The organism is Streptomyces sp. NPDC056734 (assembly GCF_042790455.1).
Taxonomy (GTDB): Bacteria; Actinomycetota; Actinomycetes; order Streptomycetales; family Streptomycetaceae; genus Streptomyces.
In genome coordinates this window covers 1-57671 of record NZ_JBHTZD010000028.1, presented here as the reverse complement: position 1 = coordinate 57671, position 57671 = coordinate 1, and the positions used below count along the sequence as shown (strand labels likewise).

The following is a 57671-nucleotide window of genomic DNA, read 5'->3' as shown; positions in this document are numbered from 1 at the left end:
GTGCGGTGGCAGGGGCACCACCCGAGTGTCGCCCGGTGGGCGGTTCTTCAGCCCGCGCTCGTCGTGGAACTCGCCGGTGTCCGTCCAGCGTTTACCTGCCTGTGGCCGGGTGCGGTGCAGGACCAGACGCCCCCACCCCGTGGTGGGCAGGCGGCAGTCCGGCAGTTCCACCGCGACCGCCTCCTCCGGCCGCAGACCCGCGTAGTACATACCGGCGAAGAACCCGACCAGACGACGGCCGCGTGCCCGGCTGTAGCCGCCGACGTAGGAGACGGCGTTCAGGAGATCCCGTGCCTGGTGAGGGTTGGCGACGACCCGGGGGTCCACGCTGACGGCCGGCTTGGGCAGCCTCCAGCGGACTCGATTCAGCGGATGGCTGCCCAACTCGCCGCGCTCCACGGCGTAGTGGAGCGCGTGGACCAGTACCTTGCGCTTGCGCCGCATCGTCTCAACCGCCGCCTCCCCGCCGTCCGTCTTGCGGCGCAGCGACTCCAGCACATCCCGCGCCAGCACCGGGTCCTGAAAGTCCTCCAGAGGGCGGGAAGCCCTGGCCACCCACTGCAACACCAGCCGGTCCTCCGCAGGGGCCTCCTCCCGCCCCGGACCGGTAACCACGAAGGCCCAACGGCGAAGGGAACGGCGCAGCAGCGGCCCGCCGGGCCGCCCGGGAAGATCCCAGAGCATCGCCAAGGTGACGGCAGTCAGCGCCTCGCTGACCTCGTCACGGGTCTTCGCCGCCCGGCCCGGCCAGTGAGCCCGCGCGTACTCAGTGGCGAAGTCGTACCAGCTCAGCTGGGACGGACCCCGCAGAGCGTAGGCGGAGCTTCCGCCCTGGGCCAGACCGACCCGGATGGCCCGGACCAGCTCCGCACCGAACTCCCCCGCCAGATCCGCGACCGCACCACTGCTTCGATCCGACGGATCGTCCGGGCTTCTATGGGCTGAAAGCCCGTCCACCGTGGCCTCGGCCACGGTGCCACCATGCTCGTTCAGTGCCATGCCCGCCTCCATTTCTCGCATCAGCGGGTCATGGCTGCCCGGTTCCGCTATGCACACATCCCCCGGCAAGGAGGCAATCGGACAGTTCCCGGTTGACGAGTGCAAGGTGCTGCGGGGCCGCTTCGGAACAAGCACAAGGAATTGCCTGGTACTTCACGCACGCGAAAACACGACCCGCGCATTGCCAACCCCCAGCCCAGAAATTCTGTCCCGCCCAGCACGGGAGCCGAACAGCCAGCGGATGGACAGAGCTGTGCCGTTGCGCGCCCCGTGGCCATGGTCATGAGCGGCGTCGCCGCCCGGGAACGACGCCTGACCGATCACTCATGACCCGCCTTGCTCTCCGCCGGCGGCGGACAAGATAGCCCTGGATCCCCGGATACCGAAACCGGCCTTCACCCGCACGATGGAAGAACCACCGCCACGCCCTGTCCCCCGCCAGAAAGGCCCGCGCCGCGAACCAATCCCACAACTGCACACCCGACGGCAAAGCCGCCCCACGTATTCAGGAAATCGGACCACCACGCCGTAAACACCCGGCTCCAGTCTTTGCCGACGGCAGTGAGGCAGTACGGGGCGCCGTCGGACGTGTTGGCGGGTGAAGCGCCGGGACGAGCCAAGGGGCGCCGACGGCGCACTTTCCCTTGGTCCCGCGCCTCACGAGACTCCATCTGTTCGATTGAACCGCGCACCTTACACCTCCTACGCTTGGTACAGAAATCCTCAACGGACATCGCCTCACGTCACAGGGGCCCACCGGGCAGGAAACGGGCAAGTGGAATGAATGAGACTTTTCCTCATCGCGGGATATACGCGGGATCGCACGCCTAACGAATCGTCAGTTAGGCCGCTACCCAGGGAAAACGCACAATAGTTCGATGGCCTCCGGAGCCGTGTGCGCAGGTTCGAATCCTGCCGGGGGCACTCCGGAAACAACTCCCGACCTGGGATGTACAGGTCGGGAGTTTTTGCTTACCTGCCAAAACGCACACGGTCGGTTGACCGTTGCTCCTTTCGGTCGGCGCGGCCTCTCCGGCGTCGGGATCCCTCTCGTCCGCTGACACGAATCCGCAGGTCAACGGTCATTCGCCGGCGTCCATCGACCATCGCCACCGCTGGAACAGCAATCGCGCCGCCGCGAGATGATTTCAAGTTCAGCGCTTCATCAGGACCCCTTCTGACCTGCCGAAATGCGGCTGAGGCCACACAGAAACGCAAAGGGTCTGGAGGGCAGGAGGTCGGCGACGGCTGTACGGATCGCCCCGCGGCTGACGCCGTGGTCTCGGGCGAGGGCGGCGATCGAGCGCCCTTCCAGGTACCCGGCTCGCACGTCGGGAGTCTGGGCGGCTGCCACGGCTGGGCGGCGCGCCCGCCCTTCGCGCCCTTGGCCTCGGCGGCACGAAGCCCGTCGTACGTCAGCTCGCGCTGGAGTTCGCCGGCGGCGGCGAGGGTCTGCACCACGAACTGCACGGAGTTCGCCGAACTTCGGACCGGCGGGCCCGCCTGTGTTTGTGGGGCGGGCCCGCTTGCGGTGGATCGGCTACCGGTTCAGCTGGTCTTGACGGGGGTCAGGGTGAAGCCGTCGTTGGGCTTGCCCGCGAGGAGGTCGGCCAGACCGCCGCTGAGCGCGTACGTCGTCGCGCTCGGGCCCGCGGTCACGTCGCTGGTGACGGGGTCTTCAACGGTGTCGGTGACCGTCACGGCGGCTTCCGTCCAGCCGTTGCGGGGCTTCACGTGCTGGATCTGGGCGGGCTCGCCGGACAGCAGACCGCTGCTGACCGCCGTGAGTGAGCCGTCCTCCAGCAGCTGCATGCCGGCGGTGGGGGATGCCAGCGGCGCGGAGAGCTGCACCTTCGCCGCTTCTTCAGGATGCTCGACGGGCACCCTCACCAGGGAGCCGTCGGCCATGGCGATGATCAGCTGGTTCCCCTCCACCCACTCCACCGCCGCCATCCCCACATCGTCGAGGAAGTTGGGAATGTCCAGCGTGCCCTGGAGCAGGTCGCTGCGCAGGAAGACCGAGGCGCGGCCCTCGGTGTCGATGCGGAACACGGTCGGGGTCAGCTCGTCGACGGCGTAGGCGGTGCCGTCGGGGGCCACCGTCACGTCGGAGATCAGGTGCTGCTTGCCGTCGAGGGCGATCGCCGTCAGATCGACGCACCAGTCCTGCTCACCGGTCTTCAGGTCGTAGCTCCCCACACCGGCGATACCGAAGGGCGACTCCTTGTCGGAACGGTCGGCAGTGCCGTAGTCCACATTGCTGACCAGGATGCGGTCCCGCTCGCGGTCGACGTTGACGGCCTGGGCGGACACCAGCTCCGGGTCGTCGATGTGGGTGCGCACCTGTCCGTCCGGGCTGACGGCGTAGACCTTGCCCTGCTTCAGCGAGCCGGCGAAGAACGTCTGCGACTGCGCGTCGTAGTCCAGCGAGTGCGGGAACACCTGCGGGCCGTCGGCCTTGATGGCGCTGGGGGCCTGCTGCTCGATCTGCTCGACCCGGGGCTGCTCGGAGCCGGTAGCGGAGTTGGCTCCGTCGGAGGAACCGCTCACGGCCAGCGCCGTTCCGGTGGCCGCCATGGCGACGATTGCCGCGCCCGCGATGGCGATCTTCAGCTTCGTCTTCTTCATTGTTTCTGTTCCTCACAAGAGTCGGGGCCGACGGGTACCGCGGTGACCTGGTGCCGTGCGGAGCACCAGGTGTGGTCACTCGCCGATGTCGCGTCCGAGGAGGGCGGCCAGCCGGTCGAGCGCGGGGGCGTCCTCCGGAGCGTTCCGGTACGGCGCGAACGGAGCACCCGGTCCGGAGGGCAGCTGCTCCAGCAGGCCGCGGGCGAACTCGATCTCCCGCTCGACCGTGGTGTCGTCGAACAGAGCCTTCTGGCCGGTGGACCGGGCCAGATCCCAGCCGTGCACCAGGTGCTCGACGGTTTGCAGGTGCAGTGCCACAGCGCCGGGCACCTCACCGATCGGGGCCTGCACCATCCGCTCCAGCGCTCCCGGCGCCCCGAAGGCGGACACCAGGGCGGCGGCCGACGTCCGGAACGTGTCCTTGAGCGGTTCCGGGGCGGCATCGGCATCGGCATCGGGCACCGTCACGGGCGGCTCCGCCCCCATCACGACGGCGAAGGCGCGCTGTCCCGCCACCAGATGGTCGATCAGCTGCTGGACATTCCATTCGGTGCAGGGCGTGGACGCGCTCCGCTGCTGCTCCTGTACGGCCTCGACCAGGCAGGCGACGGTGTCAACCACCTCGGTGAAAGCGGTGACGGGTGTGGTGGACATGGGGAACCTCCAGGAGAAGTGAAGTGAAGACGATGCAGGGGGAAGCGGAGAAGGGCGGCAGCCTCACCGGCGGCAGGCAGGCATGCCTGACAAGGGCCCCGGCGACAGTCCCTGCCGGTCTCGGGCCGGTCTCGGGCCGGTCTCGGGCCGGGGGCAGCCTCGGGCCGGGGGCTGCCGGGTGATGATCAGGTGTGACGTGCCGGGCGGAGAGTGGAACCGCGGCGGCCGGACGGCCGAATCAGGAGCGAGCGGGAGGAGCGACGTGCGCGGGGGTGCCATCGGCGGGGCGGGCCGTCGCCGGCCGGCCCGCGGGGGGCAGGAGGGTCTGGTTGAGCAACCGCAGTGCCGCCTGAGCGGCGGAGTCCGGCGCCGCCGTCGTCACCACCACCCGGATCCCCTGCCCCCGGGGAACCTGGAGCGAGTGCTGCACCACGTCCAGCTCTCCGACCGTCGGATGGCGCATCCGGTACTCCGCCATGTCCCACCCGCGCACCCGGTGCTCGGCCCACAGCGCGGCGAACCGCGGGCTGCGCATGGTCAACTCGCCTATGAGGGTGGCCAGCTGCGGGTCGTTCGGATATTCACCGACCGCCTGCCGCAGCTTGCCCACCACGTCCCGTGCCTTCCTGGTCCAGTCCACGTACAGGTCACGTGTATGGGCGTCCAGGAACACCAGCCGGGCGGTGTTGGGCCGCGTGGCCGGGTGATCCGGGCTGTCCGGGGCCAGGTGCCCGGCGAACAGCGCATGCCCGGCGCGGTTCCACGTAAGGATGTCCGAACGCCGGCCGAGGACGACCACGGGTGAGTCCCCGAAGGCGTCCACCAGTTGGCGCACCGCCGCGGTGACCCGCTCGGCGGGGAGCCGGCGGCGGCTCTGGCGGGCATCACCGGTCAAGGTGTGCAGATGGAGCCGCTCCGTGTCATCCAGCCGCAGAGCCGTGGCCAGCGCATCGAGGACCTGCGGCGAGGCGTTGAGCGACAGCCCCTGCTCCAGCCGGATGTAGTAGGCCACGCTGACACCGGCCAATTGGGCCAGTTCCTCACGCCGCAGCCCCGGCACCCGCCGCCGGTCGCCGTAGTCCGGCAACCCCACATCTGCCGGCTTCATCTGCGCCCGCCGCGTGGACAGGAACTCACCGAGGAGGGATCTGCCGTGCGTTCGTTCGTCCATGCGGTCGAGTATGGCGACGGTCTCCGGACATAGCCTGCCCCTCGGAGTAGCAGCCACGACACCGCGGAGCACGGGTGGCACCCCTTCGCAGACCAGCGTGCCGAGCCGGGCTTCCTCGCCCTCGTGCGGTCGAAGAGGTTCCGCGGGGCGGCAGCGTGCCGGTCCCCGTACGCCTGGATCCGTACCGCGCTGGACCTGGTGGGCTGGGATTCGCGGTCGACCAGTTCCTGCTGGATCAGCGCTGGGGCGTGCATGCGGGTTCGGCCGTGCTTCTGTTCGCCATCGGCATGCTCAGCGCGCTGCGGGCGATCAGCCAGTAGGGGCGCAGCGAGGGGGCGATGCGCCGGGGCGAGGACCTGCCGGTGACAGCGTTCCCCACGCTGCTGGGACTGTCGGTCGCCGCCGTCGCCGTGATCACGCTGGTCGTGGTGCTGATCGAACCGGACCGGCCGATGGGGGCCAACCCGGGGACGCTGCCGCGGGACCCCGGCCTCCAGCCGGAGCGGACCCGGCCGGCCTCGCGGCGTAGGACCCCGACGTACACGGTCGTGGCGGTGCTCGCGGGCCGGCGGGTCGTGCGGGCACGAGGTGACGGCGGTGGGCGTGGTCGCCGCGGCGTTGAGCGCGCTCGGGTGGGCGGCGTTCCTCTGGGTGGCGCACCGGTGGACCGTGGCGCTGGACACGCCACGCCCGTGCGTGCTTCCGGTGCGCCCGGGGGTGGCGGCGGCGGTCTGTGTGATCGGCCTGGCGGCGTTCGGGGTGGCGGTGCCCTGAGGGTGCTTCGAGGCTCTGGGGGCCTCTGAGCGGACGGGTATCCCCTGGTTGGGGGATCTGGTCCCCCGTGCGAGCTACGTACGGATGTCCACTGTGGGGTGACGATTCCGGATCACCGAATCCGTAGCGTGGGGTGCAGCCGCGGCGCACGGGTCGCGGCCTCAATTCTCTTATGGGGAGAGCACCATGATCCGCCATCACAGGGCATCCGCGGCGCTCGCGCTGGTCTGCGCCGTGGCCGGTGCGGGGCTTGTCGGCTGCGAGGAAGCCCCGACCGCGGATTCGAAGCCGTCCGCGAGTGCCACGGCCGCCGGTGGCGCGGACGGTGCCGCCGAGAATGCCTCCTTCACCGGTACGAAGAAGATCGAGGTCGAAGGCCGTTCGGTGAACGTGTCCTGTTCGGGCGATCCGGTGGAGAGCCAGCCGGTCATCGTCCTGCTGCACGGGGGCGGTGACGGGCTGGACACGATGGCCGACCTCCAGGAGACCCTGGGCGCACAGCACCGGACCTGTTCCTACGACCGGCTCGGCGCGGGCGCGAGCGATCAGCCCGACGGTCCCCAGACCCTCGAGGACGGCGGGAAGGTACTGACGGAGGTGCTCGACCAGGTCGCCGGGGACGCGCCGGTCGTCCTGGCCGGGCATTCGCTGGGCGGGCTGATCGCCGCCAGGTACGCCCCCGACCATCAGGACAAGGTCAAGGGGCTGGTCCTGATGGACGCCACCTCACCGACACAGAGCGCCGACCTCCAGGAAGAGATCCCCGAGTCCGCCACCGGCACGGCGGTCGACCTGCGTGAGCAGACCCTCGCGGTCCTGCGGGGCGAGAGCCCGGAGAAGCTTGTCGTGCCGGACGGGGAAGTCCGCTCCGCGGGGAACATCCCGGTGGAGGTGATCCAGCACGGGAAGCAGTACCTCGCCGCTGTTCCCGAGTACGGGCAGAACCTGGAGCTCGCGTGGTCCGAGGGTCAGCGCAAATGGCTCGCGATATCCAGCGACAGCGAACTGAGCACGGCCGAGAACAGCGGACACTACATCCATGTCGACGAGCCCGATGTGGCGGTCGCGGCGATCCAGCGCGTCGTCTCGAAGGCCGCGGGCTGACGCACCGCCAGGAACGCACCACCAGCAACCGCACCAGGAACCAGGAACTAGGAACCAGGAACTAGGAACCAGGAACCAGAGAACGTCACCGGCACGCCGTCAGGTGACCAGGCCGTGACGATAGGCGTAGACGACGGCCTGGACACGGTCACGGAGTCCCAGCTTGGTGAGGATGCGCGACACGAAGGTCTTGACGGTCTCGGGGCTGATGTGGAGTGCCGCGGCTATCTCACTGTTGGAGAGGCCGTCCGCGATGAGGTGCAGGACCTCCAGTTCGCGGGGGGTCACCGGAAGGTCGTCCGGGGCGTGCCCGGGGGGCCGGATCCGGGCGGCGTGCATGCCCACGAGCCGACGCGTCACCTCGGGATCCAGTAGTGCGGCCCCCGTCACCACGGTCCGGATCCCGTGCAGCAGTTGGGCCGGCGGCGCATCCTTGAGCAGGAAGCCGCTCGCACCGGCGCGCAGCGCCTCGTACACGTACTCGTCCAGGTTGAACGTGGTCACGACGAGCACCTTCGCGCCCTGCGTCACCCCGGCCCCGGCGAGCAGGCGGGTGGCCTCGATGCCGTCGAGCACGGGCATACGTACGTCCATGACCACGACGTCCGGGGCCAGTTCGCCGGCCAGCTCGACGGCGGTGCGACCGTCTCCGCACTCGCCCACGACCCGCAGGTCGGGCTGGGCGTCGATGATCGTGACCAGTCCGGTGCGGACCATCACCTGGTCGTCGCAGACCAGAACCCGGACCGGCGCGGTCATGACGATTCCCCGATGGGTATCCGGGCCCGTACGGTGAAACCGCCGTCCGGGCGGCGGTCCGCGCTGAAGTCGCCGCGCAGGGCGTCGACCCGTTCGCGCAGACCAGAAAGGCCACGGCCGCTCCCGCCGGTAGACGCGGCACGTGAGCCGGAGCCGTCCGTGCCGATCTCCACGGTGATCTCCCCCTCGCCGTAGTGCACCTGGACCGAGGTGCGGCTGCCATGGTCGTACTTGAGTGCGTTCGTCAGGGCCTCCTGCACAACCCGGTAGACCACGAGGCCGGTGCCGGCCGAGAGCGCGGGAGCGCCCTTCTCCGTGAACTCCACCGGCTGCCCGGCCCGCCGGGTCTGCTCCACGAGCGGGAGGAGTCCGCCGACGAACGCGGCCCTGGTCCCGGTGTCATGGTCGGGGTTGAGCAGGTCGAGCAGGTGCCGCAGATCGGTGATGGCCCGCCGGCCGGTGTCGGCGACGCCGGTCAGGGTCTCGTCGAGCCGACCGGGCGCGGCGGTCAGATAGCGTGCCGCCTCGGACTGCACGACCATCGCCGTCACATGGTGAGTCACCACGTCGTGGAGTTCGCGGGCGATCCGGGTGCGTTCGGCGGCGCGGGTGTCATCGGCGACGCGGCGGCGGCGTTCTGACTCGGCGGCCCTGTTGGACCGCAGCCACGCGCCGATGCCCCAGACGAGAGCCAGCGCCAGATAGAACGTGACGAACTCTTCCACGGGTTCACCCGGGGCGAGCTGGTCGAGCGCGACGGCCAACGGCACGTACGCGGCCGAGAACAGCAGTACGGTGGCGCGCCGCTGCCGTTCCAGCCGGGAGCCCAGGGTCAGCACGGTGAGGGCCAGTGCGGTGCCCGCGAAGGAGTGGTAGCCGCGGAGCTGGTCGAGCGCGAAGCCGGTCGACACCAGGGTGAGAGCGACGACGGGCCATCGTCGGCAGATGACGAGCGGAAAGCACTGGAGGGCGACGGCCACGACGGCGAGCCCATCGAAGGGGCGGTTCGGCACACCGCCGAGCACCGTTCCGTGACTGTGCAGCGCCGGCACGAGCGACCCGGCGAAGAACAACACCCCGACGGCGAGATACCGGACCGGGCTGCCGACGTGGCGCCACCACTGCGGGACCTGCGGAAGGTTGGTCACCGGAAGAGCCTAGTCCCGTGCTTCGCGGTCGTTGAGTCGGTCGTGCGGTGGGGCTCGGTAGGATCCGAAAAGGGGTTGTGTGCGCCAGGCAGTGTCCTGGCGATCATGAGCGGAGCCAGCTGACGAGCGCGGCTGCGGCAACGGTTCCGAGCCCGTTCGACGGTGTTGCGCTTCTTGTCCCCAGCGCCGCGGGGAACGCCGCAGCAGCGGCCCGCCGGGCCGCAGGGGAAGGTCCCAGGGCATCGCCAGGGTGACGGCGGTCAGCGCCTCACTGACCTCGTCCCGCGTCTTCGCCGCCCGGCCCGGCCAGTGCGCCCGCGCGTACTCGGTGGCGAAGGCGTACCAGCTCAACTGGGGCGCGGGCCGCAACGCGTGGGTGGAGCTGCCACCCTGTGCCAGGCCGCCCTGGATGGCCCGCACCAGCTCCGCGCCGAACTCTCCCGCCAGATCCGCGACCGCGCCGCTGCCTCGTTCCGACCGGTCGTTCCCATTCCCATGGGCTGAAAGCCCGTCCTCCGTGGTTTCGGCCACGGTGCCACCACCGCGAAGCCCGTTCAATGAGCGTTTTCCAACCTCACGCTGATGCGTGGTGAGGCACAGGGACAGCCTTGACGACGTCGGTGACGCGGTTGGTGCTGCGGCGGAGCTTCGCAGGAGGCGCCACCCCCTGAGGGTGGCCATGGCCTGCTCGCCGAGGCGGCGGATCTTGGCGTGAGCGGAGTTGTGGCGGCGCTTCCACCGCTTGAGGCGGCGGCCCCGAAACGGGCCCCCTTCTTCACGATGATGGTCGCCTTGGGCTACGGTCGTGCCCCGTGCCTGCAAGGGAGTGGTGCTGATGCCCCGTCATGTACTGGCCGCGACGCGCATGGACGGCAGGGAGATCGCCCGCGAAGAGCGCCCCGCCGCGCCATCGCTCACCGTGGTCGCCGCGTACGGAGATCTCCATGCCTGCGACTACGTGACCGTCTCCCAGGGGGAGTCCGTCGGGCTCTACGCCCGCGACCCCGGAGGCACGTGGGACGCGGTGAGCCCCGGAACCGACGCGGTGACCACCGACGAGATGCGCCTGTGGTTCGAGCTCACCCACCACTACCCGGGCCCGGACGGGGCGGACCCGAACCATCCGCTGGGCAGGGCCCCGCAGCCGGGTGCCGTCGGACGCATCGACGAACGGCGCGCCATCGCCCTGGTCCAGGAGCACATTGCCACCGGCGGCCTGGACTACCCGACCCAGGGCCTGGTCGCGGATCGGTTCGCCGCGGGCTGGAGCGTTTACGCGCCCGTCGACGTCGACGACAGCGATCCCATGGCCTTCCTCGACATGCCCGTCGGCCGTTCGGTGTTCATGGTCGGCGACACGGGGCGCATCAAGGAGGTCACCTCCGCGATCCCGCCCGGACAGGCCGACGCCCTGTTCACCGCGGAGGAGGCCTTCGTACGGCGTCCGCCCGCCGAGGAGGCGTTCATGAACGACCTCAAGGCGGAGTTCGAGCGCCTCGATGCCCGGTCCGGGCAGCCGGGTGCGATCACCGACTTCACCGTCGTCGGCACCCCGCCCGAGGACATGACGGCGGCCCGCGTGACCGCGCTGACCGACGAGATCGCCCGCCAGCTGGCGCTGTGCGGACCGCAGCGGTGGGAACGCATGGTGGCAGCATTCTCCTGCGCCGTCTCCGCCGAGACGGCCGATCTGTGCTTCTGGCAGCACGAACGGCCCATGGAGACACGGGTGCCGGAGCACATAGCCCTCCTCGTACGCCGCCAGCGCCACCTCGCGGCCGCCATGCCGGCCGGACCGTGGCTGCGTCTGATGGTCGCCGTTACCAAGGGGCCCGGCGGCCAGGCCCAGGTCTCCACCCAGTACGACTACGGTGACGAGCGGCTCCCCGACGGGCAGTTGCTCGCCCCCACGCACTACCGCAACGACCTCGCCGCCTACCCGCGGGCAGGGGCACCGGCGTGGCTGCGGGCCTATGCCGGGGCGAACGGCCAGCGCACGGCGTCCCCGCACACGGCGCCTCCACGATCCGCACCCCCGCGCCAGGAGGCCCCCGAGCGCCCCTTCGTGGACAGTCTGGTCGGCTGGACGACACACGTGGTCGCCGACCAGCAGCGGATCACGTACGGCGGTGACTCGCTGACCTGGGAGGAGATCGAGTGGGTCCGGTATCCCGTCTCGCGGACCAAACACCAGGGCTTCCTGTTCCCCTCCATGTACACCAATACGTACACGTTCGGCGTGGGCAGATACGGGAACTCACCGAAGAGTCTGGAGAATCTGACCTGGAGCAAGGGCGGTAAGAGGGCACAGGCCCCCGAAGCGTGGCTGGCCCTGGTCGAGTTCGCACAGCGCGTCCTTGAGCCCCAGTTGCTCGCGCAGCGTCTCGACGTGATCCGGCGCGGCGGGTCGTTCACCATCGGCGAGATGCGTGTGCACCGCGGTGGGCTCACGCTGCGCGGGGTCATGGAGGCCGATTGGGGTTCGCTCACGGACGTCAAGGTCGCGGACGGCCTGGTGTGGATCCATGAGCGGGGCAGGCAGCAGGCGGTGAGGGTGTCCCTCGGCAGCGCCAACGCCGTACTCCTGCCCCGCATCGTGGCGGCCATGGCCGGCTGAGCCGCGGCTATCCGTGCAGGCGCCCCGAGACCTGCGTGATCTCCTCGGCGCCCAGCGGGTACGGGCTGCCGTACAGCAGCGGACCGGCGACGACCGCGGGACCGGCGACGGGCGCCGCGCCGTGCTCGGCCGCGAGCCGGCTGGCCACGGGGTTGGGCGGGCCGGAGCGCGCTTGACCCGGGCCGTCCTCGGCGTACCAGAGGGTGAGCTCCTCGCCGAGCTTGGTGGAGCGTATGTGCTCCGAACCGAGAAGACGAGCGACCTCCTGCACGAGATCCATCCCGTACGACGCGGTCTTCACCTGCCGGATGCCCCTGTCGGACACGAGCAGCAGGCCGGACGTCACCTTGTTCCGCTTGAAGAGTCCCATCCCGTCACTCTATTGACGCGGCCACATCACCTGCCACCCTCTTCCCTGACCCCGTCACGCTTCTCGGGCCCGTCACGCGCCGGCGCTTCCTCGCGCGCGGTGCTCCTGGCAATCCGCACATGCGGAGCCATGGATTTCGCTCGGTGGGGGTGAGCCTTCTCGAAGCCGGCCACTGGACGAAAACCTGGGCGGCAAGGTGACCAGCGAGCCCGTCACGACTGCTTCCATCGCGGGCGCCGGCGTGAAGCCTGAGTGCGGCAAAGACGGTCGCCCCCGTGCAGGAGGCGACCGCCGGAAGTCTGCGTAGGGTCAGTGAGCCGGCCTCCGGAGCCGTGTGCACAGGTTCGAATCCTGCCGGGGGCACTTCGCAGGAAGTGCCCGAAGACCCCACCACCAGCGGAAGCGCCGGCAGTGGGGTCTTCTTCGTGATGCAGTCGAGCGCCTCCAGAGGGTGACTGAGCGCCGTATGGTGAGGAGTGGTCGACACGACACGGAGCGTGACCGGTCGTGGGTGACCACTGGTAGGCGAACTGGCGGCTGCGGGAACGAGTGGGTGGTACGCGATGGTGGCACGGGGCGGGGCGGACGCCGAGGACCCGGCGGGCTCGGAGGAGGTCGCGGACCTGTTCCGCGCCATCGGGCGCATGGTCAAGGCCGCGCGGGAGCGAGCCGGACTGACCCAGCGGGAGCTGGGACAGCGGGTCGGCTACAGCGAGGAGCAGATCTCGGCCATCGAGCGGGGTCGGCGGACGCCGCAGCCGGAGTTTCTGATCGCGGTGGATGAACTGCTGGGGTGCGGTGGGCTGCTGGCGGTCCTGGCGAAAGACGTGGAGCAGGCGAAGGAACGACGACGGGTACGGCATCCGGAGTGGTTTCGGGACTACGCGGATCTGGAGGCGAAGGCAGTCGAGCTGTGCTACTTCGCCAATCAGGCCGTACCTGGTGTGTTCCAGACCGAGGCCTATGCACGCGCCGTCTTCACCAGCAGGCAGCCGTTCTTTGACGAGGAGACGATCGAGCAGCGAGTCACGGACCGGCTGACCCGACAGAAGCTCCTTACCAAGTGGCCGCCACCGATGGTGAGCGCCATCGTGCAGGAAGCCGTACTCAGGCAGCCATTCGGGGGTCGGGCGATCCAGCGTGAGCAGCTGGAACGCCTGATCCAGGTCAGCCAGTTGCGGCATGTCGAGATTCAGATCATGCCGACGGAAAGCGAGGAACACGCGGGGATGGGCGGACCGTTCACCCTCCTCGGAGTCAAGGGCAAGCCGCGCATCGGCTACCTGGAGGTCCAGTACTTCGGCCGCCTGGTCACCGACCCGGAGGAAGTTCGGGTTCTCGCGGCGAAATATGGCAGCATCCGTGGGCAGGCACTCACTACGCGTGATTCCCTGCGCCTGATCGAGAAGATGCTGGGAGACCTATGAACACCGAAACGTTCGCGGAACTTCACTGGTTCAAGAGCACGTACAGCGGTGACGAGGGCGGTGAGTGCGTCGAGATCGCCTCCGACCGCGCTGCCGTCCGCATACGGGACTCGAAGGCGTACGGCGGCCCCCAACTCGCGTTCGCGCCCGGCGCCTGGGCCGGGTTCGTTGCGGGTGTCGGGCGGTCCGACTGACCTTCTCCGCCTGAGGGTTCCCCACTCAGTCGCGTTATGCCGAGGCCCCTTGCCCGGTGGCGTCCAGCAGTGTCTGGTTCGCGCCGCCGGACAGGCGGGCCTTCTTCGCGCGTGGGGGGGCCGGAAGCGGGTGCCGAAGGGCTCCTGGCGCCGGTCTCGCCGGTTGTTCCCCGTGGTCCGCGCACCGCTTCCCCGCCCGTTGTCAGTGGGCGCCGCTAACGTTCTGATTGTTGTCGCACCGGTGCTGGGGATTCCCGGCTGAACTGTGCTTTCTTCTTGCTGGCTTGATGCGTGAGGCGGGGATCGTGGGTTGGCTGTCGGCGGGTGACGGGTATGAAGTCGCCCTGGTGGAGGGGCGGGTGGCGGCGCGGGCCACCTCGGGGCGGGCCGCGGGGCGGCGGCTGAAGTCCCTGCCGCGTGCGCTCAAGGACCACCCCGAGGTGGACCGGCTGCGGCGGTTCGCGGAATGGCTGGATCGGCATGCCGCGGGGTGTGTCGCGCAGGTGGACTCCTGGATGGTTTCGTCGCTGCCCGTGCCCACCGGCCTGCTGGCCCGGGTGTGGCCGGACGATGCCTGGCAGGCGGCCCTGCGTGATCTGGCCGTGGTCGGCGACGACCCCGACGAGGTCGGTTTCCTGCGGGGCGCCACCGAGGACGGCGAGCTGCGGGTGGTGAACCTCGACGGCGAGACGGTACGGCTGTCCCCGCGCACGGTGACTCTGGCGCACCCGGTGCTGCTGCCCGACCTCGACGACCTCCGGGAGTTCGCCGCGGAGCTGGGCATCGTCCAGCGCGTCGAGCAGATCCACCGGGCGACCTGGCAGCGGCCCGGCGACCTCGACCCCAAGGCCGGCGAGATACGCGAGTTCGCCGGCGGGTCCTTCCGCTCGCGCTTCGCCCTCGCCGCGCGCGCCAGCTCTCTGGGCTACCGCGTCTCGGGCGGCTACTCCACGGCCCGGGTGCGCGACGGCGGACGCACCGTCGAGGCCTCCGTGTGGATCGGGGAGCCGTACTGGGAGGACTCGGTGGAGACCGGTGCGCTCACCTGGCACGGGCAGGACGGGCGGGCTCTGGCGCTGCGCGAGGTGGGTCCGGTGGCCTGGTCGGAGGGGATGCGGATGGCGGCGGCGCTGTACGCCGGGCGGGACATCGAGGAGGGCAAGAACTCATGAGTGGGGGGAATCAGGTGGGGACGCAAGTGGGGGCGCAGGTGGGGGCGCAGGTCTCGCACGGGGCGTACGAGGACGTGCTCGCTGCCGGGGGCGTGCTGCCGCCGGACACGCGGGACGCGGGTGAGCGGGCGGTTCCGCTGACGGCGCGCAGGTACCGGCACCCGGGGCTCGACGACCGGGTGGTGGTGCGGCTGGTGGCCGGTGAGCTGGGGGCCGCCGAGGATCTCGCCGCCGGTTTCCTCGGACTGGAGCAGGACGGCGAACCGGCCGTGGTGGGGCTGGGGCTGCGGCAGTCGCTGGGTTTCCCGGAGTGGGTGCTGGTGCACCACCCCGCGGACGGGCACCACGCGCTGGGCGTCGTACCGGATCTGGAGCGGGCGGCCCGGCAGGCGAAGTCGCGGCCCAAGGCCGCCATGGACGCCTATGTGGAGCTGGGCGCGCGGCTGGCGGCCTCCGTCCCGCACTTCCTGCCGACGTTCTACGAGCAGGCGGGGCGGGTCTTCCTCGCCGAGGAGAACGCCACGTACGCGGCGCAGTTGTTCACCCGGGCCCGCAAGGCCGAGGCGGAGCACGGGCTGGTCATCGAGGAGGACCGGCTCGACGCGGTGTTCCTCGAATTCGCCCTCGCGGGCGCGCTGCCGGTGAAGGTGCTGTCCGCGTACGGCCGGGAGCTGGCCGCGCGGGTTCCGGCCGAGGAGGCGCTGCGGCGCTTCACCCGGCTGTGTCTGCGCCGTACGGCGGGCGGTCTGCCGCCGTCCGCGCAGATGGCGGGCGATCTGCGCAAGCTGGCCCGCGCCGCGGGGCAGGACGCCGACCTCGCCGAGCAGGAGTATCTGTCCGAGCTGCTGGGTCTGCCGGCCACCCTGCGTGCCGCGGCCGGCTGGTGGAAGGGCCACCGGGCCGCGCTGGTGGCGCTGGCCGCCCGGGAGCGGCGGGTGCGGGGCGTCCTGCTGGACATGGTTCCGGCGGGCCATGACGACGACATGCCCGCGCTGTGGCTCACGGTGCTGGAGGACTCCGGCGCCACCGCGGGACTGTGGGACGCCTCGCTGCCCGAGGAGGAGCGGCCCCGGGACGGCACGGCGGGCTGGCTGGGCCGCTTCCTGACCTTCCGCGAGCGGGCGCGCTCCTGGCGTGGCTCGACCCGGATGACCGAGCTGTACCCGCTGGTGGAGCGGACCGTGGAGCGGCTGCGAGCCGAACTCCGCGCGTCCGGCGGCGCGTTGCAGGTCACGCACGACATCGATCTGATCGACCTGCTGCTGTCCCTGGACGTCCCGGTGGCCGCCCCCGAGCGCGACGACGCGCTGCCGCTGACGCAGTGGGCACAGGGGGAGGGACAGCGGGAGATGGTGTTCCTGGGCGCCGACTCCCGCTTCCACTCCGCCTTCCTGAAGGGCGCCGACCGGTTCGGCAACCACGACAACGCGCTGCGGGCCATCCGTCTGCTGGCCGTGTCTCCCGGCTGCCGTCCGCTGCTGGCCCGGTGGGTCGCGGGGGTCGTCAGGCGGTTCACCGTGGTCGGTCTGCCCCAGTTGCCCGACGCGCTGGACCGGCTGAAGTGGCTGCCCTCCGAGGCGCTGGCGCTCGCCGAGGACGCGGTGCGCGAGGCCGTCGCCACCGACCTCGCCCCCGTACTCGTACGCACCCTGCGGGCCGGTCTCTTCGACGAACTCGGGTGGCCCGCCTGGGAGGAGGCGGTGGCCGACCTCGTGCCGAAGAGCGACGTGGAGGATCTGATCGTCGCCGACGCCTGGCCCCACCTGGTGGTCGCCGGCGCGGCCCAGGCCCGGGTGATCGGCGCCGAGGGCACCCTGCTCACCCACGACCTGCGCATCCCCGCGGGCAGCCAGCACGGCGACCCGGGCTTCCACCACGTCGACGGCGAACTCCTCGTCTACTGGAACAGCGGCAACGGCGGCCTGCGCGGCTACTGGCACAGCCGGGCCGACCGCGTCGAGACGCTGGAGGGCCCGCACGCCACCCGCGGCACCGAGATGGACTGGTACCGGGGAGACTTCCCGATCACCCTGCCGCTGCCCGGCGGCGGCCGGACCACCGGCCGGGGGGTCGTGCACGCGGGTGACACCACCGTGCCCGAGGAGCGCCCGCTGCTCTTCGACGGCTCCTCCTACTGGGTATGGCACGCGGACTCCGAGGACCGCGAGGCGCACGGCTGGTACGAGTACGACCCGGCCACCGGCGACCGTGGCCGCATGAGCCGGCCCGCCTTCCTCGCCGACGCGCTGCGCGGCGCTCCCGAGGGCAGCAGCTTCGCGGGCGGGCGGCTGCGGCCCTCCCCCACGACCGGTGCCGCCCCCGCCTCCGCGCCCGTGCACGGGCTCGTCGGCCTGCGCAGGCTGACGCTCCCGGACGGTTCCACGCGGGTCGAGGACCTCGCCGGGCACACCCTCACGCTCCCGGCCGAGGCCAGCCGGCCGTACACGCTGGTGATGTTTCCCGGCGCCGAGCGGCCCACGGCGGTCGTGCGCAACAGCTGGCAGCTCGACCTGGTGGACGCGGAGGGTGTCGTCACCGCCTGGGCGAAGACCGACCGCACGGCGGGCTGCTTCGGCGAGGGCACCCTCCTGCTGCCGCCCGTGCAGTACTGGGAGTGCCTGACCCCGCGCGACCCGGCGGGCTCGGCGGGGCTGCGGCGCATCGACCGCGACACCGCCGCCGCCCTGCTGGCGGCCGCCGCCGACCCGGACGCCGAGGGGCTGTCCGGCGCGATCCGCGCCCTGTTGCCCGTCACCCACCCCGCCCTGCTCAAGGGCATCGCCGGGATCGTGCGCTACGCGGCGGCCCAGCAGGGCGTCCTGGACGCGGCGGCGATCCGGCTGACCCGGGCCCTGGAGGGCGGCCCGGCAGAGGAGGGCCCGGCCGGTCCGGCGGACCGTGTGCTGCGGGACGCGATGAGCGGTCTCGGTGCGTGGCGCGGCTACTGGTGGGGCGACGACAACCAGGCCGACACCGTCTTCCGCGCGCTGCGTGTGCTGACCCGTGCCGCCGAGGCCGGTCATGCCGAGGCCGGTCATGCCGAGGCCGGTCATGCCGAAACGGACCCGGCCGACGGGCGGCTTCATCTCGACGGACCCGAACTTCCCGTCGGGCAACTGGAGTTGCCCGCCCTGATCGCCCAGGCGCCGGCTCTCGCCTACCGGGCCGCCGCCGGCACCACCACCGACGAGCACCGCGACGCGCTGCGGCAGCTCCTGGCCGGATTCGACCGGTTGGGGATGGGCAGCGGGTCCGAGGAGTCCGGCCGGTGGCGCAGGGTGACCCTGCACTTGGACGCGCATCGGCTGCGTATCGCCTCGGGCGAGGGGCGGGAGGGCTCCTGGCACGGTCTGCTGCCGCTGGCGGGCGGCGCCTTCGTCGCGGTGACCGGACATGGGTCCCTGGATGACGACGGCTGCGATTTCACCGGCCTCATGCACGATCCTGCGGGGCGGTTTGCCGTGCCGGAGCCCTACAAGGTGCTGTCCTGCGAGCCGATCGGGGCGATCGGGTCTCAGGGCTCGATCGGGTCTCAGGGCTCGATCGGGTCTCAGGACTCGATCGACCAGGGCGGTCAGGGCGGCCCGATCGGCGAGGACGGGCAGCAGGATGGACACCGGGGCGGACGCCAGGGCGGACACCGGGTCGGGCTCGGGGAGTTCCTGGGCGCGCTCGCCGAGCGGGGTCCCGCGCCGTGGTTCCCCGGGGCCGCCGAGGAGTTCGCCCGGCTGACCGGCATCACCGAGACGATGGCCCGGCTGGTCGTCGCCGGGCTGCCGGGCGTCGACGCCTATGAGCGGACCTTCCTCACCACCGAGGCCCGCCAGGCCATCGGGGTGAAGGCCGCTCCCGCGGCGGTCGCCAAGGACGAACTGCGCGGCATCGACAGCGCCGTGCGCGCCGAGGTCGTGGCCGCCCTGCTGCCCGCCGATCCGGTCCGGCTGTGGACCGAGGGCCCGGACGTGGCCGCGGGTGCCGCCGTCTGGAACGCCCGGCTCGGCAGGCGTCCCGCCCTGCCCGAGGAGTTGCTCGGCGACGCCATCCGCGCCCTCAAGCACTCGGCGTGGAACGTACGGCAAGCCCTGCCCGCGCTGCTGGACCCGGCGGGTGCCCCGCAGCTCAGCCGGGATCTGCGCTGGGAGGTCAACGGCGACCGGGTACGGCCCGTCGGCGACGACGGGGCCGGGTTCACCGTGGAGACCCTGGTCGGCGCGGTGGCACTCGCGGCCTGGCTCGCCCACCGGCTGCCCGCGGGCGACCCGATCCGCGCCGCGCTGCCGCCCGCGCTCAGCGCCGTGCGCGCACGGCTGGCGGCCCCCGGTCTCATGCTCGACCTCGGCCGCTACATCAGCCTCCCCGCGTTCCGCAAAGCGGCGGGTTCGCCCACGGAGACCGGCCCGGGATTCGAGCGCTACGGCGCCGTCGTCCTCGCCACCCATGACGACCAGCCCGCCCCGGGCATCCGCGTCGACCTTCTCGACGAGGCCGGTCAGGACCCCCACCTGCCCGCCACGCGCGTCGACGACCACCCGTACCCGGCCGAGGTCGCCCTGCGGCTGGTGCGCGATTCCCGTTTCGCGGCCCTGCTCGCCGACCCCGGAGAGCCGGTCGTGGGCGACCGTGACCAGGCCGGCACCTGGTGGCCGCAGGACCCGGGCCGCTCCGTGCCCGACCTGGTCATCGAGGCGGCGAAGGAGTACGGCCTCGGCGAGGACGCGGCCACGCTGTATCTGATGCTGCTCGCCATGCCCGACCCGACCGACCGGTCCACCGCCCGGTGGACGGGCTGGAAGCCGGCCCGGCTCAAGGCGGCCCGTGCCGAACTGGCCGCCACCGATCTCGTGGTCGGGGCCACCCGGACCAGGGCCGGGCGTTCCCTCTTCCTGCCCGGCGGCTGGGCCGAACAGCCTGCGCCCCGGGTTCCGCTGGAGCGCTGGAAGCTACCGCTGTTCGAGGTCGTCCACGGCGAGCATGCCTCGTTCGGCGTGATCGTGCCGACGGAACCGGTCGCCGACCTGTATCGCAGGGCGTGGCAACGGGTCCTTGATGGCGACGCGCCTCGGTTCGAGGAGCTGAAGGTGCGGCGGGGGCGGCGGCGCTGATCGGCGGGGGGTGCCGTCGTCGGCGGATGCCGTGGGGGGGAGGAGGAGGGAGGTGGGGGGATCGGATACCACCGGTGACCCTGTCTCCTCCCGGCTCCGCCACGCGGTGCCCCCGGCATCTCCGGGCTCCCCCACGTGGTGCCCCCGGGCCCTCCCGGCTCCCCCTCGCGGTGCCCCCGGGCCCTCCCGGCTCCCCCTCGCGGTGCCCCCGGTGCCCCCTGTCCCCTCCCGACTCCCCCGCCCGTCGACGGTCACCGGATCTTCGACGCCTACCAGACCTACCCAGCAAGGACATCCATGCCCCCGATCGATACGGCGACGGCCCTTCCGCCCCGGCAGACGCTGCCCGCCGAAGAGCGGTACGCCACCGAACTCGCCTTCCTCGCCGCCCACGACGAAGGCCCCCGTCCACCCGGCTGGCTGCTGACGCCCCGAGCCGTCATCACCTTCGTCTGCGGCAGCACGGGCGATCCCCTCAAGCTGTCCAAGCCTCACGAGACGCTGCCGGACCAGCTCGTCATAGCCCCGAAGTTCGTCGGCGAACGCGCCCTGGTGGAGCGGTGTGTGGTCACGCTCGCCGGAGAGCGCGGTCTGCTGCTGGTGGGTGAGCCGGGTACGGCCAAGTCGATGCTCTCGGAGTTGCTGTCGGCGGCCGTCTGCGGCACCGGCGCACTGACCGTGCAGGGCACCGCGGGCACCACCGAGGACGCCTTGCGCTACGGCTGGAACTACGCCCTTCTCCTGGCACAGGGACCCACTCCCCAGGCCCTGGTGGACTCGCCGGTCCTCAGCGCGATGCGCTCCGGACGGGTGGCGCGCGTCGAGGAGATCACCCGCTGTCTGCCCGAGGTGCAGGACGCGCTCGTGTCGATCCTCTCCGACCGCCGGATGAGCGTGCCCGAACTGTCCGGCACGGACGAGGCGCAGGTGGCCGCCGCTCCCGGGTTCACGGTCATCGCCACCGCCAACCTGCGCGACCGCGGTGTGTCGGAGATGTCCGCCGCGCTCAAGCGCCGCTTCAACTTCGAGACGGTGCACCCGATCGCGGACGTCGAGGCCGAGACCGCGCTCATCAAGCGGCAGGCCGTCGCGGCGGTCGAGCGGGCGGGCGCGGCCTTCGACGTCGACGACGCGGTGCTCGACGTCCTGGTGACCGTCTTCCGGGACCTGCGGGCCGGGCGCTCGGCCGAGGGCTGGGACGTGGAGCGTCCCGGGACGGTGATGTCCACCGCGGAGGCGGTGCAGGTCGCCGTCTCCCTGGGAGTGTCCGCCGCCTATCTGCCCGCCGGGGACTCGCTCGACCTGGTCCCCGGTCATCTCCTGGGCGTCGTACGCAAGGACGATCCCAGCGACCACGCGCGCCTGCTGGGTTACTGGGACGGGCCGGTGCGCCGCCGCGCGGAGGACGGTTCGGCGACCTGGCGCCGCCTGTGGGATCTGCGGGAGAACCTTCGGTGACGCCGGCTGAGGATGGGAAGGTGGCGGCTGGTCAGGACCGGGGGGTGGTGGCCGGCCAGGGCCCTCGGGGGGTGGTCGGCCCGGACCCGGGGGTGACGCCCGTACAGGACGCGACGGCGGCGCCCGGCCAAGACCCGCAGACGGCGCCCGCCCAAGACCCGAGGCTGGCGCTCGACGCCCTCGCCGGGTCCGTGGTGCCGTATCTGCTGGGCATACGGCACCACAGTCCCGCGCTCGCCGCGGCCGTGCCCGCGTTGCTGGACGCGGCCGGCGCCGAGGTGGTGTGCGTGGAGTTGCCGGTCGACTTCCAGCCGTGGCTCGCTCACCTCGGCGCGCCCGCCACCCTCGCCCCGGTCGCGCTCGCGGGCGCCGGGCAGGGCGGGCGGCTCGGGTTCTACCCGTTCGCCGACTTCTCGCCCGAACTCGCCGCGGTCCGCTGGGCGCGGGAGCGGGGCGTGGACGTCATCTGCTGCGATCTGCCGATGGCCGACCCGCGCTGGGGCGGCGGGGAGCCGGATGCGGGCGGGGACGCTCGCGAGGCGGCCAAGGCCCCGCGCGAGACGGACAGAGACCCTCACGAAACAGACGGGGACCCTCGCGAAACGCACGGGAGCCGTCGCCAGACGAACGGAGGCCCTCGCGAGACGGAGGGGGACGCTCGCCAGACGAACGGGGGGCCTCGCCAGACGGTCGGCGGGCCGCCCGCTGGTCAGCTCGCGCTCACATCCTTCGCGCAGGCGCTCACCGCCGCCGGGACCGGGCGTGACGGGGACGACCTGTGGGACCGCAGCGTGGAGGTGCGTGCCCCGGGGTGTGCTCCCGAGGCGCTGCGCCGGGCCGCGCTGGGTGTCGGCTGGGCGCTGCGTCAGGACGCCGAGTCGTCCGGCGGGGTGTCCGCCGTGGACCTGGCGCGCGAGGCGCACATGCGGGACACGATCGCCCTCGCGGCGGCGGGTGGACGCCGGGTCGCGGCGGTGATCGGCGCCTTCCACGCCCCGGCGCTGGCCGACGGGACGGCCGGGCGGGAGCAGCCCCCGGGCGACTGCGCGGCCGTACAGGGGGTGCCGACCGCCGAGGGGGTGACGGGGCGACGTGCGGCATCGACCGGACCGGTAACCCCGGGGGGCCCCGCCCCCGTCGTCACCTCCCTGGTCCCGTACGCGTTCGATCTGCTGGACTCCCGGTCCGGCTACCCCGCCGGGATCCGCGATCCGCGCTGGCAGCAGGCGGTGTTCGGCGCCGGGGGCGATCCCGGTCTGCTGCACGACGCCGCGGCCGGGGCGATCACGCGGGTGTGCCGGGAGCTGCGGGCGGCCGGGCACACGGCGGGGACGGGCGAGGCGGGTGAGACGCTGCGCGTGGCCTGCGACCTGGCCCGGTTGCGCGGGCTCCCCGCCCCGGGACGCGGCGAGGTCCTCGAAGCCCTCACCGTGGTGCTGGGTCAGGGCGAGCCGCTCGGCCGGGGCCGGGCGCTGGCGCGAGCCCTGGAAGTGGTCCTGGTCGGCACCGACCGCGGCCGGGTCGCGCCGGGCACACCGCGCTCCGGGCTCGGCCCGTCCGTCGAGGCCGAACTCGCCGCCCTGCGACTGCCGGGCCCCGACGATCCCGCGCCGCGCGAGCTGCGTCTGGACCCGCTGCGTTCGGCCCTCGACCACCGCCGCGAGATCCTCCTGCGACGGCTGGAGGTGTGCGGGGTGGGGTACGGCGAGCCGGTGGCCGTGGCCGGTACGGGCGACGCCGCCGCGCTCTCCGCACGCTGGCGGCTCTCGTGGGTCCCCTCCGTGCCGGTCCGTCTTGACCTGGCCGGGGTGCGCGGCGTGACCGCGGCGCTGGCGGCGGAGGGCACGCTGCGGGAGACCTTCCGCAGGGAATCGGCTGACGGCGGCCCCACCTGCGCCCTCGTCCTTACGGGGCTGCGGGACGCCGCGCGCTGCGATCTGCCCGCGCTGGTCGCCCAGCGGCTGGCCGAGGCCGCCGAGGTGCTGCCCGCGTCCGCGACGATCCCCGAGATCCTCACCGGACTGGATCTGCTGGAGGCGCTGCGCCGGGAGCATCTGCCCGGCACGACGCCCGAGGGCAGACAGACGGCGAGTGCGCTCACCGCCGACCTACTGGAGTCGGCCGTACGGTCCCTGCCGGGGCTGGCGGGCAGCGACGACCCGGAGGAGGCGGCCGCGCTGGTCGCCCTGGCCGCCCGCGCCGGTGAACTGCGCCTGGGGCTGCGGATGGACGAGTCCCTGGCCGGCCTCGCGGACTCCGCGTCCCCCCTCGTCCAGGGTGCCGCTCTCGCCTGCCGGGTCCTGTTCGACCTGGAGGACGCCGAGACGCTCGGGGCCAGGGCCGCCGGCTGGATCGACACGGCCACCGGTCCCGACGCCCGGCGCGCGCTGGCCCGCCGGCTCACCGGACTGCTGACCGGGGCCGCGCCGCTGCTCCAGTCGGCGCCGACCGCCCTCGACCCGCTGCTCGACCGGATCGACTCGCTCGACGACCGGGGTTTCCTGGACCGGCTACCGGCGCTGCGCGGAGGCTTCGACACGCTCACCCCGGCAGGCCGCGACCGGCTCCTGCACACCGTGACGGAACGGCTGGGCGACCGACTCGACCTCGCGCTGGGCGCGTCGCCGCGGCTGCTCGCGCTGTGGACGGCGGCGGACGAGGCCGGTCGTTCGGCGGCGGAGTTTCTGCAGCCGACGTCGCGGGCGCACCGGCCGACCGAGGCACTTGCCCCGGAGGCGGCTGCCTCTGAGACGCCGGTCCGTGGGACGCCGGTCCCGGAGGCGCCGGGACTTGAGGCACCTGTCCCGGCGGCACCTGTCGGTGAGACACCCAGCCCTGAGACTCGTACCCCCGAGACCCGTAACCCTGAGACCCGTACCCCTGAGGCCCGTACCCCTGAGACCCCTGCCCTTGGGGCTGCCGACGTCACCTCCACGGCGTCGCCTCGCGGGTCCGTCGCGGACGGGCCACCCGACGACGTACCGCGTCTGTCGGCCACGGACCGGTGGCGGCTGCTCCTCGGCAGGGAACACGACCGGCTCCCGACGGACGCCCGTCGTTACGCGCACGCGCTCGACGAGCTGTACGGCACGGGTCGCGGGGAGGGCTCCTCGGACCTGGGCCGCGAAGGCGGTCGCGGGGGCGGGCAGGACGCCTCCTTCCCGACCGCGCGCGAGTGGGCCGAGGAACTCCAGGCGCTGTTCGGCGCGGAGGTGCGCGAGGAGGTCCTGGCGCGCGCCGCCGACCAGGGACGCAGCGACGTACTGGCCGAACTCGACCCCAAGGCGGTACGTCCGTCCGTCGATCTGCTGACGTCCGTGCTGTCGCTGGCGGGCGGGATGCCGGAGGCGCAGCTTGCCCGGCTGCGTCCGCTGGTACGCCGACTCGTCGACGAACTGGCCAAGGAGCTGGCCACCAGGATGCGTCCGGCGCTGACCGGTCTCGCCACGCCTCGCCCGACCCGCCGTCCGGGAGGGCGGATCGACCTGCCGCGCACTCTGCGGGCCAACCTTGTCCATGCCCGCAGAAGGCCCGACGGCAGCACCCTGGTGGTTCCGGAACGGCCGGTGTTCAGCACCCGTTCGCGCAAGGAGGCGGACTGGCGGCTGATTCTGGTGGTCGATGTGTCCGGGTCAATGGAGGCGTCCGTGATCTGGTCGGCGCTGACCGCGGCCGTGCTCGGTGGCGTGCCCACGCTCAGCACGCACTTCCTGGCGTTCTCGACGGACGTGATCGATCTGACGGACCGGGTCGACGACCCGTTGTCCCTGCTGCTGGAGGTGCGGGTGGGCGGCGGCACCCACATCGCGGCCGGTCTGGCCCACGCCCGCTCCCTGGTGACGGTGCCGAGCCGGACCCTCGTGGTGGTGGTGAGCGACTTCGAGGAGGGCTACCCGCTCGGCGGGCTGCTGGGCGAGGTACGGGCCCTCGCGGGTTCGGGGGTGCACCTGATGGGCTGCGCCGCGCTGGACGACAGCGGCAGCCCGCGCTACTCCGTGCCCGTCGCCCAGCAGTTGGTCGCGGCGGGCATGCCTGTCGCCGCCCTCAGTCCTCTCGCCCTTGCCCGCTGGGTGGGCGATCGCCTCCGCGGAGAGTCACGATGAGCGCCCTGACGAGCGTGCCGATGCGCCCCGAACTGCCCCCGGCTGCACCCGAGGTGACCGCCGCCGCGGTGGATGGCCTGACCTCCCGGCTGCGCAAGAAGCTGGACGCCGCCGTGGAGACGTACGGGGCCGTTCCCGTCGTCGTGGAGGCCGCCGGGCTGCGGGTTCGGTGCGGTGCGGACGCGGAGGTGGTCCTCACCCCCGGTCCTTCCGGAGCGGTCACGGACGCCGGGCAGGCGGTGTGCAGTTGCTTGCTGGCACCGAGGTGCTTGCACCGTGCGGCTGTGCTGAGCGCGTGTCCGGTGGCGGATGTGGACGCGGTGGCGGATGTGGATGTGGTGGCCGACCCCGGCGGGGACGCGGTGACCGACGGGGACGCCGTGTCAGAGCCGTCGGACCCGGCGACTGGGGCCGGGGCCGGGGCGGGAACGACAGACACCTTGGTCGCTGCTGTGCCGGGGCCGGGTGCCACCGACACCTCATCGCGGACAGAACCCCAGACCGAACCCCAGACCGAACCCCGTACGGAACCCCGCCCCGAACCCCGTACGGAGCTCACGAAAGCGCAATTGGCCGCCGCCCGCGCCCTGTGGGCCGCCGCGGTGGCGGCGCTGGCCGCCGGGGTACCCGCGGCGGGTGCGGTCGCGCAGGCGGAGTTGCTGCGGGCCTCGCACTCGGCGCGACTCGCCGGGCTGCACCGCGCGGAGGGTGCGGCTCTGCGTGTGGTGCGCGGACTGCGGGGCGTCCGTTCCCGCCATGACGGCCACCGGCTGGCCGACCTGGTCGACAACCTGCGTGAACTCCTCCTGACCACCGCCCTGTTGACCGCGCCGGAGCCGCCGGACCCGGCATGGATCGGGTCCGCCCGCCGCGCCTACCGCCCGGAAGGCGCGCTGCGGGTGCACGGGGTGTGCCGGGAGCCGGTGATCTCGGCGACCGGGTTCGGCGGGGTGGTCACGCACGTCATCTCCGACGACGGACGCTGGTTCACCGTCCCGGACGTCAAGCCGGGCGGTTCCGCCCGGGCGCGCGGTGCCGCGACGGCCACTGTCGCGCTGGGGTCGGGCAGTCTCGATCACGCCCGGCTCTCGCGCGGTGGGCTGCTGATCTCGGGGGCGACTTTGTCGTCGGACGGCCGTCTCGGAGCGGGCAAGGGAGTACGGGCAACGCCGGTCGCGGGCCGGTCCTGGACCTCGGGGCCCTTGGCCGCTCTGTTCGCGCGACCTCTCTCCGAGGCCGTGGGCGAGGGGCCGGGGAACGCGCCGGTGAGCGACCCTGACCAGGCGGGACAGCGGACCGGTGAACTGATCGGTTGCGATCTGGTCATCGTAGGAGCGTTCAACGACCACGTGCTCGCGCGGGAGCTGCTGCCCGGCGGAGCGGACGTGGACGGTCGGACAGCCCGGGACGGCCTGCTGATCCGGCTGCTTCCGGCCCACGGCCACCCCGACCTGGCGCACACCGCGAACCTTCGCCGGCTGGCGTCCCGTCCCGGGCTGCGACTGCGTGTCGTCGGCCGCCCGGATCCGGACCGAGCCGCCACGCTCCGGCCCCTGGCCGTCGGCCCACTGCCGGACGACGACAGCTCAACGACCCTGCGCCTGCCGGAGGAGTGGCAGGGCCATGCCGACCTGGGCTACGACCGCCTCGAAGGCGTCCATCTGCCGCCCGGGGACGCCCTGCCGGAGACGGCCGGACTCCCTCGCATCCCCCCGGACCCGGTGGCGGAGGCACCACTGTGGCGGCTGCGGCGACTGATCGAGGTCGCCGTGTCGGGTGGCCGCCGAGCCGTCGCCCAACCCGCACGCGACGGCGACCGCGCCGGGACGGCCGCGGCGCTCCGCCGGGTCGGATTCCGTACGGCAGCGGACCTGCTGACGGAGCTGACCACGGAGGCGGACCGGCGCGGCCGTGACGTCTTCGGCCGCACGGAGGAGGCGGACCCGGACGCGTACGCACGTGCCTGGCTGGCGGCGGCGGTCTACCTCGCGGGTACGGAACGGGCGCTGGTCCGGGCGACGTGGCAGCCGTCGGATGGCGTGGGAGGTGCTCCAGCGGCCTGAAGCACTCCCGCACCATGACGCAACATACCTGAAGACCTAGCACCCTTGGGGTTGAAGGTATCCGGGCGATCTGCCACGCTACTCAATAGCTGACAGGGCAAGGCGCCCTAGGTATCGACCTATTGGGGGATTCATGATCCACATCACGCTCGGCCGGATGCGCTATGTCAGCCCGGAGGAAGACCAGTTGGGCCGCGAGCACGTGGGCTGGGATCCGAACATGGGCGACGAGGCTCTCTTCCGCGCCAACCGAGGCTGCTGGGTCCTCGGTGAGCGGGCAGAGAAGGAGCGGTACGCGCTGCTCTCCTGCGAAGGGAAGGTGCGTATGGCCATCGAGATCGACAGGCTGGTTCCGGTGGCCGGAGGACGCAAGGCGATTGAGGGCAGGTTCCTCAAGCCGGGCGACGCGGTCCACGACGCCTACGTCGGCGATAAGCCTCCCGTGGAGTCGGCCCGCAACCCGATCACGTACTTCGACTCCTCACACGACAGCCGTCTGTGCGGCTGCGACTGCGGTGAACCGGTGGCCGGCGGCTGGTTCCTGGCCGGACACGACCAGAAGGCCCTGCATGCGCGGGTCGCCAAGATCGGCACCGTCCGGGAGTTCATCGACTGGTTCGACAACACCTACGTCGAACCGACTGCCGAATAGCCGCTCGGTTGGCTTTCCAGGGGTCGTCACGACACGGGGTCGTGTCCCCCGGCCCGGCCCGCCGCGCAACTCCGGGGCGGCGGACCAAGCGCGCGTGGCCAGCGCCCCTCTCAGCCGCCCTGGCGGAAGGGGATACCCGCGATCACGGACATTCCGCGTGCGGGGCGGGGCCGGACGGTCCAGGCGGAGGCGAGGTGGTTGACGAGGAGCAGCCCCCGACCGCTCTCGGAGTCCGTGTCCGGGTATGCCAACGTCGGCTTGCCCGGACCCGGATCGGAAACGGCGAGCCAGTAGTGCCCGTCAGCGGGCCACAGGACGAGTTCGATGAGGTCTTCCTCTTCCGGGCAGGCGCCATGGCGGATGGCGTTGGTGACGAGTTCGGAGGTCAGCAGCGTGAGGTCGTCCCCCAGGAGACGGGGCACCTGCGGCAGCGATTGCGCGACGGCGTGCCGGGCCCGTCGTACGGAGGAGGGGTGGGCGGGGAAGCGCCAGTGGACAGGGACGAGGGGGATTTCGGGCATGGCGAACTCCACGGCTGTGTGAGGGGTTTGCGGTCGCCGGTGGCCTACCGCCCTGGCCGCGAGCACACCCGTCCAGGGCTGACGGGCATGCTCGCGCGGTGCGCTTCCGGCACTGCGGTGTGTAACTTGCGCGATACTGACAGTAGATCAGGTGGTGGTAAATTTTCCACGTGCTCGCGAGAATTCACCACGGAACGGGTGAGGCGGCCGAGCGCCATCGAGACACGGCTTCCGGATGGAAGGGACCCCATGCCCCCGAGGACGACTCCAACAGAGCGGCAGAAGCGACTGGGAAGTGAGCTGCGGCGTATCCGTACCGGGGCAGGGATGTCCGCCGAGTCCGCTGCGGGCCTGTTGGGCGTGGACCGAGGCAAGATCTCCAACATCGAGTCCGGAGTCCGAGGTATCAGCGCGGAGCGCCTGCGCACACTGGCCTGCAATTGTGATGTGACCGATGAGACGTACGTCGACGCGCTCGTCGAAATGGCACAGGTGGTTACGGGCTGGTGGGAGCGCTACCGAGGCATACTGCCCCAAGCCTTGCTGGACATCGCGGAAACAGAGAACAACGCTGTGCGCATGCGCGGCGCCAACACCGTGCACGTGCCCGGCATACTCCAGACATCAGAGCAGACGATGGCCATCTTCCGGGCTGCGGTTCCTGCCTTGCCCGAGCACGAGGTTGCTCTGCGACTGGCGTTGCGTGCGGAACGCCAGGGGGTGATCACTGGTGACAGGGCGATTCCGTACGTCGCCATTGTCCACGAGGCCGCGCTCCGGATGCAGTTCGGCGGTACCGATGTGGCCCGCGCCCAGTTGGAGTACCTGCTGGAGGTCTCCGAGCGGGACAACCTCACCGTGCTCGTCCTGCCCTTCGCCCACGGCGCCTTTCCTGGTGCCGGACAGACAGTCGTCCACATCGAAGGGCCCGTACCGCAGCTGGATACTGTGCAGGTGGACAGCTCTCACGGACCCACCTTCCTCCACGCCGAGGGTCAGTTGGCGAAATACCGGGCGCAACTCGATCTGTTGGAGAGTCTGGCTCTGCCACCAGAGCAGTCCAGGGACTTCATTCGTGACATCTCACGCCAACTTTGAGGAGCACCGATGCCCGACATCACCTGGGAGGCCCCGTTCTGCGCGGAGGGCAGCTCCTGCTTCCGCCTCGGCACCGACACCGAGGGCAACGGCTACATAGCCGTCAACGGCCAGGAAACCCACCACCTCACCGACTCCCTCCAAGCCCTCCGCACCCTCATCACCGACATCAAAGCCGGGAAAGCAGACCACCTGCTCTAGGACCGACAGCGCCCGGCACCGCCAGTCGTACCCTGTGCGGCTGGCAGGTGACGAGGCGTCGTACCACCGGCCGGATCCCGTGATCCGAACTTGCGGCCAACGCCCCGAGGCCCTCCACAAGCAGAGATTCCAGCGCGCACCGTGACACGGCACGTGACTGGTTTTCCGGGGCGCTGTTGAGATCGAGTCGCCCGCCGCAGATGATGTTCACGAGGCATCGATGACCCGATGTCTCGTGATCGGTGGCGGCGAAGCGGGGGCGTGGAGTGCTGCGGCGGTACAACGGCATACTGGCGGGGGCGTCATGAGAAGCCGAATGCAGATACTGCTTCAGGCCATGATCGTGGTTGTCGCGAGCCTGCTGGGCATTGTCACCAACTACGCCACCGGCGAGAGCAATGCACCGTGGCTCCTGCAACTGCTCCAGCACGTTGCGATTCCGGCCATCGGACTGCTGATCGTCACGATGGTGGCGATGCAGGTCGTCGTCCATCGGCTGGAGCAGCCCGCGCCTCCGCCGACGGACTGGCCTCGCGACCGGGCTCCGTACCCCGGACTGGATTCCTTCGACGAGGAAGAAGCTGCGGCCTTCTTCGGAAGGGAAACCCAGGCCGAGGATCTGACGCGTCGGCTGCACGAAGTGCAGGACGGACCCGCCGACCGTTTCCTCGTCCTCGTCGGCGCCTCAGGCAGCGGGAAGTCGTCGCTGGTCAGAGCGGGGGTGATGCCACGACTGCGCAGCCGGCGGTGGTCGATCCTCCCCGCCTTCTCACCGGGGTCCAACCCCCTCGCCGCCTTGGCCTCCGCCATCTCGACCGCCGACGGGGAGCGGGATTCCGTGAGCGTGTTGCGGCGCCTTCGGCAGGATCCCGCTTCTCTGCTCGCGGAGTTGTCCCGGCTGCGTGGGAGCAGGTTCCGCCGCGTGCTGGTCGTTGTCGATCAGTTCGAGGAAGTGGTCACTCTCGCGGGCGAGCGGGAACGCGCCCAGTTCCTGGAGGCACTCCACGCTTGCGTGACGCAGGACGCGAGGATCCGAGTACTCGTCACCGTACGCATGGACTTCTTGGGACAGCTCCTCGCCACGGGGCACGCCGACCTCTTCCAGCATCCCGTTGCCATTGGCGCACTCGGCAGGACTCAGCTCACACAGGTCGTGGAGGGACCGGGCGCTCTTGTGGCCCTGTCCTTCGCGCCCGGCGTCGTAGAAGCCATCGTCAACGATGTGGGCACGGACGACGCGCTGCCGCTGCTCGCGTATCTGCTGCAGGAGCTGTACCTCGCCTCCGGCCCCGGTCAGACTGTGCCCGAGGAGCTGTATCGGAGCCTCGGCGGAGTGGCCGGCGCCCTCGCCCGGCAGGCCGACCACACCGTGGCGGAACTCGGTCGCGGAAACGATGGCATCGGCTTCGTGCTGCGCGTGCTGCTCAGATTCGTCACCGTCCAGGGGCAAGAGGTGGCCAGGCGCCATGTGCCGCTGGCCGAGCTGACAGCGCAGGAGCGACGCGTCGTGGACGCCTTTGTCGACGCACGCCTGCTGCTGTCCGACGTACGCGCCGGTCAGGAGCCCTACGCACAGGTGACCCATGAAGCGCTGTTCCGCCAGTGGGCTCCCCTACGGCAGGAGGTCGAGGCACGCACCGAGCAGCTCCGTCAACGTGCCGAACTCGAACGGTGGGCGGATGACTGGGACCGCTCCGGCCGCAGCTCTGACTACCTGCTGACCGGAGAGCGGCTCACCTTGGCCCAGCGCTGGCTCCATGCGCTGCAAGAGAACGGGCAGGCGCCGGAGACCGCGCAGGCACTCGTCGAGTCCTCACAGCGGCGTGATCTCGCCTTTCTGCGCCGTGTCTCGGACAGCATCGGGCAGTACGCGCTCGGCGCCGCGGACCAGCTTCCGGAACAGTCCCTTCTGCTGACGCTGGCCGCACTGGGCGAATGCACCCCGACCCCGGCTGCCCGGCGGGGCCTGATGACGGCTCTGGCATCGAGCCATTTACGCACCCAACTCGACGGACATGCCGACACCGTGCGGCACGTCGCCTGGTCGCCGGACGGCCGCTTCGTCGTCACCGCGTCGAGAGACGGTACGGCCCGCCTCTTCGACGCCCGGTCGGGTCGCTCGTTGCGAGTCCTCCCGTCCGGCGGCGCGATGGTCGAGGGCGTGGCCTGGTCGCCGGACTCGACCCGCATCGCCACCGTGGGCCGCGATCACGTCGTACGGATCTGGGACGCGGCCTCCGGAGAACCCCTGCGGCTGCTCACCGGCGCCACCGACATCGGGCGACAGACCGCCTGGTCGCCCAACGGGGACTGGATCGCCGCCACATCACGCGACCGCACGGTGCGCGTGTGGAATGCCCGGACCGGGGACCTGGTCCACGAGTTGCGGGGACACCGCGACGATGTGTGGGGCCTCGCATGGGCGCCGGACAGCACGCGTCTGGCATCCGCCTCACACGATCAGAGCGCCCTCGTATGGGACGTGGCCACTGGCACATCGGTGACAACGCTCAGCGGCCATTCCGACTTCGTCGAAGGCATCGCCTGGTCCCCGGACGGACGCCTCGTAGCCACCGGCTCCGGTGACCACACGGTGCGGATCTTCGACGCCGAGACCGGCGAAGTGCGCCTGCTGGTACGCGGCCACACGGACTATGTCTGGAACATCGCCTGGTCACCCGACGGGCAGACACTCGCCTCGGCCTCCTCCGACAGGACCGTACGTATCGTCGACGCGCATGACGCGAAGGTCGTCGCCATCTTGCGAGGACACACCGACACCGTCTGGGGTGTGGCATGGTCCCCGTCGGGCGACCAGCTCGCCACCAGCTCCACCGACGGCACAGGACGCATCTGGGACCTACGGCCGCGCGGTGCGGAAAGCCTGCTTCTCGATGGACACCGCGGGCCCGTGAACCAGGCGACCTGGTCCCACGACGACACGCGCATCGCCACCGCCTCGGACGACGGAACGGTGCGCGTGTGGAACGCGACCACCGGAGCCCCGGTCAGCCAGGTGGCCGAACACACGGACCGGGTGTGGAGCGCCGCGTGGTCACCACTCGACGACCGCCTGGCCCTCAGCACCAACGACGGTGTCTTCCGCATCGTCCACCCGGCCCAGCACAGCGCCTTCGACCACCGGGGAGCGGTGGCCGAGTGCGTCGCCTGGTCCCCCGACGGTACCCGCATCGCCACCGGGGACCACGACGGCGCGGTTCGGGTATGGGCCGCCCAAGAACAAGTGGAACTGTTTACCCTGACGGGACATCAGGACTGGATCAGCCGCATCGCCTGGTCCTCCAGTGGCCGCTTCCTGGCCAGCGCCTCCGACGACCGTACGTGCCGACTCTGGGAGGTCGCCGGATGCCGCCAGCTGACGGTGCTGCGCGGTCACGACAACTACGTCGACGACGTCGCCTGGTCACCGGACGAAACCCGTATCGCCACCGCCTCCGGGGACTGGACGGCCGCCGTGTGGGACGCCACCACGGGCCGTCGTGTCGAGGTGCTCAAAGGCCACGAGGGTCGGGTCCGCGCCATCGCCTGGTCACCGGACGGCCGGCTCATCGCCACCGGGTCCGACGACCGCACGGTGCGCGTCTGGTCGTCCGCCACCTTTGAGGAGATCGCGATCGTGGGGGTGCACCAGGACAAGGTGGCCTCGATCGCCTGGTCCCGGGACGGCACCCGTCTGCTCACCGCGTCCTTCGACAACACGGCCCGGGTGTGGTCGGCCGACCCCGACCTGAACAGCCTCGAAGCCGGGGCTCGCGGCCGGGTCTTCCGTGTCCTCAGTGACGACGAACGGCGCCACCACATGCTGCCGCTGGCCCCGTGATCATACCTGCGGCTCGACCGTCTCGACGGTCCGGTCGTCGGTGTGTATCAAGTACTCGTCCGGGTTGAGGTTCATCGCCTTCCGCTCCGGAGAAGCCCAGTAGAGCGCGTTACGGTCGGCGAACGTCTCCGGACCGTCGTAGGAGATGAGCCATACGAACTGGGTGCGTTCGCGATCCACCCAGGCGCCTCCGATCTCGAAGCCCAACTCCAGGCGCAGCGGAACGATTTCCGAACGCCACCGATCGACCCACTCGTCGAGCAGCCCCTCCCTTACCGTGTAGGTGCGCAGCTGAGTGGTCTTGGTCATGCGATTCCCTCCGGAGTCGTTTCCCTTGAACGCAGACTACGAGTCTGGCCCCGGCTCTGGGGCATTGGCCGCATCAGTGCCACGTACTGATGCGGCTGTCCTTACTCCTTCGGCCCTCCGCCAGGGGAATGCGAGCGAGGAACTCTGCCATCTCGCGGGTGTCCTCGTGGACCAGCGGCGAGCATGGGCACGTGGGGCAGCCCCGACAGGCGGGCCCGGGAATGTTCCGGGCCCGCCTGTCGGTGTCCTGTTCTTCTGTGTCTTTCGATTCTCCCGTCTGCTGCTTCTTCTGCGTCTGGTGGGCGCGGCGGACTGGTCGGTCGCGTCTGCCGCGCGCCGGTGGCCTGCGGCCCCGGTCTCACTCCTCGTCAGTGAAGAGTGCCCCTCGGCAGACTCGTTGGGCTGTGGGCCGGACCGGCTTCCAGGCCCTGCCAATGCCCAGGGCCGAGGTCGGGACAGGCGTCGGCCTGGGGGCCGGGCGGGGCCTGCGACGGCGGGGAGGCACGGTTGCCTTGATGCGCCGGCCCGGGGTGAAGCGGCCGGCTTGGCGTCGGCTGTGCTTTTGCTGTGCATTCATGGACTTCTCCTGTTCGAGTGTTTGCTTGACCAGCAATCAGGCCCGCGCCGATACGCGTTCCTGGGAATCGCCGCAATGTTCGGGGCGGCGTGATCACAGCCTTGCAGATCGGTCCGGCAAGTCCAAGTTCCAGACGTTAGCCGAACGTTAATCGCTCCGCGGTGGCTCGTGGCATGCTTTCTCTCGTCCGCAGATCGAAGTATCTGCCGTACGACAGAGGGATGAGGAAGTGGAATACCGTGTACTGGGCCCGGTCCTGGCCCTGCGCGACGGGGAACCGGTCGCGTTCAAGTCGACGAAAGCCCTTGAACTGCTCGCTGTTCTGCTACTGGCGCCGAGGCACCGTGCTTCACACGCCTCCGTCATGCAGTGCCTGTGGCCGGGCGAGGATTCGAACCCCAATCGAATTCGACAGTTATCCCATCAGCTGCGGCGGTGCGTTCCCGAGGCTGTAGTCGAGCGGAATGAGCCCGGGTTCTGTCAGATCCGCGCCGACCCGAGGGACGTCGACTACATTCGATTCCAGGATCTGCGGCGGGCGGCGGACGCCGCGCCAAACTCCTTGGAACAGATCAAGGCGCTTCGGTCCGCACTCGGTGAGTGGCGGGGAACGCCCCTGGACGGCATGCCGGGCCCCGGATTCGAACACAAGAGACACAGACTCGACGCCGAGTTCCGAGACGCCACGGCGGCATGCGTCCGCGCCGAGCTGGAATTCGGCGAGTCATGGGACGCTCTCGACCGGGTCGACTGGGCGCTGACCGAGTGGCCCGACAACGAGGCATTGCTGCGGCTCAAAGTGGCCGCTCTGCGCGCGCTCGGCAGGGAGGGCGAGATCGAACCACTGCTCGTCCACTGGGAGCAGCGGTTCGACCGGCCGACGTACCATCTGCTGCTGGCGGACGACACAGGGCAGCCGGGCCCAGGGACGACGCATGCGCAGGTCGGATCGGCCCCCTTCGCGTCGCGACAGCTTCCCCTGTCGCCTGTGGGAGCGGTGGGCCGACAACCTCAGCTTGAGCAGTTGACGCTGACCGTCCTGGGGCGGACGCCCCACCGCACCCGCATCGCCGCCCTCTCGGGCATGGCCGGCGCCGGGAAGACCTTCCTGGCCGTGAAGGCGGCGACCGTACTTCAGCCGGAGTTCCCGGACGGCGTTCTCTACGTGGACCTCCGCGGCTTCTCGTCGAGCGAGCCCGAGCGGCAGGGCGCTGTCCTGGCCAGGTTTCTGAACGACCTCGGGGTGCGCCCGAGAACCCCGACCATGGACGGCATGGTGTCCGCCTACCGGTCCGCGCTCGCGGATCGCGCAGTGCTGCTGATCCTGGACAACGCACGCGACGAGGAACACGTCCACCAGTTGCTTCCAGGTCCCGGAGCGAGTGCGGCGATTGTCACCAGCCGGCGACAACTGCACAGTCTCTCCATCAAGGCAGGGGCCGACCTGATCGATCTCGCTCCCCTGGACCGGCAGGATGCAGCCGAGTTGCTCCGCACGCAGTTGGGCGAGACACGGATGCGTACAGCCGTTCCCTTCGTCGACGACCTGGTCACCTACTGCGCCGGTGTTCCCCTGGCGCTACGCATCATGGCGGCACGGATCGAGCAACGGCCACCGCAGGCGATCGGAGGGCTCGTCCGTGATCTGCGGGCGGAAAGCACCCGGTTGAGGTCCTTGGACCTGCGCTCGGAGAGTCTGAGCATGCGCTTGCTACTGGACGCGTCCCACAAGCTGCTGTCCGCACCGGCGGCACGACTGTTCTGGCGGTTGGCGGTACACCCGGGTCCGACGGCCAGTTGGGCTGCCGTACGGGCATTTGATCCGGCGGACTCCGCCGTCATCAGCGACGCGCTCGACGACTTGGTGCGGATAAGCCTGGTGACCGAACCTATGGACGAACGCTACGCACTTCACGATCTGATCCGCGTCTATGGCACGGAACGGGCCGATCAGCAGGACGCCGAGGAGCGTGCGCGGCTGGTCGAGCGAATCCTGTCCTTCCTGCTCCACAACGCCTGGGCCTGCGACCGCAGACTGGATGCCGGACGCCGGCTTCCGATCCCCGACCCGACCGGCGTCCAGGTCGTCGCTCCGTCCACTGTCGGCGAGGCGATGTCGTGGTTCGACACCGAGTACTCCACGCTGACCGCCGCCCTCGGACTGGCCGAAGAGCGTGGCCTGGACCGCTACACCTGGCTGTTGTCCATGACTCTCGTGACGTTCCAGTGGCGCTCCGACCGGCATCTGGACGCGCTCAGGTATCTGACCGGCGCTCTGGCAGCGGTCCGACGGGAGGGCGGGCCCGCCGACATCGCGATGGTCCACCGCATGCTCGCTGGCACCCACCGTGGCCTCGGGGACACCGCCCAGGCAACCAGAGAACTCCGGGCCGCGGTACGGCTGAGCAAAGACGGAGGGGACCTCCCTGGCCTCGCCATGGGCCGCTATTTCCTCGGCGTTCTCCTGCGCGAGAGCGGTTTTCCAGCCGAGGCGCTGGAGTACTTCACCTCTTCCCGCTCCGCCTTCGAGGAACTGGGCGATGTCCTCAATGAAGGGCTGACACTGGGCGGCATCGGAAATGCCCACTACGACCTGGGGCGATACGACGAAGCCGTGAAGTACTGCTTGCGTTCCCTGGCCGTACTGGAGGCCCATGGTGACGTCAACGGACAGGCTCATGCCCTGTTCAGCCTCGGCCGGATCAGGATGGGCCAGGCGGAACACGAAGCAGCCATCGGCGACTTCCAGCGCGCTCTCGATCTGTACCGGTCGCTCTCCTACGGGAGCAGGCAGGCCAGAACGCTCGTCTGGTTGTCGGACGCGTGCCGGTACGCGGGTCGGGCACCGGAGGCCGCGAGCGCTCTGGAACAGGCACGCTCCGAACTGGAAGGACTGGGTGAAAGGGATCTCGACGCCGCTGTCGAGCGGTTGAGGCGGCTGCCATGAACCCGGGCGGCGGACCGTTCGTCCCTGGAGTCACCACATCAGCGATCCGCAACGCCATGGAAGTGTCGGATCGGGGCGCGTAGCTTTCGGAGAGGCCGGGGTGCCGGGCTCGGGCAGCATGGGCCCCAGTGCGCGCAGTACTTCGGCGACACCGTTCGGTCGTTGATCCGGGTTCATGGCGACCATGGCGAGTCCGAGGGCGCGCAGCGGCTCGGGCATATTCTCCGGAGCACCTTCTACGAAGGGTTGGGCCGTGGCTTCGAAGGGGTACTCCAGATCGCTGTACGGCAACTCAGGGCCAACCATCTTGAAGAGCAAAGCGCCTAGGGCGAAGACATCAGCCTGCGCAGTGACCCATGAATTTTCGATCATCTGTTCAGGGGCGGCGAATCTCGGAGTACCGCGTGGGTCGTCCTCAACGTATCCGGGTGCGATCGCGATACCGACATCCAACAGCCGCACATAGCCATCGGGTTGCAGCATTGCGTTCTTCGGAGTGACGTCTCGGTGCACGTATCCCCTGCTATGCACGGCACCGAGAATCGCGCACAGTTGCGCCACGACTGCAATGGCCGCGTCTTTCGGAACCGGATGGTGATCGCCGATCCAGCTGTCGAGGTTTACCCCATCGATCAGCTCCATGACGAGGAATTTGCGGCCATTTTTCCCGTAGGAGCCGCTGTCATACACCGCAGGAATCCCTGGAATATCCAGCAAGCTCACAAGCCGGTCGTGCTCGTCTGTGATGAAACGGCCAAAGAAGGTGTAGTCGGCCTTCGACTCGACAACACGAGGGAATTGAAGTTTGACCGCAACCTTCCGCTGGTCCACCTGGTCCCAGGCAACGAAAGTCTCCCCCTCCGAGCCGTTGCCCAGCCTTCGCACCAGCCGGTAACGGTCGTTGAGGATAGGGCCAGGAAGCATCCGATTGCTCCACACGCACAGAGGAATTCCCGATCGGTTCGACAAAGAACCCCGGCAACAGACAAGCGAGAACATTATGACAGGAAGTTGGCCGCCCGACGGACTGGTCGGGGAATCGGGCGCCGTCCATATCCGTCTGGGCATGTTCGGCCCCGAGCGGTATCGGTGCCCCGCGTCCGACGTATTCAAGGCCCGGGGCCTGCGACTACGAGATCGGGTCGCGTCGAAGCCAGAGGCACTGGAATCGTTCACCAACATGCCCTTCATGGCCGCGGCCGACCGGCTTGAGCGGCCTGAAGACGCCCCGTACGGATATCGAAAACGTCCTCTGCACGACGGGCTGCGGCAGTGGACCGAGCACGCACTGCGGATGTATCGCGAAGCGTGCCCGCCGGATCCGGACCTTCGCCCCGCGCAGAGCCCATGGGTCTACCGCTACTCCCCGCCGGTCACGGATGACCGGGGCACCGCCTCGCGCTACCGCATATCTGCCTGGGGCCGTTGCTTCGAGTCGGCCGACGGCCGCCGCCGTGAACTGCGCCTGCCGACCACCCGCCTGCGCGAACGCGGCGAAGCCGAGCGCGCGGTGGCCGCCCTGGTCGCGGCGGAGGGGGACAGCGACCCCCGGGTCGAGGAGGTGAGGGTCCTCCAGTTCGCTCTGTCCGACGGTCGGGCGGCCACGGTTTTCGAGGGAACCCGGGCACAGGCGGTGGAGTTGTACCGGGCTCATGGGGCACCCGCCGTCCGCGCGCTGCTCGACAGCCAGGAGTATCGGCCCGGCAGCGCCTGCGTGTCCTGCGTCGCGGCGCCGGTGTGCCCGGCGCTGCCGAGGGCTGAGGGGCTGCTGGGAATCGCCGATCGCACCCGCCCGCGCCGGAGCTGGTCCTCCACGACCGGACGGGGGCACCGAAGCTGCCCGGCGCGTGGCTACCTGCGCGGGCTGCGGCTCCCGGTCGAGGACACGCTGGAGCGGAACGCCGCGGCGGAGCGGGGGAGGGCCGTCCATCAGTTCCTGGCGGAGCGTCACGGTCGCCAGGATGCTGTGCCGTGCACTGCCGAGATTCCCGAGGAGTGGGTGCCTGAGCGGTATCGGCTCCCCGACGCGGAGCGACTGCTGGGCGCGGAGCTGCTACGCCATCACGCCGAGGTGTGCCCGTTACGCAGGGCCGAACCGCGCTCCGAGATCCGGATCGAACCCCGGCTCGTGTTCGATGACACCCCGTCCGACCTGGTCGTCGTGGCGGATCCCGACCTGCTGTACCGGGACGCCGGGGGCTGGGTCTGGCGGGAGACGAAGACGTCCGGCAGCGTTCGCGGACGCCGTGATGTGCTGGCCGCGTATCCCCAGCTGGCCCTGGCGGTCAAGATCATCGGCTCGGGGCTGCTGCCCGGACCCCGGGCGGGAGGGCGGGTCGAGCTGGAGCTGCTGCGCCCTGGCGGGGTGGACCTGCGCACGCTCGATCCCTTCGCGCCGCACACCCGGACGGCCGCCGAGAAGGTGCTGAAGGAGCAGGTGTCCGGCTGGCATTCGGAGTTGTCGTTCGAGGCGGTGCCAGGTCCGGAGTGCACCAGTTGCGAGGTGGCCAAGTGGTGCACGGCCAGGCCCACGCAGGGCGACGCGGCAGAGGTGGGCCTGTGATCGGGAACGAGCGGCCGGGAGTGGAACTGCTCGCGGCCCTGTCCCGTGGCTTGATCGGCCTGGCCCAGGTGACGCAGGCGGCGACGTTTCGGCTGCCCTACCCTCCGGGACTCCAGTTGGCCTTGGACCGGCTCGTGCTGGCGGGGCTCACCCGGAACCGGCCAGTGCCCGGCGGTATTTCCGAGCTGCTGTCATGGTGTCGGGAGAGGAGCCCGGCTGCCTGGTGGCCCCTGAAGCTGCCGAACGGCTTCCCATCCGGCGAAGCCCGGCTCGTCCACGGTGACGCGAAGGAGGTCACCCGGACCTGTGCCGAACTGGCCTCCTGGGGACCGGACGGCGTAGTTGAGCAGGAGGCCGTTGCTCTGCTGGCGGAACTCGCCGAGAACTGCGGCACCGTGGAACGGTTCGCGGCCTGCCGCGACTTCCTGATCAGCAGGCCGGTCATTCTCCAGTACAACCCGATCGACTTCCTCAGCCCGGCCGTGGCCCATACCTGGAAGTTGGTCCAGGGACTCTACGGCCCTGTCCCCGATCGCTTCCAGATCGACCGGACGGTGTATCGCTGCTCCGGATGCTCTCTTCTCGCCAAACCCGTTGCCGCGGAGACGTCTTGGTGCGAAGGCGGCTGCCCACCGGGCGAACACGTACTCGAATCCACACCGCGACCGGAACAGTCCCGTCTCCTGCCGCTGGCGCTCCGCCTCTTCCTGGCCCTGCCAGGCCGTACCGAACGCGCCGTCCGCTCCGCGTTACCCCAGCGGGCTCGCCTGCTACCGCAAGGGCTGGGCCTGCACGAATGTGCCGGTCCCGGCGGAGAGACGCGCATCTTTCAGGTTCAGGCCCGGGAACAGCCCGTACCAGCCGCCCTGCGCGCTGCCGAGACCGCGGCCGGACTGCCCGGTCCTCTGTACGTCGTCGCGCCACAAGCTCTGGTGGCCGGCCCGGGGTACCGCGAGGAGTTCGAAGGCGCGGTGCCGGACGGGTCCCGGGTGCGGCTGCTGTCCGCCGACGAGTTCACGGCGCCACGGCAGGCCGCCGGAACCGCGTACGAGAGGAACGACGATGCGTAGTACCGATCTTTCGCTGGCAGAGGTCACCTGTGAGCTGTCGCGCAGCGCCCCGGACCTGAAGAATCCCAGACTCGTCTCCCTGTGCGAGATCGAGATCGGGCTGCTGCTCCAGGAGAGGTTCGCCGCCGACGCACCGGCCGAGGACGCCTGGGTGCTGTTCAGCGGATACTCCTTCGCACGCGCCTGGGGCGCGGTGGACGAGGCCGGGGAGCAGATCCTGCGCACGGCGCGGTACACGCTGTGGACATGGGGCCGCCGCCGTGCGTGGGCCGATGCCCTCAAGGAGTACCAGCGGCTCGACCGCCAGCTCCGTGCCTATGACGTCGCCGATGTGGAACGCCCTGCCATCCGGCGTCCCGCGCTGTCGGTGGCGCCGGACCGCTGGCGGACGTACGAACAGTTGCTGCGAGAGGCTCCGGCGTTCGCGGGGGGATCGCCGGTCTTCGCAAAGGCGGGCCGGCACGCCTTTCCGATCGGAAGGTACCTGGCCACAGTCCAACTGCCCGAACACACTGCCCAACCACCGGCGGGTCACGACCTCGCGGCGCTGCCGGAGAACAAGGGGCGGCCACTGTGCTTCGAGTGGAAGGACCTGAAGGCTACGGCCGCCTTCATGGACTCGGTGAAATCACAGGACTGGGCCGGACGTCTGGAGAGGATCCGGGTATTCGTCCGCGGGACCGACGGGTTCGAGCGCGCGGACGCCTTCGAGGTGGCCCGCATTCAGCATCTTCTCGGCATCGTCGGTGCCGGCAAGAGCACGCTGCGCGATGTGCTGGCGGTGTACCTGGCAAGGCGGGGCCGGCGGGTGACCGTTGTCGTCGGTGATGTTGCCGAGCAGCTCAAACTGGTCGAGCTGTACAACACGTATGTGCCAGGCAGCGCCGCGCCCGTGCTGGGGGCGGCCGGGCGTGAGCAGCACGCCGAACGGCTGCACCGACGGTTGGCGGGCCGCGGCGAGCGCAATCTCCTGGCCCATACCGACGCCGGGTTCGCCTATCTGAGTACGTCCTGTGCCCTGAACGCCCTGCGAGGTACGGATACCCAGTCCGCCGACTCCCTGCTGCGCTACGGCGAGGCACCGTGCACCCGGCTGCAACCCCCGCGGCAGCGCGGCGACTACCCGGACGACCCGTGGGCGCGATGGCGCAGGCTGGTCTGTCCGTTCTGGACTGATTGCCCGCGCCATCACAGCGCCCGTGAACTGGTCGACGCGGCCGTCTGGGTCGCCACGCCACCGAGCCTGGTCGACTCCAAGGTGCCCCATCCGCAGAACCGCGAGAGCATCCGCTATCTCGAACTCGCCTGCCGACGCAGCGACCTCGTGATCGTCGACGAGGCGGACCGGGTCCAGATGCAGCTCGACCGGATGTTCGCCCCCGGCATTCCACTCCTCGGCGGTGGCCCGGACACCCGGTCGTTCCTCGACGATGTCAACCAGCACCGCATCCGGGAACTGGCGGGCGCCGGCCGGATCCAGCTGTCCGACCGGGACGTGGAGAACTGGTCGGCCGCCGTCAACACCACGCAGGCCGCGGCCGACCGGCTGGTCGGCATGCTGGTGAGCGAATTCGATCTGCGGAACTGGGTCAAGACCGGCTACTTCAGCGCCGGGCGGCTTCAGCAACGGCTGCTGGAGGAGCGGTACCCGCTGCCCGGGGACCGGGAGGGCACGCAGCCCGAGACCCTGGCACATCCCGTCGGGCATCTTCACCAGGACCGACGGCGACACCTTGACGAGGTTCTGGACGCCTTCCGGGACAACCCGTTCGGTGACCGCCATCCGGCCACCGAGATCGGTGGTGAACTCACGGGCCTGATGGGTGAACTGCTCCACACCACCTACCGCGAACGCACTCGTGAGCGCCTCCGGAAGGTGCTCTGCGAACTGTTCGACCTGAACAAGTTCCTGGCACCTGGCGACAAGGGCCGCGAGTGCTACGCGGCATTCCGCGCCTATGCGGAGACGTGCGCGGAGCCGAATCCGGAAGACTTGGCCAAACGCCCCACATCGGCCAAGGCCCGGACGTCGGCGAAGAAGGGCGCCTCGGCAAAGAACCGATTGCCAAGTCCCTGGCCGGAAGATCCGGAGAAATGGGTCGAGCTGCTGATGACCCGCTTCGAGTTCGCCTTGCTGCTCAGCGCCCTGGAACCCAAGCTCGCCCTCACCAACGCCATGTGGCCACGGGTCGCGTCCGCGCTCAACCTGGGGTTCAACGAGATGTACCGCAGGCCGCCGGACTACGGTCCCATGGTGCCCGAGGCGCCCATGGGCAATGTGATCGGTTTCCAGTTCCTGCTGGAGGGCGGTCCGGACCGTGGCGGAGCCCGTACCGGGGAACTGCGGTTCTTCCGATGCAGCGGAATCGGCCGCGAACTGCTCCGGGCCATGCCCGACCTGCCCACGGTCGACGGACGTCCGGGTACGAACGTCCTGCTGATGTCCGGCAGCAGCTGGGCCGGCTCGTCCAGCCGCTACCACATTCCCGTGGGCATCGGCGTGATCATCGAGCCCGACCCGAAGGAACTAGAGAAGATCGCCGAACAGAGCGACTTCCGCTTCGAGTTCATCCGGTACGACTGTGACTGCCGGGCGGCATGCGAATGCCATGAGCACGCCGAGGCCCAACGGCTCTCCGGGGAACCGCTCGACCAGCGGGCGGACATCCTGCGCAGGATGGTCACCGCTCTCGGCGACAACGAATCGGGGAAGAGCCGCCTGGGTGAGGAACTCACGGAGCTTCCCGAGAACCGCCGGCACATCCTGCTGCTCGTCGGCAGCTACGAAGAGGCCAAGATCGTGGCCGACACCCTCCACACCCTCAACACACGCTGGCGGGGCAGGGTGTCCCGACTGGTGCCCGACGACGATCCCGACGCCGGCGGCGGGGCGGACGAGGACGAGTACCACGCGCCCGTGCTGCGGCGCGGGGATGTGGAGACCCTGGCCGGCACCAGGGCCGAGATCCTGGTGGCTCCTCTGCTTGCGGTGGAGCGCGGACACAACATCCTCGACCTCGACCGCCGGCACGCGGCGATCGGTTCGATCTACTTCCTGACCCGGCCCAATCCCCGTCCCGACGACCTCGGGCTCGCCGTCCACGCGATCAACGACTGGATCGTACGCAAACGCGACAGCGGTGAGTTCGCCACGTGGGTGCGGGGGGAGGCCACCTTGGGTCTCGGCGCCCGCAAGGTCAGGGACCTCGCCCGGTCCGAATGGACCCGGGTTCTCGCCCGGAGCATGGCATGGAGATCGCTGGGCACCGACCGGGAGCGGGTGACCTGGGATCTCCTGGTCCTGATCTGGCAGGTGATCGGCCGCTCCGTGCGGGGTGCCGTACCCACCCGGGTCGCCTTCGTGGACGCCGCGTTCGCGCCCCGCCTCGCCACCGGCCACCCCTCAGACGAAGCGGACGACCCGAAGACCAGTCTCCTGCACAGCATCCACGCGGTACTCGGGCCCTACTTCACCCCCGGCACCGATGTGTCCGCTGACGACCGGCACATCGTCACCGCGCTCTACCGCCCCCTGTGGACCGCCCTCGACCGTTGCCTCGCCCCGTACCTCCCACCGGCCGCGTCGAAGGCCGGCTGACCGAAGGAGATCCACCATGTACGAACTGATCAGGACCTGCGCATACGAGCCCGATCCGACCTCGGGCCCGTGGACCGAGCAGTACCGGGTCATCGACTTCCCGTCGGAGTGGCGCACCGCTTTCATGGACCTCTACCGGCGCCGGTGGCCGCGCAGGGATCAACAACCGCTCGGCCTGCCGGTCAAACGCCTCAACGCCCTGCTGCGCTCCACCGCACCGGGGCTGGTGGCCACCGGCCGGGGAGCGGGAAGCAGCTCGGAGGTCCCCTGGTTCTATGCCACGGAGGAGATGCCCGCGGAGCTGGTCGCCCCGCTGCTGGCGTCCTGGGTGATGACCCTGCCACCTGATACCGACCCCGATCCGGGGCGGGCGGCCGAGCACCACGCGGCTCTGGACGGTGCCCTGGCGCTGATCGACCAGCACAGCCCGCAGTGGCGCCATGAGTCCGTGGACCTGGCCGCCGCCGAGCTCTCCGCTGGGGGCACCGCGCGGCCCGACCGGCGCCTCTACCACCTCCTCCCGGAGTGGGTGGGCGCCAGGCTGGCGGCCCGCCCACTCCGCCTCGACGGCATCGACCTCTCCTTCCGCCAGGTCACCCGGGACCAAGGAGTGGAGCTGGTGAGCTGGCCGCCACGGCAGTACGTCCGTGGCAAGCGCACTTGGTACTACTCGGCGCTGGTGACCGTCACCGTGCAGACGGTTCCGTTCGCGGAGCGCTTCCGGGTGCATGTGTCGTACGGGATTCGGCGGTGGGAGACCGGGGCTCCGGTGCGACTGCCGGAGGGGCAGGGTGCGACCGTCCTGCTCGATGCGCCGCTGCCCTGGCCCGGTGCCCAGGCGCCGCGTTCTCGTCTGGCCGTCAACTCGCTCGCCGTCGACCGTGGTCTGGGCACCCTGTCCTGGACCCGGCAGAGTCTGGTCGAGGTGCTTCCGCAGCTGGACATTCTGCGTGCCTACCCCAAGCCGAGCGAGCTGGTCGCAGAAGCGGCCACATGGCTGGGCGGCCGTGACGGTGTGGCCGCCGGCATCATGCACAGCACGGCGATGGACGACCATCGCGTCGGCGCCGGGCTCATGCCGCTCGAACGCTCATTGCTCGACCGCTGGGTCGAGGACGCGCTCCGCCCCTTCCTGCGCAGAGTGCCTGATTACGGACGCGCCCATCACAAGCGCCGGCCGGTGCTGCTCCCCACCTCCCCGCCGAAGGACCCTCAGCAGCGCGAGCAGCGCGCACGGGAGCGGGTACTGGCCCGGCGGGCCGCAGTGCAAGCGGCCCTCGACGGGCAGCCCCTACGGGTGGATGTGCTCTGGCAGACGGACGAGACCAGGGACGCGCTGATCGGCGCCCTGTGCGCATGGCTGGGGCTCCCGGCCGACACGGGCACCGCGGACGGAGCGGACGAGGCGGACCGGGCGGCCAAGGAATACGAGTGGCGGTTCGGGGATTTGCGAGTGAATGTACGGGTCCGTTCGCTGGAGAGCCTGGGAGCGCCCCTGGAGATCATCCGCAGGTCAGGGTGGTCACGAGCACAGGTGCTGGCCGACGCCGTGCGTGAGCGGGCCGCGCGGATCGCGGAGGGGCTCGGTCCGGCGGGCGGGACGTTCGGTCTGGCTCTGGTGGAGACGCTGGGTCCCGGACGGTTTCGCCGGCGGCCCGATGCCGATCCGAAGGCGGCGCTTCGGCTCGGGTGTGCGGAGGCCGACCGGGTGAGCCAGTTCATCGTCGTTCCCGAGGACGCCGAGGGGCCGCTGGCCATCCGGGCGGGCTCCGCGGTGGCCGACGGGATGCGCCAGCTCGGTGCCGTGGTCCCGCCGGAACAGCAACTCGACGAGAAGCTCCCCGACGACCTCCAGTATCTGGCTCTCTGGCATATCCGCCGGCAGGTCAGCGGGCCGACCCGGAAGGCGGCCGAGCGCTTGGTCGCCCTGCGGATCCGGCCGGGCGACGCGGTGCACCCCGTACAGGGGTGGGACGATGCCCGTAAGGAATGGGTGCCCTACCCTCGGCTCCTGATCACCCTCGCCGCCGACTCGGCACTGGTCGATCCCCGGCCCGGTCCGGTCGTCCGGGCCGCCGGGGAGCAATCCGGCGAGGTGGAACGGCAGATCCGCTCACTGCTCTTCCAGGTACGCGGTCGACCGACCTTGGTTTTGGCGAACAGTGGCAACCTCCGTGCGGCATGGCCCGGACTGAGCAACGGCGACATGGTCAAGGACATGATCACCTTCCGTGGTGAGGAGCCCGTGCGGCTCGCGCTGCACGGTGCGGACCTGCGGATGGTGCTGGTGCGGGACACCAACAGCCGTGACGAGACGCCTCAGTGGTACGCGCCCGCCGACGGCGACGACGAGCCCCCCGGATTCTCGGCGGGCCTCTGGGCGGCCCACGACGCGGATCCGGACAGCCGTGTCTTCCTGAGCACCGTCGGAAAGCCGGCCAGCGCCGGTGCCGTCCGCCGTGACCTGCGGAAGTTGGTTCCCGACAAGGACTGGCCGCACGCCCCCGCAGCCCGCGCGTGGAATCCGCAGGCCTTGGAACTCACTGTGGTGGGCTGTCTGTCCGAAACCGCGATGGCCGCCGCCGGACGCGCCGGCACCTCTCCCGACCGGCCGTCCGTGGTGGCCGCGGCCACCCACCAGCTGCGCTTCCACGACGAGTACGACCCGCTCTCCCGCCCCCTCCCGCTGCACTTGGGAAAGCGCTCCGAGGAATACGTTCTGCCGCTGGCGTCGCCGCCGGTCTGAACAGGGAGAGCGGGAGCCCGTAACCCCGGCCCCCGCTCTCCCCCGCGCCCCTCCGGGCGCCCCCCTCAGACCCGATCAGACCCGGTCAGCCACAATCAGCAAATACTGAAAGCTGCCGTTCATGTACGCGTCCAAGAACGCGTCCTCGATGCCGGTGACCAGGTGGTCGGCCTCTTTGCGGAGTTGCCAGTACGGGAGGGTCGCCTGGGTGAGGTCCTCCACGTGGACCGGGACCAGGCGGTTGGCGGCCATCGCCCGGAAGTACTCCGACCTGGGGTGGATGTCGCAGATGTAGTGCGCGTTGATCAGGGACACCTCGCGCGAGGCCCGGCCGTAGGTGTCGTTGTAGCAGCCGGTGATGGTGACGTAGCGGCCGCCTCGGCGGAGCAGGCGGGCGTGTTCGGCGAAGAGGAGTTCCAGTTCGACGTACATCGTGGACTCGTTGTTCCACGATGCCGCGTACGCGCCCGACGTGAAGCCGGTGTCCAGCATGTTGCGGTGGTGGTAGCGCACCTTGTCGTCGACGCCCCGTTTACGGGCCATCTCGTTGGCGAAGTCGCACTGCTTGGCGGAGATGGTGACGCCGTCGGCATGACAGCCGTGGCGCAGGTTGGCCACGATGCTGCCGCCGCCCCGGCCGCAGCCGGCGTCGAAGACCCGGTCGGTGGGGTCCAGGGGCCCCAGGTGACCGGCCAGGAGTTCGGCCTGGGCGTGTTCCAGGCGGTGCAGTTCGCCGGTGATCCGCTGCTTGCGCAGGTCCGGGTCGGGCTCGTCCAGGACCGACCGGTCGGCCGCGCCTATGCCGTAGTGGTGGTGGTACAGGTCGTCGATCTTGCCGAGCTCCAGATTGACCGGATTCTTTTCGGTGTTCCAGTAGTCCGCGACTCGCGTCTGGTAGACGGACTGGGTCGGGATCTGGACCTGGACGGAGGTGGTTCCGTCGGGGGCAGTGGTCAAGAATTGCTCCTCTGGACACATGTGACGGACGGTAGTCCCGTTGACTCGTCCGGACTACCAGTAGTCGGGCAGGTGGTAGCGGTTGGTGTTGGTGGCGTGCCACTCGTGATTGCCGGACACCCAGGCCGCCAGGCCCTGGGCGTAGCGTCCGACGACGGGGGACGCGGCGGACAGGGCCGCCGACTCCTCCTCGAACGCGTCCATGATCCGGTTGTGGATCTCGACGGACTTCAGATAGGCCGCCTTCAGGCCATGTCCGTCGTTGGCCGCGACCACCTGCGGCAGGTTGAGATGGTCCGGGTCGCTCGCCAGCTCCTTGGTGAAGGAGTACAGGTCGTTCACGATCGTCGTGGCGTTGCAGGCCAGCGCCGTGATCCGCTGGATCTCGGGGCGGGAGTGGACCGGCTCCGGCAGTTCGTAGCCGTCCACGGCGTCGACCAGCGCCAGACACGGGCGGAAGTTGTTGAACTGCCGCATCACCAGGTACTCCCAGATCCGCGGCATGTACCGGGTCTCCATCCAGGCCGCCTCGCCCAGATAGCCCAGATGCAGACGGGCGATGTCATGGACGAAACGATTTACCTGACTGGGGGTGGCGAAACCCGCGTACTCCGTCAGAGCGTGGTGGTACGAGCGCAGCGGGCCGTCCGCCTGGATGCCCTCGCGCCACTCGGCCTGCACCTCCGGGACGCCGTGGTACGGGTCGATCGCGGACTGGGCGATGATCAGCGGGCCGCCCAGGCCCCGGCGCGATCCGCCCCGGCCCTCGTCCTCCTCGCAGTAGCAGGAGTCGACCAGATTCTCGGCGAGCAGCAACTGGCCCGCCACGGTGAGGCGGTCCAGGTCCAGGGCTCCCGGGTGCTGGAGGACGACCGCCCGGCCGAACTGGAAGCCGGAGAAGTCGCCCGTCCAGTGTTCCGGGAACAGGTCCAGGGCGCGGGCCCAGGTCTCCAGGCGTCGGTCGATCTCGGCGGCCTTCTCCGGGTCGGCGGGGACCGCCGGGCGGTGGCGCAGGCCCGGGACCACGCCGGTACGACGGGTCCCCCGGCGCAGGCTTCGGGCGATGTCCGGCGGTCCGGGCAGCGTGTAAACAGTGTTCATCTCGGGCTCCTGGCTCAGTCCGCGGTCCGGCCGAGCTGGACGTTCTCCAGGATGCCCGCCGCGTCGGGGACGAGGATGGCCAGCGAGTAGTAGGCGGTGACCAGGTAGTTGATGACGGCCTGCTCGTTGATGCCCATGAAGCGGACGTTCAGGCCCGGCTGGAACTCCTCCGGGATGCCCGTCGGGTAGAGGCCCACGACGCCCTGGTCGGCCTCCCCGGTGCGCAGGGCGATGATGCTGGTGGTGTGGTCGTCGCCGATCGGGATCTTGCCGCAGGGCAGGACGGGGACGCCGCGCCAGGCCGGGACCTCGTGGCCGTCGAGCGTCGCCGTGCCGGGGACCAGGCCGCGCCGGTTGCACTGCCGGAAGAAGGCCGCGATGGCCTTCGGGTGGGCGAGGAAGACCTTGGTCTTGCGGCGCATGGCGAGGAGTTCGTCCAGGTCGTCGGGGGTCGGCGGGCCGGTGAAGGTGCTGATGCGCTGGCCGTAGTCGACGTTGTGGAGGAGGCCGAACTCGCGGTTGTTGACCAGTTCCCATTCCTGGCGCTCGCGGATCTCCTCGACCGTCAGGCGCAGCTGTTGCTGGGTCTGGTCCATGGGGTCGTTGTAGAGGTCGGCGACGCGGGAGTGCACGCGCACCACGGTCTGGGTGAGGGACAGTTCGTATTCGCGGGGGTTGAGGTCGTAGTCGACGAAGCCGCCGGGGATCGTCGGCTCGCCAAAGTGGCCCGCCTGTACGGGGACCTCGGCCTCGCCCTTGCGGTTCGTCGGCCTGCGCTGGCGCTCGACGTACGCCTGGAGGTGTGCGGCGAGCGACGGTGAGCGCTCCATGATCTGCTGGATGGCGGTCCAGGGCGCCGCGAGGACCACGCCCGCGGTGTCGGCCCGTACCGAGGTCAGCCACAGCGGGTCGGGCTGGCCCGCCGCCTCGTCGCCCAGCTGGTCGCCGGCGGCGACGACCCCGAGGATCTCCTGCTCGCCGTACTTGCCGCTGGTGTAGCGGGTGAACCGGCCGTGGACGACCAGGTAGGTCTCCGTCACCGGCTGGCCCGCCTCGAACAGCACCTCCCCGGCGCGCACCTCGCGGGGGCGGAAGCGGCCCGCCAGTTCGCGCAGGACGTCGGTGTCGGGGTAGCCGCGCAGCACGGGGAGTTCGGTCAGGGTCTCCGGCACGACCCGGATGTCGTCCGCGCCGTTGTGCTCGAAGTGCACCCGGCCGCGTCCGGTACGCAGTTGCAGTCGGCGGTTGACGCGGTAGGTGCCGCCCTTGACGTCCACCCACGGCAGCGACTTCAGCAGCCATCGTGAGGTGATGGCCTGCATCTGCGGTGCGGACTTGGTGGTGGTGGTGAGCTGGCGGGCCGCCTGGGTGCTCAGGCTGGTCGGCTGCCGGCCGGGGTCGGGGGCGGGTTCTTCGACGACGGAACCGGTGGCGCTGTCCGGTGTGGACAATTTCCCTCCAGCGGGCGGAACAGGGGTGACGGGACGGGCCGGTGGTGAGCCGGCCGGTCGTGAGCCGGCCGGTCCGGTGGTGAGCCGGCCGGTGCGCTGCGGTACGAAGCCAAACAGGCGGAACGATCATCGGGAAAGGCGCGAAGGGGGTCGCTTCGCGCGCGAGTTGCGTAAACACGCTCCCTGAGTCAAACCACCGGCGTGCGGCGCCGCCCGCGCTGCTGGGTCACTCCCCGCTCAGGTTTCACGCCCCCCGCACACCCATGTGGGTGACCTGGCCGCCGGGCGGGCGGGGAAGGGCACGGCGGGGGACAGGGGGCTCCCGTGGACTCGTTGGGGCAGTGTTGGGCCGTTGCCCGCACCCCCTCCCCCAATCTGTGATATGCGTCACCCCCTCCCCTCGGTCGCCCCGCCCCGCTCCCCCACCTGCCCCTCCCCCACCACCCGCCCTGTCCATCCCAGCCCACGACACCCCCAGCAGGTCAGCGCGCCGATGGGGGCGATGTGCGTGTCCGGTGGGATTTATGGGGGGTTCTGAAGAGCCGCCAAGGGTCCGTCAAAAAGGTGGTGAAGAGGCTGTGTTGATATGAGGTTTAGACCTCGAACAGAGACTCTGGGGAGCACTTGTGCGGTGGTAGAGTTCCGGCGTCCGCGACCTTGATCCACTCGGGTCAGGCGCCATTTTGAAGTCGGCCGGCTTGCCGTGCAGAGCGGCCACCTGTGGCCACGCAGTTCCTGGGGGATGGCTGCGGATCATCGCGAGGTGAGTCGGGCCTATGTCTGCTGCCACGCGCCGGGAAAGGTTTCCATGATTCGAGACGTGCTCATATGGTGCCTGGCTGCGGTTGCGGCGATAGCCGTGGCCGCAGTCGTCGTACTGGTGGTACGCAACAGAGCGCTGGGAGTGAAGAGGGGTCAGCTGGAGGGCGCGCTGACCCAGCTTCACGGGGAGTCCGAGGCCGAGGCGCACAAGCTGCGGGCCGAGGTGTACAAGCTCCGGCAGGAGCAGGACGACGTGATCCGCGAGGCGGAGCGGTCCGCCGAGGACCGTACCAAGGCGGTGCTCAAGGGCGCGGCCCGTTTTCTTCAGAGCCTCGCCGCCGAGCAGACGACCGTGCTCGATGACATCCAGCGCAAGTACGGCGGGCACTCGGTGCTGACCGACCTGCTGGATGTGCACCACGCCAATGCGCAGATGGCCCGCAAGGCCCAGGGCATCGCCGTGATGTGCGGGGCGCCCATCGGGCGTCGGCCCCGCCCCGCGAGCGTGTACGACGTGGTGCGCAGCGCGCAGGGGCAGATCCGTAACTTCCAGCGGGTCGAGATCATGCAGCACAGCGGGATCGCGCTGAAGGCCGCTGCGGTCGCGCCGGTCGCGCTCACCGTCGCCGAACTGCTCGACAACGCGGCGAGCTTCTCGCAGCAGGACGCGCCGATCGAGGTGACGTTCCAGCGGGTGCAGAACAGTGTGTGCATCGTGATCGACGACGCCGGTGTCGGTATGAACGACGAGGACCGGCAGCTGGCCTCCGAGCTGCTCGCGGGTGCCGACATGCCCCGGCTCTCGCAGCTCGGCAACCAGCCCAAGTTCGGCTTCCCCGTGATCGGGCTGCTCGCCCGCCAGCACGGATTCAATGTCGATGTCACCGGTGTCTCCCGGTACGGCGGTGTCCGGGCCGTCGTCCGCCTGCCCGAGGAGCTGTGGACCATGGAGGAGACAGTCCCGCCGGCCGGCCACAGCGACAACGGCGGCGAGGCCCCCGTCAGCAGCATCCGGCCGCACACGGACGGTGTGCCGCGGATCGGCGGGCGTACCGCCCACGGGCTGCCGAAGCGAGGGGCGCGCAAGGCTCCGATCGCCGGGTTCGGTGACCTCGACAACCGTGGCGGTGAGGCGCCCGCGCCGCGGCGCGGGCTGTCCGGTCGCGGTCTGGGCGCGCTTCAGCGCGGCACGATGTCCGGCCGCGACCTTTCCGCTCCATCGCCCGAAGGGTCCGAAGACGTATGACCACTGACCTGTCGTGGATGGTCAAGGACATCGTGGACAACGTGCCGCGGGCGCGGCACGCCGTGGTGCTCTCGGCCGACGGTCTTCCGCGGGGAGCCACCGACGGGCTGACCGAGCGCGATGTGCGGGCCGTGTCCGCGGCCATGGCCGGGATGCAGTCGCTCAGCCGGGCGGTGGCCGGCTTCGCCGGTCCCTCGGACCAGGTGCGCTGGAACCAGACCATCGTGGAGTTCGCGCATGGCTGGATCTTTCTGATCGCGGCCGGTGACGGGGCCTATCTGGCCGCCGCCGCCGAGCCCGATGTCGACATCGAGCAGATCTCGTACCGGATGAACCGGCTGGTCGCGCGACTCGGGGACAGTCTCACCTCGGCGCCTCGGGTCAATCTCGGGGAGCTGGGGCAGGGGGACGGCACCGGCGACGCGTTCCGGGAGGGCGCCGGTGGTCCGGCGTTCGTGATTCCGGAGCTGGACAAGGCGATCGCCGAGGTGCGGGGTGCGCGGCACGCCGTACTGCTGGGGATCAACGGGCTGCCCCGGGGCGCGTCCTCGGGGATGGGCAAGGATCTCGCCGACCGGATCGCGGCGGCGATGATGGGCCTGCACGCCTACAGCCGGGCCACCTCGCCGTTCACGGGCGGCCGGGAGGAGCCCGAGTGGCGGCAGACGATCATCGAGTTCCAGCACGGCTGGGTCTTTCTGATCGCGGCGGGAGCCGGGGCCTATCTGGCCGCCGCCGCCGAGCACGACTGCGATATCGAGGAGTTCACCACCCGTCTTCAGGATGTGGTGCCCGCGCTGAGCGGGACGCCGCGGGGAGGGCCGTTCAGCGATGCATGACGATCCGGACCAGGAAATCGAGCTGACGTCCGATTTGGTCCCCCTGTTCGTGATCACCCAGGGGCGGTCCCTGCCTCCGGAGCACGAGTACTCGCACACCACGCTGGTGACCGCGAAGGAAGGGGCACCGGCCGCGGCCCGCACGCTCTCCCCGGAGGCGCGGCTGGTCATGGACCTGGTGGCCAACGGGTTCCTGTCGGTCGCCGAGGTGTCCGGGCACACCCGGCTGCCGCTGGGGATCGTACGGATCCTGCTGGCCCAGATGGACGACAGCGGCCTCATCATCGTCCGGCCGCCCATTCCGCGGGCCGAGCGACCAGACCGCGAACTGCTCAGCGCTGTCATCAGCGGACTCCAGACGAAATTCGGAGCCTGACCCGTGTCCGTGTATCTGGAACCAGATGTCTCCCACGCCGTGAAGATCCTGATCGTGGGTCACTTCGGCGTGGGCAAGACCACCTGCATCGGCAGCATCTCCGAGATCCCGCCGTTGCAGACCGAGGAAGAGATCACCGAGGCCAGTGTCGGCGTCGACGACCTGTCGGGCACGCCGGACAAGAAGACCACCACCGTGGCCATGGACTTCGGCCGGCTGACCCTGAGCGACCAGCTGGTCCTCTATCTCTTCGGCACGCCGGGACAAGAGCGCTTCAAGGAGATGTGGGAGGAGTTGTCGCGGGGGGCCCTCGGCGCCCTGGTGCTGGTCGACCCGGAGCGGCTGCACGAGAGCTTCGCGGTGCTGGACCTGGTCGAGCAGTTCGGGCTGACGTACGCCATCGGCGTCAACCAGTTCGACGGCACCCCCGATTACCCGTACGAGGAAGTGCGCGAGGCACTGAATCTCTCCCGTGAGACCCCCATCGTGCACTGCGACGTGCGTGATGAGCAGTCGTCGGCCCAGGCGCTCATCGCGCTGGTGAAACACCTCATGTCCATCCTCGGCTAGGAGCCAGGCATGCAGCACCACCACGACATACCGCCCGGTTGCCCCGCGCACGCGAACGTCCGGCTGTACGGGCCGGAGTTCGGTGCCGACCCGGAGGGGCACTACGCCCATCTGCGCTCGCTCGGCCCGAGCGCGCCCGTCGACATCGCCCCGGACGTCCAGGTCGAGCTGGTCACCGGTTACGACGACGCCCTGTCCATCCTCCAGCACCCCGAGATGTTCGTCCGGGACTCGCGGCGCTGGACCGCGCTGCGGGAGGGCCGGGTGCCGCAGGACAGCCCGGCGCTGCCGATGATGGGCTACCGGCCCAACGCCCTGTTCGCGGACGGGGCGTCGCACGCCCGGCTGCGGCAGGCGGTGACCGACTCCCTCGCCACCGTCAACGAACTCCAGCTGGCCCGGCAGGTGCAGCAGTCCGCCGACTATCTGATCAGTGTGTTCAGCACCCGTGGTCAGGCCGAGCTGATGGCGGACTACGCGCAGCCGCTGCCGCTGCTGGTGTTCAGCGACCTGTTCGGCTGCACCCGGGAGATCGGTGACCGGGTGATCGTCGGCACCTCCGGGATCTTCGAGGGGACCCCGGGCGCCGATGAGGTGCTGGGCGGCGCGCTCGCCGAGCTGATCGCGCTCAAGCGGCGGCACCCGGGCCCGGACCTGACGACCCGGCTGATGCTGCACCCGGCGGGGCTGTCCGACGAGGAGGTGCTGCACCAGCTGGTGACCCTGCTGTCGGGCGGCACCGCCCCGACGTCGGCGACCATCGGGACCAGCACCGCGCTGTATCTCGGCGAGGACTGGCAGGTCGGGCTGCCGGTGGAGGACGCGGTCGCCAAGACGCTGTGGAACTACGCGCCGATCGCGAACTACGCGGCCCACTATCCGGTCCAGGACGTGGAGCTGGGCGGGCGGATCCTGCGGGAGAGCGACCCGGTGCTGATCTCCTTCGCGGCGGCCAACACCGACCCCAAGCTGAGCGAGCACCGTGAGCAGCTCAGCGGGAAGGCGCATCTGGCGTTCGGCGCCGGGCCGCACGCGTGCCCGGCCAAGGACCCGGCGTTCATGATCGCGGTGAAGGCGGTGGAGACCCTCTCCAACCGGCTGCCCGATGTCGAGATGCGGGTCGCGTTCAAGGAGCTGGCCTGGGTGCCGGCGCCGTGGAGCCGCTCGCTGGTGACGCTTCCGGTGCGGTTCAGCCCGCGCACGCTCCAGTCGGCGGCGCGGTCCGCGGCCCGGCCCGCAACCAGCGGCGCGCCGCAGTCCGGAGAGGTCCGTTCGACGCCGGCGGCGGCCCCGCGTCAGGGTGCTGCGCAGTCCAAGCAGGGGATGTTCAGCCGCTTCCTCGCGTGGACCAGGGGAGAGTGACGCAGGTAACCATATAAACGCACCGTGTTATTGGATGCTTCAAACAGCGCCCGGGTATGGATGACGGCTGTGCTCAGAAAGGGGCCGTCATCGTGAGGACCGTCACGACTCCGTCGTCCGATCGCAGAGCCACCGTCTCCCTCTTCACCCGACTACGTTCGGCACAGGGCCAGGAGGATCCCTTCCCCATATATGCCGAACTGCGTTCGATGGGAGCAGTCGCGCCCGCACCCTGGGGCGGACTACTGGTGACCAGTTTCGATCTGTGCGACCAGATATTGCGCAGCCCCGCCTGGCTGGAGCCCGACAAGCGCTGGCGGGAGAAACAGGGGCCGCGCACCCGTTGGAGCGCGCCTTCGTCGCGTGAGATCAGCAGTACTCTGCCCGCACTCAACCCTCCGGACCACACCCGGGTCCGCCAGGCCGCCGGTACCTTCGACCGGGGCACGATCCAGGGGCTGGGCCCGATGGTCGCCGAGGTGACCGACCGGCTCCTGGATTCACTGGTGGAGCGGCTGCGCGACGGCGGCGAGGCCGACTTCGCCGCCCTCGTGGGGGAGGAACTCCCCGTCGCCACCATCGGGAACTGGCTCGGGCTGCCCGAGGCCGACTGGCCCCGGCTGCGCGAGCTGACCCATGACCAGGTCTACACCCAGGAACTGCTGCCCACGGCGAGCCAGCTGGCCCGGTCGGACGCGGCGATGGCCGAACTCCGGACCTATTTCCTGGACCTGGTGCGCGAGCGCCGCGGACGACTCGGGGACGATCCCGTGTCCCGGTGGATCGCCAAATGGGACGCCATGGAGCCCGACCAGGAGAAGGCCGATGAAGGGGTCTATTTCCTCGCCCTGTTCATGCTGCTGGCCGCTCTGGAGACCACCGCCACCCTCTTGTCGACCATGACCCTGCGGCTCGTCGAGAACCCCGCGCGCTGGCAGCAGCTCGCCGATGATCCCGACCTCGCACCCGCGTTCATCGAGGAGAGCCTTCGCTACGACCCTCCCACCCATGTGATCAGCCGGGTCGCCGCCGATGACCGGGTCCTCGGGGGCCTGGAGGTGCACCGGGACCAGATGGTGCACCTGATGGTGGGCGCCGCCCACCACGACGCCGAACGGCACCCGGACCCCGAGCGGTTCGA

Annotated in this window: 38 protein-coding genes and 2 pseudogenes (1 of these 40 running past the window's edge); 26 read left to right on the top strand and 14 right to left on the bottom strand. The window is 70.4% G+C overall.

The window, feature by feature from the left end; genetic code table 11:
* The 4 genes from ACFRFC_RS32575 to ACFRFC_RS32560 all read right to left on the bottom strand — a co-directional run.
* Nucleotides 1-999 carry the 5' portion of a site-specific integrase gene (locus ACFRFC_RS32575; RefSeq protein ID WP_382691624.1) on the bottom strand. Its footprint begins 369 nt before the window's first position, so only the first 999 of its 1368 coding nucleotides appear in the window; its start codon is at nt 997-999; the stop codon falls past the left edge of the window.
* 1548 nt (nt 1000-2547) lie between these two features.
* A complete protein-coding gene (locus ACFRFC_RS32570; protein WP_382691626.1) occupies nt 2548-3627 on the bottom strand; it encodes a hypothetical protein in 1080 nt (359 codons plus the stop codon).
* A gap of 75 nt (nt 3628-3702) precedes the next feature.
* On the bottom strand, nt 3703-4281 hold the full coding sequence (locus ACFRFC_RS32565; RefSeq protein ID WP_382691628.1) for a TIGR03086 family metal-binding protein: 579 nt from the start codon (nt 4279-4281) through the stop codon (nt 3703-3705).
* A gap of 238 nt (nt 4282-4519) precedes the next feature.
* The gene (locus tag ACFRFC_RS32560; protein ID WP_382691630.1) at nt 4520-5452 is read right to left on the bottom strand and encodes a helix-turn-helix domain-containing protein; all 933 of its coding nucleotides are present in this window, start codon (nt 5450-5452) and stop codon (nt 4520-4522) included.
* Between the two features lie 159 nt (nt 5453-5611).
* On the opposite strand from ACFRFC_RS32560, the pseudogene ACFRFC_RS32555 reads away from it, so the two are divergent.
* From ACFRFC_RS32555 to ACFRFC_RS32545, 3 genes and pseudogenes are all read left to right on the top strand, one after another.
* Nucleotides 5612-5889 (top strand): annotated as a pseudogene (locus ACFRFC_RS32555) (YidH family protein); the annotation flags it as partial.
* Nucleotides 5890-6049: 160 nt separating this feature from the next.
* Nucleotides 6050-6226, top strand: a complete 177-nt coding sequence (locus ACFRFC_RS32550) for a hypothetical protein (protein ID WP_382691735.1) — start codon at nt 6050-6052, stop codon at nt 6224-6226.
* 186 nt (nt 6227-6412) lie between these two features.
* The gene (locus tag ACFRFC_RS32545; protein ID WP_382691632.1) at nt 6413-7330 is read left to right on the top strand and encodes an alpha/beta fold hydrolase; all 918 of its coding nucleotides are present in this window, start codon (nt 6413-6415) and stop codon (nt 7328-7330) included.
* Between the two features lie 99 nt (nt 7331-7429).
* On the opposite strand, the gene ACFRFC_RS32540 is transcribed toward ACFRFC_RS32545, so the two are convergent.
* The 3 genes and pseudogenes from ACFRFC_RS32540 to ACFRFC_RS32530 all read right to left on the bottom strand — a co-directional run.
* Nucleotides 7430-8089: a response regulator gene (locus ACFRFC_RS32540; protein WP_382691634.1), complete on the bottom strand. Its 660-nt coding sequence runs from the start codon at nt 8087-8089 to the stop codon at nt 7430-7432.
* The gene (locus ACFRFC_RS32535) at nt 8086-9237 is read right to left on the bottom strand and encodes a sensor histidine kinase (RefSeq protein ID WP_382691636.1); all 1152 of its coding nucleotides are present in this window, start codon (nt 9235-9237) and stop codon (nt 8086-8088) included. Before ACFRFC_RS32535 ends, ACFRFC_RS32540 begins: the two co-directional genes overlap by 4 nt.
* A 574-nt stretch (nt 9238-9811) precedes the next feature.
* Nucleotides 9812-10002 (bottom strand): annotated as a pseudogene (locus ACFRFC_RS32530) (IS5/IS1182 family transposase); the annotation flags it as partial.
* Nucleotides 10003-10072: 70 nt separating this feature from the next.
* Here ACFRFC_RS32530 and ACFRFC_RS32525 point away from each other — a divergent pair.
* Entirely contained in the window at nt 10073-11854 is a 1782-nt protein-coding gene (locus ACFRFC_RS32525; protein WP_382691638.1) for a hypothetical protein, read from the top strand.
* Between the two features lie 7 nt (nt 11855-11861).
* Here ACFRFC_RS32525 and ACFRFC_RS32520 read toward each other — a convergent pair whose 3' ends face one another.
* On the bottom strand, nt 11862-12224 hold the full coding sequence (locus ACFRFC_RS32520; protein ID WP_382691640.1) for a hypothetical protein: 363 nt from the start codon (nt 12222-12224) through the stop codon (nt 11862-11864).
* Nucleotides 12225-12787: 563 nt separating this feature from the next.
* Here ACFRFC_RS32520 and ACFRFC_RS32515 point away from each other — a divergent pair.
* The 8 genes from ACFRFC_RS32515 (at nt 12788) to ACFRFC_RS32480 (ending at nt 28395) form a co-directional block, all read left to right on the top strand.
* On the top strand, nt 12788-13651 hold the full coding sequence (locus tag ACFRFC_RS32515) for a helix-turn-helix domain-containing protein (RefSeq protein ID WP_382691642.1): 864 nt from the start codon (nt 12788-12790) through the stop codon (nt 13649-13651).
* Nucleotides 13648-13845: a DUF397 domain-containing protein gene (locus tag ACFRFC_RS32510; RefSeq protein WP_382691644.1), complete on the top strand. Its 198-nt coding sequence runs from the start codon at nt 13648-13650 to the stop codon at nt 13843-13845. Before ACFRFC_RS32515 ends, ACFRFC_RS32510 begins: the two co-directional genes overlap by 4 nt.
* A 305-nt stretch (nt 13846-14150) precedes the next feature.
* The gene (locus ACFRFC_RS32505; RefSeq protein WP_382691726.1) at nt 14151-15017 is read left to right on the top strand and encodes a DUF4132 domain-containing protein; all 867 of its coding nucleotides are present in this window, start codon (nt 14151-14153) and stop codon (nt 15015-15017) included.
* Nucleotides 15014-20119 (top strand): DNA-binding protein, encoded by a 5106-nt coding sequence (locus tag ACFRFC_RS32500; RefSeq protein ID WP_382691646.1) that lies wholly within the window; start codon nt 15014-15016, stop codon nt 20117-20119. Before ACFRFC_RS32505 ends, ACFRFC_RS32500 begins: the two co-directional genes overlap by 4 nt.
* A gap of 297 nt (nt 20120-20416) precedes the next feature.
* On the top strand, nt 20417-21577 hold the full coding sequence (locus tag ACFRFC_RS32495; protein ID WP_382691648.1) for an AAA family ATPase: 1161 nt from the start codon (nt 20417-20419) through the stop codon (nt 21575-21577).
* Nucleotides 21578-21669: 92 nt separating this feature from the next.
* On the top strand, nt 21670-25680 hold the full coding sequence (locus tag ACFRFC_RS32490) for a DUF5682 family protein (RefSeq protein ID WP_382691727.1): 4011 nt from the start codon (nt 21670-21672) through the stop codon (nt 25678-25680).
* Between the two features lie 20 nt (nt 25681-25700).
* On the top strand, nt 25701-27743 hold the full coding sequence (locus ACFRFC_RS32485) for a hypothetical protein (RefSeq protein WP_382691728.1): 2043 nt from the start codon (nt 25701-25703) through the stop codon (nt 27741-27743).
* A 133-nt stretch (nt 27744-27876) separates the two neighbouring features.
* Complete coding sequence (locus ACFRFC_RS32480) at nt 27877-28395, top strand: hypothetical protein (RefSeq protein WP_382691650.1); 519 nt, start codon at nt 27877-27879, stop codon at nt 28393-28395.
* A gap of 110 nt (nt 28396-28505) precedes the next feature.
* On the opposite strand, the gene ACFRFC_RS32475 is transcribed toward ACFRFC_RS32480, so the two are convergent.
* Complete coding sequence (locus ACFRFC_RS32475) at nt 28506-28916, bottom strand: ATP-binding protein (protein ID WP_382691652.1); 411 nt, start codon at nt 28914-28916, stop codon at nt 28506-28508.
* 249 nt (nt 28917-29165) lie between these two features.
* Here ACFRFC_RS32475 and ACFRFC_RS32470 point away from each other — a divergent pair, with 249 nt between their 5' ends.
* The 3 genes from ACFRFC_RS32470 (at nt 29166) to ACFRFC_RS32460 (ending at nt 34056) form a co-directional block, all read left to right on the top strand.
* Nucleotides 29166-30014: a helix-turn-helix domain-containing protein gene (locus tag ACFRFC_RS32470; protein WP_382691654.1), complete on the top strand. Its 849-nt coding sequence runs from the start codon at nt 29166-29168 to the stop codon at nt 30012-30014.
* Nucleotides 30015-30023: 9 nt separating this feature from the next.
* The gene (locus tag ACFRFC_RS32465; protein ID WP_382691656.1) at nt 30024-30215 is read left to right on the top strand and encodes a hypothetical protein; all 192 of its coding nucleotides are present in this window, start codon (nt 30024-30026) and stop codon (nt 30213-30215) included.
* Nucleotides 30216-30531: 316 nt separating this feature from the next.
* Nucleotides 30532-34056 (top strand): AAA family ATPase, encoded by a 3525-nt coding sequence (locus ACFRFC_RS32460; RefSeq protein ID WP_382691658.1) that lies wholly within the window; start codon nt 30532-30534, stop codon nt 34054-34056.
* On the opposite strand, the gene ACFRFC_RS32455 is transcribed toward ACFRFC_RS32460, so the two are convergent.
* Nucleotides 34057-34365: an NIPSNAP family protein gene (locus tag ACFRFC_RS32455; protein WP_382691659.1), complete on the bottom strand. Its 309-nt coding sequence runs from the start codon at nt 34363-34365 to the stop codon at nt 34057-34059.
* Between the two features lie 941 nt (nt 34366-35306).
* On the opposite strand from ACFRFC_RS32455, the gene ACFRFC_RS32450 reads away from it, so the two are divergent.
* A complete protein-coding gene (locus ACFRFC_RS32450) occupies nt 35307-37889 on the top strand; it encodes an ATP-binding protein (protein ID WP_382691729.1) in 2583 nt (860 codons plus the stop codon).
* A gap of 30 nt (nt 37890-37919) precedes the next feature.
* Here the strand turns inward: ACFRFC_RS32450 and ACFRFC_RS32445 are convergent, their stop codons facing one another.
* The gene (locus tag ACFRFC_RS32445) at nt 37920-38813 is read right to left on the bottom strand and encodes a serine/threonine-protein kinase (RefSeq protein ID WP_382691661.1); all 894 of its coding nucleotides are present in this window, start codon (nt 38811-38813) and stop codon (nt 37920-37922) included.
* A gap of 265 nt (nt 38814-39078) precedes the next feature.
* Between ACFRFC_RS32445 and ACFRFC_RS32440 the strand changes: the two genes are divergently transcribed.
* The 4 genes from ACFRFC_RS32440 to ACFRFC_RS32425 are packed head-to-tail and all read left to right on the top strand — an operon-like array spanning nt 39079 to nt 47866.
* Entirely contained in the window at nt 39079-40452 is a 1374-nt protein-coding gene (locus ACFRFC_RS32440; RefSeq protein WP_382691663.1) for a PD-(D/E)XK nuclease family protein, read from the top strand.
* Nucleotides 40449-41522: a hypothetical protein gene (locus ACFRFC_RS32435; RefSeq protein WP_382691665.1), complete on the top strand. Its 1074-nt coding sequence runs from the start codon at nt 40449-40451 to the stop codon at nt 41520-41522. Before ACFRFC_RS32440 ends, ACFRFC_RS32435 begins: the two co-directional genes overlap by 4 nt.
* The gene (locus tag ACFRFC_RS32430) at nt 41515-45120 is read left to right on the top strand and encodes a hypothetical protein (RefSeq protein WP_382691667.1); all 3606 of its coding nucleotides are present in this window, start codon (nt 41515-41517) and stop codon (nt 45118-45120) included. Before ACFRFC_RS32435 ends, ACFRFC_RS32430 begins: the two co-directional genes overlap by 8 nt.
* A gap of 16 nt (nt 45121-45136) precedes the next feature.
* Nucleotides 45137-47866, top strand: coding sequence for a pPIWI_RE module domain-containing protein (locus ACFRFC_RS32425; RefSeq protein WP_382691669.1), 2730 nt, complete (start codon nt 45137-45139; stop codon nt 47864-47866).
* A gap of 75 nt (nt 47867-47941) precedes the next feature.
* Here ACFRFC_RS32425 and ACFRFC_RS32420 read toward each other — a convergent pair whose 3' ends face one another.
* Genes ACFRFC_RS32420 through ACFRFC_RS32410 form a run of 3 tightly spaced genes read right to left on the bottom strand, consistent with a single transcriptional unit; the run spans nt 47942 to nt 51375 of the window.
* Nucleotides 47942-48823, bottom strand: a complete 882-nt coding sequence (locus tag ACFRFC_RS32420; protein WP_382691671.1) for a geranyl diphosphate 2-C-methyltransferase — start codon at nt 48821-48823, stop codon at nt 47942-47944.
* Between the two features lie 54 nt (nt 48824-48877).
* The gene (locus ACFRFC_RS32415; RefSeq protein ID WP_382691673.1) at nt 48878-49924 is read right to left on the bottom strand and encodes a family 2 encapsulin nanocompartment cargo protein terpene cyclase; all 1047 of its coding nucleotides are present in this window, start codon (nt 49922-49924) and stop codon (nt 48878-48880) included.
* A gap of 14 nt (nt 49925-49938) precedes the next feature.
* Entirely contained in the window at nt 49939-51375 is a 1437-nt protein-coding gene (locus tag ACFRFC_RS32410) for a family 2B encapsulin nanocompartment shell protein (protein ID WP_382691675.1), read from the bottom strand.
* Between the two features lie 826 nt (nt 51376-52201).
* Between ACFRFC_RS32410 and ACFRFC_RS32405 the strand changes: the two genes are divergently transcribed.
* The 6 genes from ACFRFC_RS32405 to ACFRFC_RS32380 all read left to right on the top strand — a co-directional run.
* A complete protein-coding gene (locus tag ACFRFC_RS32405) occupies nt 52202-53383 on the top strand; it encodes an ATP-binding protein (RefSeq protein ID WP_382691730.1) in 1182 nt (393 codons plus the stop codon).
* A complete protein-coding gene (locus ACFRFC_RS32400) occupies nt 53380-54222 on the top strand; it encodes a roadblock/LC7 domain-containing protein (RefSeq protein WP_382691677.1) in 843 nt (280 codons plus the stop codon). The genes ACFRFC_RS32405 and ACFRFC_RS32400 overlap by 4 nt, the downstream gene beginning before the upstream one ends.
* Nucleotides 54215-54598: a DUF742 domain-containing protein gene (locus ACFRFC_RS32395; protein ID WP_382691679.1), complete on the top strand. Its 384-nt coding sequence runs from the start codon at nt 54215-54217 to the stop codon at nt 54596-54598. The genes ACFRFC_RS32400 and ACFRFC_RS32395 overlap by 8 nt, the downstream gene beginning before the upstream one ends.
* A gap of 9 nt (nt 54599-54607) precedes the next feature.
* Complete coding sequence (locus ACFRFC_RS32390) at nt 54608-55168, top strand: ATP/GTP-binding protein (protein WP_382691731.1); 561 nt, start codon at nt 54608-54610, stop codon at nt 55166-55168.
* A gap of 9 nt (nt 55169-55177) precedes the next feature.
* Nucleotides 55178-56530 carry a cytochrome P450 gene (locus tag ACFRFC_RS32385; protein WP_382691681.1) on the top strand — a complete coding sequence of 451 codons (1353 nt, stop codon included), beginning with the start codon at nt 55178-55180 and terminating at the stop codon, nt 56528-56530.
* Nucleotides 56531-56586: 56 nt separating this feature from the next.
* Nucleotides 56587-57671: cytochrome P450 (locus ACFRFC_RS32380; protein WP_383112673.1), on the top strand; the 1085-nt coding region annotated here is incomplete at its 3' end.

What these genes read in the sequence shown, in the direction of transcription:
- ACFRFC_RS32425 (WP_382691669.1), top strand. Translation starts at nt 45,137, where the DNA reads ATGTACGAACTGATCAGGACCTGCGCATACGAGCCCGATCCGACCTCG.
- ACFRFC_RS32475 (WP_382691652.1), bottom strand. Translation starts at nt 28,916, where the DNA reads ATGCCCGAAATCCCCCTCGTCCCTGTCCACTGGCGCTTCCCCGCCCAC.
- ACFRFC_RS32415 (WP_382691673.1), bottom strand. Translation starts at nt 49,924, where the DNA reads ATGAACACTGTTTACACGCTGCCCGGACCGCCGGACATCGCCCGAAGC.
- ACFRFC_RS32520 (WP_382691640.1), bottom strand. Translation starts at nt 12,224, where the DNA reads ATGGGACTCTTCAAGCGGAACAAGGTGACGTCCGGCCTGCTGCTCGTG.
- ACFRFC_RS32440 (WP_382691663.1), top strand. Translation starts at nt 39,079, where the DNA reads ATGGCCGCGGCCGACCGGCTTGAGCGGCCTGAAGACGCCCCGTACGGA.
- ACFRFC_RS32460 (WP_382691658.1), top strand. Translation starts at nt 30,532, where the DNA reads ATGCAGATACTGCTTCAGGCCATGATCGTGGTTGTCGCGAGCCTGCTG.
- ACFRFC_RS32540 (WP_382691634.1), bottom strand. Translation starts at nt 8,089, where the DNA reads ATGACCGCGCCGGTCCGGGTTCTGGTCTGCGACGACCAGGTGATGGTC.
- ACFRFC_RS32510 (WP_382691644.1), top strand. Translation starts at nt 13,648, where the DNA reads ATGAACACCGAAACGTTCGCGGAACTTCACTGGTTCAAGAGCACGTAC.
- ACFRFC_RS32450 (WP_382691729.1), top strand. Translation starts at nt 35,307, where the DNA reads ATGCAGTGCCTGTGGCCGGGCGAGGATTCGAACCCCAATCGAATTCGA.
- ACFRFC_RS32525 (WP_382691638.1), top strand. Translation starts at nt 10,073, where the DNA reads ATGCCCCGTCATGTACTGGCCGCGACGCGCATGGACGGCAGGGAGATC.
- ACFRFC_RS32465 (WP_382691656.1), top strand. Translation starts at nt 30,024, where the DNA reads ATGCCCGACATCACCTGGGAGGCCCCGTTCTGCGCGGAGGGCAGCTCC.
- ACFRFC_RS32515 (WP_382691642.1), top strand. Translation starts at nt 12,788, where the DNA reads ATGGTGGCACGGGGCGGGGCGGACGCCGAGGACCCGGCGGGCTCGGAG.
- ACFRFC_RS32495 (WP_382691648.1), top strand. Translation starts at nt 20,417, where the DNA reads ATGCCCCCGATCGATACGGCGACGGCCCTTCCGCCCCGGCAGACGCTG.
- ACFRFC_RS32395 (WP_382691679.1), top strand. Translation starts at nt 54,215, where the DNA reads ATGCATGACGATCCGGACCAGGAAATCGAGCTGACGTCCGATTTGGTC.
- ACFRFC_RS32560 (WP_382691630.1), bottom strand. Translation starts at nt 5,452, where the DNA reads ATGGACGAACGAACGCACGGCAGATCCCTCCTCGGTGAGTTCCTGTCC.
- ACFRFC_RS32430 (WP_382691667.1), top strand. Translation starts at nt 41,515, where the DNA reads ATGCGTAGTACCGATCTTTCGCTGGCAGAGGTCACCTGTGAGCTGTCG.
- ACFRFC_RS32565 (WP_382691628.1), bottom strand. Translation starts at nt 4,281, where the DNA reads ATGTCCACCACACCCGTCACCGCTTTCACCGAGGTGGTTGACACCGTC.
- ACFRFC_RS32485 (WP_382691728.1), top strand. Translation starts at nt 25,701, where the DNA reads ATGCGCCCCGAACTGCCCCCGGCTGCACCCGAGGTGACCGCCGCCGCG.
- ACFRFC_RS32445 (WP_382691661.1), bottom strand. Translation starts at nt 38,813, where the DNA reads ATGCTTCCTGGCCCTATCCTCAACGACCGTTACCGGCTGGTGCGAAGG.
- ACFRFC_RS32480 (WP_382691650.1), top strand. Translation starts at nt 27,877, where the DNA reads ATGATCCACATCACGCTCGGCCGGATGCGCTATGTCAGCCCGGAGGAA.
- ACFRFC_RS32470 (WP_382691654.1), top strand. Translation starts at nt 29,166, where the DNA reads ATGCCCCCGAGGACGACTCCAACAGAGCGGCAGAAGCGACTGGGAAGT.
- ACFRFC_RS32400 (WP_382691677.1), top strand. Translation starts at nt 53,380, where the DNA reads ATGACCACTGACCTGTCGTGGATGGTCAAGGACATCGTGGACAACGTG.
- ACFRFC_RS32500 (WP_382691646.1), top strand. Translation starts at nt 15,014, where the DNA reads ATGAGTGGGGGGAATCAGGTGGGGACGCAAGTGGGGGCGCAGGTGGGG.
- ACFRFC_RS32455 (WP_382691659.1), bottom strand. Translation starts at nt 34,365, where the DNA reads ATGACCAAGACCACTCAGCTGCGCACCTACACGGTAAGGGAGGGGCTG.
- ACFRFC_RS32570 (WP_382691626.1), bottom strand. Translation starts at nt 3,627, where the DNA reads ATGAAGAAGACGAAGCTGAAGATCGCCATCGCGGGCGCGGCAATCGTC.
- ACFRFC_RS32385 (WP_382691681.1), top strand. Translation starts at nt 55,178, where the DNA reads ATGCAGCACCACCACGACATACCGCCCGGTTGCCCCGCGCACGCGAAC.
- ACFRFC_RS32545 (WP_382691632.1), top strand. Translation starts at nt 6,413, where the DNA reads ATGATCCGCCATCACAGGGCATCCGCGGCGCTCGCGCTGGTCTGCGCC.